51 protein-coding genes and 2 tRNA genes (2 of these 53 cut by a window edge) are annotated in these 55,709 nt (G+C 64.4%); 18 read left to right on the top strand and 35 right to left on the bottom strand.

The window, feature by feature from the left end; genetic code table 11:
- The 4 genes in view from ESB00_RS01890 to ESB00_RS01875 are tightly spaced (at most 40 nt apart) and all read left to right on the top strand, a layout consistent with a single transcriptional unit that may run on beyond the window.
- Positions 1-936: the 3' portion of an AbgT family transporter gene (locus tag ESB00_RS01890; RefSeq protein ID WP_129046036.1), read on the top strand. It extends 612 nt beyond the left edge of the window; the window shows 936 of its 1,548 coding nt (coding positions 613-1,548); its start codon lies beyond the left edge, outside the window; it ends in the stop codon at positions 934-936.
- 7 nt (positions 937-943) lie between these two features.
- Entirely contained in the window at positions 944-2,479 is a 1,536-nt protein-coding gene (locus ESB00_RS01885; protein ID WP_129046035.1) for an AbgT family transporter, read from the top strand.
- A gap of 7 nt (positions 2,480-2,486) precedes the next feature.
- Entirely contained in the window at positions 2,487-3,107 is a 621-nt protein-coding gene (locus ESB00_RS01880; protein ID WP_129046034.1) for a TM7S3/TM198-like domain-containing protein, read from the top strand.
- Between the two features lie 40 nt (positions 3,108-3,147).
- The gene (locus ESB00_RS01875; protein WP_129046033.1) at positions 3,148-3,606 is read left to right on the top strand and encodes a YgdI/YgdR family lipoprotein; all 459 of its coding nucleotides are present in this window, start codon (positions 3,148-3,150) and stop codon (positions 3,604-3,606) included.
- 68 nt (positions 3,607-3,674) lie between these two features.
- Here ESB00_RS01875 and ESB00_RS01870 read toward each other — a convergent pair whose 3' ends face one another.
- The 10 genes from ESB00_RS01870 to ESB00_RS01825 form a co-directional block, all read right to left on the bottom strand.
- Positions 3,675-3,917 (bottom strand): hypothetical protein, encoded by a 243-nt coding sequence (locus ESB00_RS01870; protein ID WP_129046032.1) that lies wholly within the window; start codon positions 3,915-3,917, stop codon positions 3,675-3,677.
- An 89-nt stretch (positions 3,918-4,006) separates the two neighbouring features.
- A complete protein-coding gene (locus tag ESB00_RS01865; RefSeq protein WP_129046031.1) occupies positions 4,007-4,870 on the bottom strand; it encodes a chemotaxis protein in 864 nt (287 codons plus the stop codon).
- A 67-nt stretch (positions 4,871-4,937) separates the two neighbouring features.
- Positions 4,938-5,135 carry a DUF5989 family protein gene (locus tag ESB00_RS01860; RefSeq protein ID WP_129046030.1) on the bottom strand — a complete coding sequence of 66 codons (198 nt, stop codon included), beginning with the start codon at positions 5,133-5,135 and terminating at the stop codon, positions 4,938-4,940.
- Positions 5,136-5,138: 3 nt separating this feature from the next.
- Positions 5,139-5,582 (bottom strand): hypothetical protein, encoded by a 444-nt coding sequence (locus ESB00_RS01855; protein ID WP_129046029.1) that lies wholly within the window; start codon positions 5,580-5,582, stop codon positions 5,139-5,141.
- 2 nt (positions 5,583-5,584) lie between these two features.
- Entirely contained in the window at positions 5,585-7,444 is a 1,860-nt protein-coding gene (locus ESB00_RS01850; protein WP_129046028.1) for a carbamoyltransferase family protein, read from the bottom strand.
- A 116-nt stretch (positions 7,445-7,560) separates the two neighbouring features.
- On the bottom strand, positions 7,561-8,346 hold the full coding sequence (locus ESB00_RS01845; RefSeq protein ID WP_164976212.1) for a succinate dehydrogenase/fumarate reductase iron-sulfur subunit: 786 nt from the start codon (positions 8,344-8,346) through the stop codon (positions 7,561-7,563).
- Positions 8,347-8,403: 57 nt separating this feature from the next.
- On the bottom strand, positions 8,404-8,763 hold the full coding sequence (locus tag ESB00_RS01840) for a four helix bundle protein (RefSeq protein WP_129046026.1): 360 nt from the start codon (positions 8,761-8,763) through the stop codon (positions 8,404-8,406).
- A 58-nt stretch (positions 8,764-8,821) separates the two neighbouring features.
- Positions 8,822-10,744 carry a fumarate reductase/succinate dehydrogenase flavoprotein subunit gene (locus ESB00_RS01835; RefSeq protein WP_129046025.1) on the bottom strand — a complete coding sequence of 641 codons (1,923 nt, stop codon included), beginning with the start codon at positions 10,742-10,744 and terminating at the stop codon, positions 8,822-8,824.
- Between the two features lie 13 nt (positions 10,745-10,757).
- Complete coding sequence (locus tag ESB00_RS01830) at positions 10,758-11,540, bottom strand: succinate dehydrogenase cytochrome b subunit (RefSeq protein WP_129046024.1); 783 nt, start codon at positions 11,538-11,540, stop codon at positions 10,758-10,760.
- A 152-nt stretch (positions 11,541-11,692) separates the two neighbouring features.
- Positions 11,693-13,441 carry a tetratricopeptide repeat protein gene (locus tag ESB00_RS01825; RefSeq protein ID WP_129046023.1) on the bottom strand — a complete coding sequence of 583 codons (1,749 nt, stop codon included), beginning with the start codon at positions 13,439-13,441 and terminating at the stop codon, positions 11,693-11,695.
- 52 nt (positions 13,442-13,493) lie between these two features.
- Between ESB00_RS01825 and ESB00_RS01820 the strand changes: the two genes are divergently transcribed.
- Both ESB00_RS01820 and ESB00_RS20080 read left to right on the top strand, forming a co-directional pair.
- On the top strand, positions 13,494-14,597 hold the full coding sequence (locus ESB00_RS01820; RefSeq protein ID WP_129046022.1) for a PEP-CTERM sorting domain-containing protein: 1,104 nt from the start codon (positions 13,494-13,496) through the stop codon (positions 14,595-14,597).
- A 3-nt stretch (positions 14,598-14,600) separates the two neighbouring features.
- A complete protein-coding gene (locus ESB00_RS20080) occupies positions 14,601-15,626 on the top strand; it encodes a PEP-CTERM sorting domain-containing protein (protein ID WP_129046021.1) in 1,026 nt (341 codons plus the stop codon).
- Here the strand turns inward: ESB00_RS20080 and ESB00_RS01810 are convergent.
- The 3 genes from ESB00_RS01810 to ESB00_RS01800 all read right to left on the bottom strand — a co-directional run bounded on the left by ESB00_RS01810 (position 15,607) and on the right by ESB00_RS01800 (position 18,089).
- Positions 15,607-16,878 carry a phenylacetate--CoA ligase family protein gene (locus ESB00_RS01810; protein WP_129046020.1) on the bottom strand — a complete coding sequence of 424 codons (1,272 nt, stop codon included), beginning with the start codon at positions 16,876-16,878 and terminating at the stop codon, positions 15,607-15,609. The two genes, ESB00_RS20080 and ESB00_RS01810, sit on opposite strands and share 20 nt — an antisense overlap.
- A 35-nt stretch (positions 16,879-16,913) precedes the next feature.
- On the bottom strand, positions 16,914-17,489 hold the full coding sequence (locus tag ESB00_RS01805; protein WP_129046019.1) for an NUDIX hydrolase: 576 nt from the start codon (positions 17,487-17,489) through the stop codon (positions 16,914-16,916).
- A gap of 63 nt (positions 17,490-17,552) precedes the next feature.
- A complete protein-coding gene (locus ESB00_RS01800; protein ID WP_129046018.1) occupies positions 17,553-18,089 on the bottom strand; it encodes a LysM peptidoglycan-binding domain-containing protein in 537 nt (178 codons plus the stop codon).
- Positions 18,090-18,273: 184 nt separating this feature from the next.
- On the opposite strand from ESB00_RS01800, the gene ESB00_RS01795 reads away from it, so the two are divergent.
- Positions 18,274-18,350 (top strand) — tRNA-Pro (locus tag ESB00_RS01795).
- A gap of 76 nt (positions 18,351-18,426) precedes the next feature.
- Here ESB00_RS01795 and ESB00_RS01790 read toward each other — a convergent pair.
- The 5 genes from ESB00_RS01790 to ESB00_RS01770 all read right to left on the bottom strand — a co-directional run bounded on the left by ESB00_RS01790 (position 18,427) and on the right by ESB00_RS01770 (position 25,863).
- A complete protein-coding gene (locus ESB00_RS01790) occupies positions 18,427-19,083 on the bottom strand; it encodes a tetratricopeptide repeat protein (protein ID WP_129046017.1) in 657 nt (218 codons plus the stop codon).
- A 71-nt stretch (positions 19,084-19,154) separates the two neighbouring features.
- Positions 19,155-20,009: a formyltetrahydrofolate deformylase gene (gene purU / locus ESB00_RS01785; protein ID WP_129046016.1), complete on the bottom strand. Its 855-nt coding sequence runs from the start codon at positions 20,007-20,009 to the stop codon at positions 19,155-19,157.
- Positions 20,010-20,025: 16 nt separating this feature from the next.
- Positions 20,026-23,265, bottom strand: coding sequence for a carbamoyl-phosphate synthase large subunit (gene carB, locus ESB00_RS01780; RefSeq protein ID WP_129046015.1), 3,240 nt, complete (start codon positions 23,263-23,265; stop codon positions 20,026-20,028).
- 94 nt (positions 23,266-23,359) lie between these two features.
- Positions 23,360-24,616 (bottom strand): sigma-54-dependent transcriptional regulator, encoded by a 1,257-nt coding sequence (locus ESB00_RS01775; RefSeq protein ID WP_129046014.1) that lies wholly within the window; start codon positions 24,614-24,616, stop codon positions 23,360-23,362.
- Between the two features lie 71 nt (positions 24,617-24,687).
- A complete protein-coding gene (locus tag ESB00_RS01770; protein ID WP_129046013.1) occupies positions 24,688-25,863 on the bottom strand; it encodes a type II secretion system F family protein in 1,176 nt (391 codons plus the stop codon).
- A gap of 117 nt (positions 25,864-25,980) precedes the next feature.
- Between ESB00_RS01770 and ESB00_RS01765 the strand changes: the two genes are divergently transcribed.
- Positions 25,981-26,054: transfer RNA gene (locus ESB00_RS01765), tRNA-Gly, on the top strand.
- Between the two features lie 14 nt (positions 26,055-26,068).
- On the opposite strand, the gene ESB00_RS01760 is transcribed toward ESB00_RS01765, so the two are convergent.
- Positions 26,069-26,968 carry a YcaO-like family protein gene (locus ESB00_RS01760; protein ID WP_129046012.1) on the bottom strand — a complete coding sequence of 300 codons (900 nt, stop codon included), beginning with the start codon at positions 26,966-26,968 and terminating at the stop codon, positions 26,069-26,071.
- A gap of 492 nt (positions 26,969-27,460) precedes the next feature.
- Between ESB00_RS01760 and ESB00_RS01755 the strand changes: the two genes are divergently transcribed.
- A complete protein-coding gene (locus ESB00_RS01755; RefSeq protein WP_129046011.1) occupies positions 27,461-31,204 on the top strand; it encodes an ATP-binding protein in 3,744 nt (1,247 codons plus the stop codon).
- On the opposite strand, the gene ESB00_RS01750 is transcribed toward ESB00_RS01755, so the two are convergent.
- Positions 31,164-31,880, bottom strand: a complete 717-nt coding sequence (locus ESB00_RS01750) for a response regulator transcription factor (protein ID WP_246026393.1) — start codon at positions 31,878-31,880, stop codon at positions 31,164-31,166. The genes ESB00_RS01755 and ESB00_RS01750 overlap by 41 nt on opposite strands.
- A 43-nt stretch (positions 31,881-31,923) precedes the next feature.
- On the opposite strand from ESB00_RS01750, the gene ESB00_RS01745 reads away from it, so the two are divergent.
- A complete protein-coding gene (locus ESB00_RS01745; protein WP_246026392.1) occupies positions 31,924-32,643 on the top strand; it encodes an RsmE family RNA methyltransferase in 720 nt (239 codons plus the stop codon).
- Here the strand turns inward: ESB00_RS01745 and ESB00_RS01740 are convergent.
- A complete protein-coding gene (locus tag ESB00_RS01740; RefSeq protein WP_129046008.1) occupies positions 32,609-33,190 on the bottom strand; it encodes an RsmD family RNA methyltransferase in 582 nt (193 codons plus the stop codon). The genes ESB00_RS01745 and ESB00_RS01740 overlap by 35 nt on opposite strands.
- Positions 33,191-33,380: 190 nt before the next feature.
- Between ESB00_RS01740 and ESB00_RS01735 the strand changes: the two genes are divergently transcribed.
- The 4 genes from ESB00_RS01735 to ESB00_RS01720 are packed head-to-tail and all read left to right on the top strand — an operon-like array spanning position 33,381 to position 37,384.
- Positions 33,381-34,832 carry a hypothetical protein gene (locus ESB00_RS01735; protein WP_129046007.1) on the top strand — a complete coding sequence of 484 codons (1,452 nt, stop codon included), beginning with the start codon at positions 33,381-33,383 and terminating at the stop codon, positions 34,830-34,832.
- Entirely contained in the window at positions 34,829-35,581 is a 753-nt protein-coding gene (locus tag ESB00_RS01730) for an MlaE family ABC transporter permease (protein ID WP_129046006.1), read from the top strand. The genes ESB00_RS01735 and ESB00_RS01730 overlap by 4 nt, the downstream gene beginning before the upstream one ends.
- A 2-nt stretch (positions 35,582-35,583) precedes the next feature.
- Positions 35,584-36,399, top strand: a complete 816-nt coding sequence (locus tag ESB00_RS01725) for an ABC transporter ATP-binding protein (RefSeq protein ID WP_129046005.1) — start codon at positions 35,584-35,586, stop codon at positions 36,397-36,399.
- Complete coding sequence (locus ESB00_RS01720; RefSeq protein WP_129046004.1) at positions 36,392-37,384, top strand: MlaD family protein; 993 nt, start codon at positions 36,392-36,394, stop codon at positions 37,382-37,384. The genes ESB00_RS01725 and ESB00_RS01720 overlap by 8 nt, the downstream gene beginning before the upstream one ends.
- Before the next feature lie 78 nt (positions 37,385-37,462).
- Here the strand turns inward: ESB00_RS01720 and ESB00_RS01715 are convergent, their stop codons facing one another.
- From ESB00_RS01715 to ESB00_RS01695, 5 genes are all read right to left on the bottom strand, one after another.
- Positions 37,463-37,957 carry a hypothetical protein gene (locus ESB00_RS01715; protein ID WP_129046003.1) on the bottom strand — a complete coding sequence of 165 codons (495 nt, stop codon included), beginning with the start codon at positions 37,955-37,957 and terminating at the stop codon, positions 37,463-37,465.
- 169 nt (positions 37,958-38,126) lie between these two features.
- Positions 38,127-38,942 carry a LytR/AlgR family response regulator transcription factor gene (locus tag ESB00_RS01710; protein WP_129046002.1) on the bottom strand — a complete coding sequence of 272 codons (816 nt, stop codon included), beginning with the start codon at positions 38,940-38,942 and terminating at the stop codon, positions 38,127-38,129.
- Positions 38,939-40,075, bottom strand: coding sequence for a sensor histidine kinase (locus tag ESB00_RS01705; RefSeq protein ID WP_129046001.1), 1,137 nt, complete (start codon positions 40,073-40,075; stop codon positions 38,939-38,941). Before ESB00_RS01705 ends, ESB00_RS01710 begins: the two co-directional genes overlap by 4 nt.
- On the bottom strand, positions 40,072-41,727 hold the full coding sequence (locus ESB00_RS01700; RefSeq protein WP_164975980.1) for an ABC transporter substrate-binding protein: 1,656 nt from the start codon (positions 41,725-41,727) through the stop codon (positions 40,072-40,074). The genes ESB00_RS01705 and ESB00_RS01700 overlap by 4 nt, the downstream gene beginning before the upstream one ends.
- A 229-nt stretch (positions 41,728-41,956) precedes the next feature.
- A complete protein-coding gene (locus ESB00_RS01695) occupies positions 41,957-43,183 on the bottom strand; it encodes an argininosuccinate synthase (protein WP_129045999.1) in 1,227 nt (408 codons plus the stop codon).
- Between the two features lie 124 nt (positions 43,184-43,307).
- Here ESB00_RS01695 and ESB00_RS19810 point away from each other — a divergent pair, with 124 nt between their 5' ends.
- Positions 43,308-43,793, top strand: a complete 486-nt coding sequence (locus ESB00_RS19810; RefSeq protein ID WP_246026391.1) for a type II secretion system protein — start codon at positions 43,308-43,310, stop codon at positions 43,791-43,793.
- A gap of 27 nt (positions 43,794-43,820) precedes the next feature.
- On the opposite strand, the gene argF is transcribed toward ESB00_RS19810, so the two are convergent.
- The 9 genes from argF to rplM form a co-directional block, all read right to left on the bottom strand.
- The gene (gene argF, locus ESB00_RS01685) at positions 43,821-44,747 is read right to left on the bottom strand and encodes an ornithine carbamoyltransferase (protein ID WP_129045998.1); all 927 of its coding nucleotides are present in this window, start codon (positions 44,745-44,747) and stop codon (positions 43,821-43,823) included.
- Between the two features lie 10 nt (positions 44,748-44,757).
- Positions 44,758-45,975, bottom strand: a complete 1,218-nt coding sequence (locus tag ESB00_RS01680) for an aspartate aminotransferase family protein (RefSeq protein ID WP_129045997.1) — start codon at positions 45,973-45,975, stop codon at positions 44,758-44,760.
- Positions 45,976-46,052: 77 nt separating this feature from the next.
- A complete protein-coding gene (gene argB, locus ESB00_RS01675) occupies positions 46,053-46,934 on the bottom strand; it encodes an acetylglutamate kinase (protein WP_129045996.1) in 882 nt (293 codons plus the stop codon).
- A gap of 8 nt (positions 46,935-46,942) precedes the next feature.
- Positions 46,943-48,082, bottom strand: a complete 1,140-nt coding sequence (locus tag ESB00_RS01670; protein ID WP_129045995.1) for a type III PLP-dependent enzyme — start codon at positions 48,080-48,082, stop codon at positions 46,943-46,945.
- 138 nt (positions 48,083-48,220) lie between these two features.
- A complete protein-coding gene (locus tag ESB00_RS01665; protein WP_129045994.1) occupies positions 48,221-49,672 on the bottom strand; it encodes a homospermidine synthase in 1,452 nt (483 codons plus the stop codon).
- A gap of 245 nt (positions 49,673-49,917) precedes the next feature.
- On the bottom strand, positions 49,918-51,150 hold the full coding sequence (gene argJ / locus ESB00_RS01660) for a bifunctional glutamate N-acetyltransferase/amino-acid acetyltransferase ArgJ (RefSeq protein ID WP_129045993.1): 1,233 nt from the start codon (positions 51,148-51,150) through the stop codon (positions 49,918-49,920).
- 40 nt (positions 51,151-51,190) lie between these two features.
- Positions 51,191-52,222 carry an N-acetyl-gamma-glutamyl-phosphate reductase gene (argC, locus tag ESB00_RS01655; RefSeq protein WP_129045992.1) on the bottom strand — a complete coding sequence of 344 codons (1,032 nt, stop codon included), beginning with the start codon at positions 52,220-52,222 and terminating at the stop codon, positions 51,191-51,193.
- 125 nt (positions 52,223-52,347) lie between these two features.
- Entirely contained in the window at positions 52,348-52,746 is a 399-nt protein-coding gene (gene rpsI / locus ESB00_RS01650) for a 30S ribosomal protein S9 (RefSeq protein ID WP_129045991.1), read from the bottom strand.
- Positions 52,747-52,754: 8 nt separating this feature from the next.
- Positions 52,755-53,177, bottom strand: coding sequence for a 50S ribosomal protein L13 (gene rplM, locus ESB00_RS01645; RefSeq protein WP_129045990.1), 423 nt, complete (start codon positions 53,175-53,177; stop codon positions 52,755-52,757).
- A gap of 197 nt (positions 53,178-53,374) precedes the next feature.
- Here rplM and ESB00_RS01640 point away from each other — a divergent pair, with 197 nt between their 5' ends.
- The 3 genes in view from ESB00_RS01640 to tal are tightly spaced (each overlapping or abutting the next) and all read left to right on the top strand, a layout consistent with a single transcriptional unit that may run on beyond the window.
- Positions 53,375-53,746, top strand: coding sequence for a DUF423 domain-containing protein (locus ESB00_RS01640; RefSeq protein WP_129045989.1), 372 nt, complete (start codon positions 53,375-53,377; stop codon positions 53,744-53,746).
- Positions 53,743-55,185 carry a CCA tRNA nucleotidyltransferase gene (locus tag ESB00_RS01635; protein WP_129045988.1) on the top strand — a complete coding sequence of 481 codons (1,443 nt, stop codon included), beginning with the start codon at positions 53,743-53,745 and terminating at the stop codon, positions 55,183-55,185. Before ESB00_RS01640 ends, ESB00_RS01635 begins: the two co-directional genes overlap by 4 nt.
- Positions 55,163-55,709, top strand: partial view of a transaldolase gene (tal, locus tag ESB00_RS01630; protein WP_129045987.1) — the 5' portion only. It continues 398 nt past the right edge of the window; 547 of the gene's 945 nt are visible here — the first part of the coding sequence; the start codon lies at positions 55,163-55,165; the stop codon falls past the right edge of the window. Before ESB00_RS01635 ends, tal begins: the two co-directional genes overlap by 23 nt.

Genomic DNA, 55,709 nt, shown 5'->3' with positions numbered 1-55,709 from the left:
CGGCCCGGCATTTTGGTGAACCCGGCCGCCAACTGGTATTTTCTCGTGGCCGCTTCCGTGCTCATCACCGCCGTCGGCACCTGGGTAACCCACCGGTTCATTGAGCCGCGCCTTGGCACCTACACGGGCGACGCCAAGCCCGAGCCGATCAAGCCGCTTAGCGCCGACGAAAAACGCGGTCTGCGTTACACCGTGACCGCGGTGCTGGGCCTGACCGGCCTCGTGCTTTGGGGCACGCTCACGGAAGGCGGCTTCCTGCTTGATCCGAAGAACCCGACCTTCCTCGCCTCCTACTTCATCCGCGGGCTGATCTTCTTCATCTTCTTCTACGGCCTGATCGCCGGCCTCGCCTACGGCATCGGCGCCCGCACCATCCGCAACGACAACGACGTGATCCGCGGCATGGACGCCTCGGTCTCCGCGATGGGCTCCTACATCGTGATGGCGTTCTTTGCGGCGCAGTTCCTTGCCTATTTCAACTGGACCAACCTCGGAACGGTGATGGCCGTGAAGGGCGCCGGGGTCATCAAGGATCTCAACCTCCAGGGCAGCCCCATCCTGCTCATGATGTCGCTGGTGATCTTCACCGCGGTCGTGAACCTCGTGATCGGCAGCGCCTCGGCCAAGTGGACGCTGCTGGCGCCGATCTTCGTGCCGATGTTCATGCTGCTCGGCTACTCGCCCGAACTCGTGCAGGGCGCCTACCGCGTCGGCGACAGCTGCACCAACATCGTCACGCCGCTGAACCAGTATTTCCCGCTCATCCTCGGCTTCGCCTCGCGCTACGTGCCCAACACCGGCATCGGCACCATGCTGGCGATGATGGTGCCCTACTCGCTCGCTTTCCTCGTCTTCTGGTCGCTGCTGCTGATCGCCTGGATCGCCCTCGGCCTGCCGATGGGGCCCGGCGCCGGCCTCACCCTGCCCCCGATCTGAACTGCCCATGTCCGCCCCGCCTGCTCCTTCCTCGCGCCTGCAGCGTTTCCTCAACGGCGTCGAGCGCGCCGGCAACGCATTGCCGCATCCGGCCACGCTGTTTGCCGGTCTTGCCGCCCTCGTCGTGGTGCTCTCCTGGCTCTGCCACCGGCTCGGTGTGCAGGTGACGAATCCGGCCAACGGTGCCGTCGTTTCCGTGGTGAACCTGCTCTCGGCCGAGGGCATCCAGCGGATGATCGTGGAGCTGCCGCGCAACTTCCTCGCCTACCCGCCGCTCGGCATCTCGCTGACCTGCATGCTGGGCATCGGCATCGCCGAATACACCGGCCTGATGGGGGCCATGCTGCGCCTGTTCGTGCTGAACTCTCCGGCGAAAATGGTCACGCCCATGGTCGTGTTCGTGGGCGTCATGTCCAACGCCGGCAGCGAGGTGGGCTACGTGCTGCTCATTCCGCTCGCCGCCGCGCTCTATCACACCCTCGGCCGGCACCCCTTCCTCGGCCTCGCCGCCGCTTTTGCCGGGGTGGCCGGCGGCTACAGTGCCAACCTGATGGTCGGCTCGGTGGACGTCTTGCTGGCAGGCCTCTCGGAGGCGGCCGCGCACATCGTGGATCCCGCCTACACGGTGGATGCCTTCGCCAACTGGTATTTCATGGCGGCGGCCACCCCGCTCATCATGATCATCGGCACCTGGGTGACGGAGAGAATCGTGGCCCCCCGGCTCGGCGAATATCGCGGCGACGCCAAGCGTGAGGCGCTCACGCCGCTCTCCCCCCGGGAAAAGCGCGGCATGTCCGCCGCTCTGGCCGTCGTGGTGGCGATCACGGCGGTGGTGCTGTGGGGCACGCTCGCGCCCGGCGGGTTTCTCACCAACCCGAAGAACCCGTCATTCCTGGAGTCCTACTTCATCCGCGGCCTGATTTTTTTCATCTTCATCTACGGCCTGCTGCCAGGCATCGCCTACGGCATGGCCGCAGGCACCCTGCAGAACGACCACGCCCTGATGGGCGGCATGACGCAGACCATGAAGTCCATGGCCTCGTTCATCGTCCTGGCATTCTTCGCCGCGCAGTTCATCGCGTATTTCAACTGGACCAACCTCGGGATCATCACCGCCGTCAGCGGCGCGGAGTTCATCCAGCACCTTGGGCTGGAGCGCATGCCATTGCCCCTGATGCTCGCATTGGTGCTGTTCGCCGCGCTGGTGAACATCCTCATCTCGAGCGCCTCGGCCAAGTGGGCGCTGCTGGCCCCGGTCTTCGTGCCGATGTTCATGCTGCTCGGCTATTCGCCCGAGATGGTGCAGGGCGCGTTTCGCGTCGGCGACAGCTGCACCAACATCATCACGCCGTTGCTCAGCTATTTCCCCCTCATCCTGACCTTCGCCCAGCGCTACGATCCCAAGGCCGGCATCGGCACGCTCATCGCCACGATGCTGCCTTACTCCGTGTGTTTTCTGATCGGCTGGACCCTCCTCTTGATGGTGTGGATTGCCGCCGGGGTGCCCATGGGGCCGGGCGCCCCGCTCTTCCTGGCGAAATGATCCCGGCATGAAGGAACTGAACGAACTCTACCCGTGGATTTCCGTCGGCGCCATTACCTGGGGCGTGCTCGACGTGTTCTTCGGCTACCGGGTCTTCAAGATCACGCTCTCGGTGATGGGCGGCCTGTTCGGCTTGGCTGCCGGGCATGCACTCGCCACGGCGGTCGGCTTCGGGACGGGGGCGCAGGTCGCCGCGCTGGTGATCGGGGCCCTGCTGGGGGCGGGGCTGGCGTTCCTGCTCTACATCGCGGCGGTGTTCGTGGCCGGCTTCGGCTTCGGGGCCACGCTCGGCGTGCTGCTGCTGGCCAATTACCACCACATGGTCTCGCTGCTGACCGGGGCGGTGCTGGGCATCATCGGCGGCTTTCTGGCGGTGAAGATGCAGCGGATCCTCATCGTGCTTTCGACGGCGCTGCTGGGCGCGTTCCGGGCCGTGCTCGCGCTCAGTTTTTTCACCAGCCAGATGGACTGGCTGCATTACTACCGCCAGCCGGACCACGTGCCGGCGCTGATCGAGGGCAACCCGTGGATGTTTCCGTCAATCCTGGGCCTGGCCGCCGTCGGAGTGATCGCCCAGCTCGAGTTGGGCGGCTCGGCCGAACCCAAGAAGAAAACCAAGGAAGACTAAGCCTTGCCGGCCGGCCCTTCCTTCCCACCATCGCCTTGTCATGAAGAAGCTGTTCGCCCCCCTGCTCCTCGCCCTCGGCGTGCTATTCGTCGCCGGCTGCTCCAGCAACATGCAGATTATCACCGCCGGCCTGCGCGCGGAATTGCTGCGACTCCAGCGTCTGCCCGGCGGCGACGTGCAGGTCACCTGGAAAGTGAGCAACCCCAATGTGGTGCCCTACGTGATCACCCGGGCGAACCTGAAAATCTCCCTCGAGGGCAAGGCCGTGGGCGAACTCACCGAGCCGCGCCGCTTCGCCGTGCCGGCGCAGAATCTTGCCGAGCAGACGAGCGTGCTGTCCGCCGCCTCCGTCACCGATGCGGCTCTGCTGGAGCAGGCCCTCTCGCGCGGCAGTGCCAGCTACGACCTGAACGCCACCATTTGGATCCTCATGTTGGAGGACAAGGAAGAGAAGTTCCGGGCCGATGCCTCCGGCACCGTCGTCACCGGCGCACCCTAAAATGAAAAGGCCCCGGTATTAGCCGGGGCCTCGATGGATTGGGTTTTACGACTGAAGCCTGGGATCGATCAGGCTGCCAGGCGGCTGGCGACCGGAGCGGCCGAGCGGACGGCCAAGGGCGCCGTGAGCCGGATCGGACGGGCCACCGTGAGCGGACGAGCCTCGCGGCTGTATTGCGCCACGGTCCAGGCCACGAGACCGGTGGTAAAGAGAATGGCGGTGAAATCGGCGGCGTCGAAGGGACGACCGCTCGCCAGGGAAGCAAAACCCAGAAGGGTCGCGGTGAGAACGGAGATAAGAGCGGTTTTCATAGGATTCATGTGGTATGCCATGAAAACCCGCCTTGGCGCGAAAAGTTGCAGACTTTCGCAAATGGCTGCGAAAGCGGCTCCTGCCGGCTTCAGGAATCCATCGCCTTCCAGAGCGCCACGAGATTTTCCGCGACCGGCACGGTCACATCGTTGTCAGTCCAGTAGGCGACGTGGCTGCCGGGATTCCAGCTGGTGAACAGGCCGCCGGCGTTGACCGGAACATCGCGTTTCACCGCCTGGCCGTAGGCATCGTTGAGCGACTTCAGCGGATAACCGATGATGTCGTCGGGGTCGTAGAAATTTTCCCAACCCGCGTGCGGCACCAGCGCCGGGTGGTGGTCCTTGAACGCCGCCGCCGGCACCTCGATCGGCCGGCCGAAGTCGTCATAGCGCAGGCTCCAGAGTGCGATGGGGCTGCCGAGCGTGTAGAGGCAGGCCAGCGTTTCGCCGCGCTCGAGCGGCGTGCGCTTGGTGTTCATCTCTTCGCGGACGGTCTCAGGCACAAGCCGGCGGAACTTGGTGAGGTCGTAGAAATAGTTGCTCGTGATGATCGTGCCGAGACTGTGCGCGATGACGACCAGCGGCGCGTCGGCGCCGGCGTTGTCGGCCAGCCAGCACATCTCGCGCGCATAGACGGCGTGGATCTCCTCGTATTTGTCCCTCTCGCCTTCGGCCGGTTGGTAGGCGAGCGCGTCGGCGGCGAAGCTGACCATGAAGCGACGCAGCGATGTGAAATCCAGGTCCCCACCTTGCTTCATGCGCCGCCAGAGTTCGTCCTCGGGCTGCTGGAGGATGTGCCCCCAGTAAACAGGCCGGAACACAAGCGCGGCGCCGGCATCGAGCCCGGTCTTCTTGCTGAACCGTTCCTTGATCTCCTCGATCATCTCCTCGGCAAAATCCGGCTTCGTGATTCCCACCCCGTGAACGATGGCAACGGCGATTTTGGTGCTCATGGCGCCGAGTGTGCGCACAAACCCCCGGCCGTAAAGCCCGCCCAACCGCCTGAATCAAGGCGGCGCCTCAGAACAACGTGTAGATGAACGGCGCGGCCGAGCTGCCGCTCAAGATCACCAGCACGCCAAACACGAGCAGAAGCAGGATGATCGGCAACATCCAGTATTTCTTGTTGCTCATGAGCAGGCCCCAGAACTCGCCCAGCACACCCTTTTCGCGCGCGGGTTTCACGTCGGTGAACTTGGTTTTGGGTTTATCGCTCATGACTTAGAACTGGCGGTAGTAGCGGGAGGGATCTTTCACCGGCGGCACGTCCTGCCAATAGGATTTTCCCGGAACGGACTTGAACGCGGAGGCCTTCCGCCGACGAACCAACCCCACCGGTGAGATCACCAGCCAGAACAACACCGCCAGCACGAACCAAGTGAGCAAGGCCTCAATCGCCCGGGTCACGGTGTGCCAACCAATGTAGAGCCGCCGCGCCCAGCCAGCAGCCAGCAAGGCGCTCACACCCAGCAGCAGCGCCGCCAAGACAAACCCGGCAAAAACCGGCCAGACCCAGCGTCCGGTCGTAAAACGCAACACGCACAACCAAACCAGACCCGCGAGCGGTAGTCCGAGCAACAGGGTGAAGCCGAAGCGACGGCAAGCCGCCGGAGTGGCCTGCGCCCGCACCTGACTGACGAGTGAGCCTTCGTGATCGGGGATCATGGTCAGTCGAGTTTGAAGTCCGCGAGATACGCGGTGCGGTTAACGGAGGCCGCCGGCTGATCGGTCTTGTGCAGTACGCAGTTCTCCAGCACGAGCACGTCCATGTCGGTGTTAAGGAAGCATCGCAGCGCGTCACCGGGCGAACCGACGATCGGCTCGCCGCGCACATTGAAGCTCGTGTTGATGAGCACGCTGCAACCGGTGCGCTGCTTGAAGACGCGGATAAGCCGGTAATAGCGGCCGTTCCGCGTCCCGTCCACGGTCTGCACGCGGGCCGACATGTCCACATGCGTGACGGCCGGGATGGTGGAGCGCGGGATGTTGAGGCGCTGGCGGAGATCGGGATCGGAGGCCATCTTCGCCCGGTCGGGCTCGCTCACCGGCACGTCGAGCTTCCGGTTGACGCGCGCGACCTGGAGCATGTAGGGCGAGTGAGGCAAATTCTCGAAAAACTCCGCGACATCCTCCGCCAGCACGCTCGGCGCAAAGGGGCGGAACGATTCGCGGAACTTGATGCGCAGATTCATCGTCGCCTGCATCGCCGCGCTACGCGGATCGCCGAGGATGCTGCGGGCGCCGAGGGCGCGCGGGCCGAATTCCATGCGGCCCTGGAACCAGCCGACGACCTTCCCCTCGGCCAACAGCCCGGCGACGGTGTCGAGCAACTGCGCCTCGTCGGCGATGAAATGATACGGTGCCTTGGCCGTATCGAGGACGGCGCGAATTTCGTCGTTGGCAAAATGCGGCCCGAGCAGCGAGCCCTGCATGGCGTCCTCCGGCTGGGCCGGGCGCAGGTTCTCGAGCAGCTGGTAGTGCAGGAAAATCGCCGCACCCAGCGCACCGCCGGCGTCGCCGGCCGCGGGCTGAATCCAGAGATAGTCGAAGATTTTCTCCCGCAGCAGCCGGCCGTTGGCCACGCAGTTCAAAGCCACGCCACCGGCAAGGCAGAGATGTTTCATGCCCGTCAGGCGCTTCGCCTCGCGGGCCATGCCCAGCACGATTTCCTCGGTCACCTGCTGGATCGAGGCGGCGAGGTCCATCTCTCGCTGGGTGATGGGCGACTCGGGTGCGCGCGCCGGCCCGCCGAAGAGCGCAGCGAACTTGTCGTTCGTCATGGTGAGCCCGGCGCAGTAGTTGAAATACGACAGGTCCATCGCGAAGGAGCCGTCGTCCTTCAGGTCGATGAGTTTTTCTCGGATGACGTCCGCATAGATCGGACGGCCGTAGGGGGCGAGGCCCATGAGCTTGTATTCGCCGCTGTTGACGCGGAAGCCGGTGAAATAGGTGAACGCGCTGTAGAGCAGCCCGAGCGAGTGCGGGAAGCTCATGCTCTTCAGCAGCTCAATGCGGTTGCCGCGGCCGACTCCGATCGTGGCCGTGTCCCACTCGCCCACTCCGTCGAGCGTGAGGATGGCCGCCTCGTCGAACGGACTCGGGAAAAACGCGCTCGCCGCATGCGACTCGTGGTGCCGGGTGTAGCAAATCGGCGCCTTGAAGCCCTTGCCCAGTCCCTTCCGGATCTCGCGCGGCAAATGGAGCTTCTGTTTCAGCCAGAGCGGCATCGCCTGAAAAAAAGAGGCCCAGCCCTGCGGCGCGAAGTGCAGGTAGGTTTCCAATAGCCGGTCGAACTTCTGGTAGGGTTTTTCGTAGAAGACCGCATAGTCCACGTCGGCCTCGGTCAGCCCCGCCTCCTTCAGGCAGTAGCGCACGGCGTGCTCCGGAAACCGGTGGTCGTGTTTTTTGCGGGTGAACCGCTCCTCCTGCGCCGCCGCCACGATCCGCCCGTCCACAACGAGGCATGCTGCGCTGTCGTGATAGAACGCGGAGATGCCGAGGATGGCTGTGGGTTTGCCGCTGGCCATTGGGGGTCGGGAAGCTGTAGCCGCTTCACGCGCGAAGGCGAGCATCTGGATGCGGGCAAGAAGAAGGGGCGCCCTAAAGGTGCGCCCCAACGATGGCTAAACAAGATGCGCCGAACTCAGCCCGCGCCGCCGCCGGCGGCGTTGGAGGCGGGCTTGAGACTGGAGCGGAAGAGGGCACCGATGTAGTCGCGGTTCATGCGCGCGATGAAATCGTGCGAGATGAGCTTCGGACAGGCGGCCGAGCACTCGTATTGGTTCGTGCAGTTGCCGAAACCGAGCTCGTCCATTTTGCCGACCATGTTGAGCACGCGGGTGTCGCGCTCGGGCTGGCCCTGCGGGAGCAGGCCGAGCTGGGAGACCTTGGCAGAGACGAAGAGCATCGCGGAGGCGTTCTTGCAGGCGGCCACGCAGGCGCCGCAGCCGATGCAGGCGGCCGCGTCCATCGCGAGGTCGGCGACGGGCTTCGGAATCGGGATGGCGTTGGCATCGCAGGCGGCTCCGGTGCGGACGCTGATGAAGCCGCCGGCCTGCTGGATCTTGTCGAAGGCGCTGCGGTCGCTGATCAGGTCCTTGATGACCGGGAAGGGGGCGGCGCGGAAGGGCTCGATGGTGATGGTGGCGCCGTCGGCAAAGCTGCGCATGTAGGTCTGGCAGCTGGCGATGCCGCGGTGCGGGCCGTGGGGCTTGCCGTCGATGACGAGCGAGCAGGTGCCGCAGATGCCCTCGCGGCAGTCGTGGGCAAAGGCGATGGGATCCTCGCCGCGCTTCTCAAGGTCGTCGTTCACGACGTCGAGCATCTCGAGCAGCGACATGTTCGGGTTCAGGTTCGACGCCTTGTATTCGACGAACTTGCCGGGCTGGCCTGAGCCGGCCTGGCGCCAGACGCGGAGGGTGACGGAGATGAGCTTGGTGGAGGATTCGGCGACCATGAGAGGAAATTACGATTTCAGAATTACGATTTACGCGGCCCGGGAGCTGCGGGTGGTTTTGATGGCTGACACGAAGATGGAGAGGAGTTCGTCACTCTCCTCCAGCAGGGCGGCAAGGCGGGCACGGGAGAGTGAGCCGGCGGCGACAAGCAGCTCCATCCAGTAGATGGATTCATCGCATTCCTCCTCGACGATCTTGAGCTTATTCACGAAGTCGGCGGTGGATTTGGCCCGGCAGGCAGCACGGTAGTTGGCGCCGACTGAGGTGCCTGACCGGAGCAATTGTTTGCCGAGGATGGAGGAAATTTCGTCACGTGGCAGTGCTTGCACCGCCTTCACTACGCGCAAGGCGTAGGCTTGGGTCCGCTGGATGAGTTCGTGTTTGTTCATGGTGGTTGCGGCCCGTTGAAATCGTAAGTCGTAAATCGTCCCTCGTAAATCAGCGCAGTTACTTGTAACTGCGCACGCTCATCTTCACGAATTCGTAGTTCAAGGCTTCCACGTTGCGGAGGGGATCCTTGCCTTCGCCCTGGTATTCCCAGGCGGCGACGTGAGCAAAGTTGCTGTCGTCGCGGAGGCACTCGCCGTCGGGGTGCTGGTATTCCTCGCGGAAGTGGCCACCGCAGCTCTCCTCACGGGCGAGGGCGTCGCGGCACATGAGCTCGCCGAGCTCGATGAAATCGGCCACGCGACCGGCGCGCTCGAGGGCCTGGTTCATGTTGTCATCAGAGCCGGGGACGTTGACGTTGGCCCAGAACTCGTCGCGGAGGGCGGGAATTTCCTTCAGCGCCTGGGTGAGGCCGGCCTTGTTGCGGGCCATGCCACAATACTTCCACATGATCTGGCCGAGCTTCTTGTGGTAATAGTTCACCGGCTCCTTGCCCTTGTTGGACATGAAGCGCTGGACCATCGAGGCGACGTTGGCCTCGGCATCCTTGAACTCGGCGCGGTCGGTCGAGGGCTTGTTGTTGGGCTTCTGGCCGGCGAGATAATCACCGATGGTGTAAGGAATGACGAAGTAGCCGTCAGCCAGGCCCTGCATGAGGGCGGAGGCGCCGAGGCGGTTGGCGCCGTGGTCGGAGAAGTTGGCTTCACCGAGCACGAACAGGCCGGGGATGTTGGACATCAGGTTGTAGTCCACCCAGAGGCCGCCCATGGTGTAATGCACCGCCGGGTAGATGCGCATCGGCGTCTTGTAGGCGTTCTCGTTGGTGATTTCGTGGTAGATGTCGAAAAGGTTGCCGTAGCGCTCGCGCACACCGGCCTCGCTCAGGCGCTTGATGGCGTCGGCGAAGTCGAGATAGACGCCGAGGCCGGACTCACCGACGCCGCGGCCCTCGTCGCACATGCGCATGGCGGCGCGGGAGGAGACGTCGCGCGGGGCGAGGTTGCCGAAGCTCGGGTAGATGCGCTCGAGATAGTAGTCGCGGTCGGCCTCGGGGATGTCGGCGGGATTCTTCTTCGCGTCTTCCTTCTTCTTCGGCACCCAGATGCGGCCGTCGTTGCGGAGGGACTCGGACATGAGCGTGAGCTTCGACTGGTAGTCGCCGGTCACGGGAATGCAGGTCGGATGGATCTGCGTGTAGCAAGGATTCGCCATGCAGGCGCCGCGCTTGTAGGCGCGCCAGATCGCGGTGGCGTTGGAGCCGCGCGCGTAGGTCGAGAGATTGAAGACGTTGCCGTAGCCGCCGGTGGCGAGGATGACGGCGTCGCCGGAGTGGCGCTCGAGTTTGCCCGTGACGAGATCGCGGGTGATGACGCCCTTGGCGTGACCGTCCACGAGGACGAGGTCCACCATCTCGTGCTGGGTGACGAGCTGGACGCCGCCCTGCCCCACCATCTTGGAAAGCGCGGAATACGCGCCGAGGAGGAGCTGCTGGCCGGTCTGGCCGCGGGCGTAGAAGGTGCGCGAAACCTGCGCGCCGCCGAAGGAGCGGTTGGCGAGGAGGCCGCCGTATTCACGGGCGAAGGGCACGCCCTGCGCGACGCACTGGTCGATGATGTTGACCGAAACCTCGGCGAGACGGTGGACGTTGGCCTCGCGGGCGCGGTAGTCGCCGCCCTTGATGGTGTCGTAGAAGAGGCGGTAAACGCTGTCGCCGTCGTTCTGGTAGTTCTTCGCGGCATTCACGCCGCCCTGCGCGGCGATGGAGTGGGCGCGGCGCGGGCTGTCGTGAAAGACGATGCATTTCACGCGATAGCCGAGCTCGGCGAGCGTGGCCGCGGCAGAAGAACCGGCGAGGCCGGCGCCGATGACGATGACCTCGTATTTCCGCTTGTTGGCCGGATTGACGAGCTTGATGTCGGTCTTGTGCTTGCGCCACTTGTCGGCGAGCGGGCCGGCGGGAACCTTGGAGTCGAGTTTGGCCATGGCGAAGAAAGGGTCAGCGTTGGGAAACGAGCTTGGCCGCGGCCGTGGTGCCGGCGGCGGGTTTGGCGATACCGGTCAGGATCGCGCCGGGGATGGCGAGGTTGCCGAGGAAGTAAGCCAGGCAGAACAGCGCGGCGAAGCGGCGGAGGCCGGCGGCCCACTGGTGGTTGCGGAGGCCGAAGGTCTGGAACATCGACTCGACACCGTGCAGCAGGTGCAGGCTCAGCAGACCGACGGCGACGATGTAGAAGAGTGAAACGACAGGGCTGGCAAAACCGAGATAGACCATCGAGTAAACGTCGTGGACGTGCGCACCGGCGGCGACGATCGGAAAGCCGAGCAGATGAAATTCGCCGGCCATGGTGTATTCGGACAGCGCGGTCTTGAAATTCTCCGCCTGCGCGGCGCCGATGGTGAAGTGGGCGAGGTGATAGATGAGGAAGGCCAGCACGACGAGGCCGGTGTGCTTCATGTAGCGCGAGGCGAAGATGGCCTGGAGCCACTTGCTAACACCGTAGGCCTCGGGGCCGCGTGCCGCTTTGTTTTCGAGGCTGAGCACCACCGCGGCCCAGACGTGGATGCCCACGCAGGCCAGCAGGAAGAGCCGGATCGCCCAGAGGGCTGGCCCGAGCGACTGGAGGAAGTGGGCGTAGCCGTTGATCTTGTCGGGATGGGCGAAGATCTGGAGGTTGCCCACCAGATGGCCGGCCACGAAGCCGACGAGAACGAGGCCGGTGACGGCCATGAGGAATTTTCTTCCGATGGAGGAGCCGAAAAGCGCACCAAGGAGATTCATCGCTTGTGTGATTGGGGGGAGGAGGGGCGTCGTAGCCTAAAATCTGGCGGCAGGCTGTCGGAGCCGAACAACCTTGTAAAGGAACGCGCCCGCCCGGCGGGCTCTATTAGCGAACCTAAATCAAAGCAGAAGCCGCGGTGCCACGGCTGGGCTTACGGCTTCGCACTCTGGTTGCGTGTCCGGGCTGCGGTCATCAGCTCTTTCTCCTCGGGAAGGAAAAACGCGTTGGCGAGACGGCCGAGCTGTTCCTCGCTCTCCGCCGCCCGGCCCGCCGCGGACAACAGGACAGCCCGGGCCAGACCGTAGCGCGGTTCGTCAAACTCGGCGCGCGGCAACCCATCGAGCGCAGCGGCCGCCTCCCCCACCCGCCCAGCCCGCCACAAGGCGAGCGCGTGGGCAACCGTCCCACCGGCGCGCCCCTCCGATCCGGCATATCCGGCCGTTTCGGTCGTATCTGGCACCGGCCGGCGGCCGAGCAGAAATCCCATGATGGCGGCCTCGACCCGCACCTGGGGGTCACCGGGCAAGGCGCGACGCCAGTCCTGATAAATCTGCCAAACCTGATCCGATTCGTTGCGGCTGAGGGCATCGCCCAGCAATTGGCGCCAGGCCCACGTTTCGTGCGGCAAGGCCCGGGCGATCGCCAGCAGGGTTTGACGTCGCTCGACCGGCCATTGCCAAAGCTCGGAGAGACGCAGCAGCATGCGCAAGGCGGGCGGCGAGCCCCGGGTCGCTTGCAGCGCCGCGGACCAAGCTTGGGATACCCCGGAATGCGTGGAGCCAACCGACTGGCGATGGGCGCGGAAGGCCTGTTCCACCGCTTCCGCCGGCACGACGCCCCACGCGCCTTCCCGAAGCAGGGTTTGCAAACGCGGCCAGTCCTGCGCGCGAACCACAAATTCCGCCACCGCAGTCTTCACGATGGCACTTTGCCGGAGAGCCTCCGGCAGGGAGTCGAGCCACTCGAGCGCCGCCTGCGTGTGCTCGTTGCTGGACATCCAATTGGCCAGGGCGACGGCGTCCTCGGCCGTGGGGATGGGCTGCATCATCGCGTAGGCCAGCAAGCGGTCGATGTGATCCACCTGACTGGGCAGTTCGAGCAACGGACCGCGCGCGGGGGCAAGTGTCTCCGCCAGTTGCCGGAGGGCGGCACCCCGGGCCGGACTGGGCTGGGGCCAGCGACGGGCCACGTCATTAAGCAGCTCCACAATCGCGCGGATGCGCACCTGATCACCCCGGGCGAGTTCCAGCAATCCGTTGCGCGCTTCGGCCGCCTGGAGTGGTTCGCTCCCGTTGAGCCTGAGCACGGCAAGATTGAGCCGGACCCTGACATCATCCGGCGCCAGTTCGCGCAGGGCTGTGAGGTGGCTCTCCTGCGCCACGGGATCTCGATCCAACAGCGCCAGTGCGGCACAGAGACGGTGGAACTCGGCGCGCAGCGAACCCGGAGGATTAAAGCCGGTCAGAATTTTCCGGGCTGCGGGCAGGTCGCCAAACCGGATCGCCGCCCGCGCCAGACCGATCTTTATCTCCGGCTGATCAGGGGCCAAAGCCAACGCTTCCTGCCAGACATTCACCGCTTCCCGTTGGCCCGCCCGTTCGTAAAAAGCGGCCAACCGTTGCCTCACTTCTAGTTTGGCGGGGTGCAAACGGGAAAGCTGCTCCAAGGTAAGCATCGCGCTCCGCCAATCCCCTTCCTTCTCATAAAGGGCCGCGTTTTCGAGATCCCTCTTGAATCGCCATTTAGACAACATCGGTCGTCCTATAAAGTACGCTGCGACAAGGAGTCCCAGCACGATCACGGCGATCCCCGCGAAGACCTTTACAGTCCGGGCACGCTCGTGCCGAAAGGGATGCTCTGTGCGGTTATCCTCGATTATTCGCTGCTGTTTTTGGGACATCGCGATTTTGCGCTGGCCTATCACCCATTTAAATATAGGTGTTATTACCTAGATGAATTTGGGGCTCAAATTTCCGAGCAAGCTGCGCCAGCTGTTAACCACAGGACTGAAGACCGTCGCATTGGCGGGTCTTTTTCAAGCGGTTTATTCCCCGGCGCAAACGGCGGTCACGGGAATCACCTACGGCTCGCTGGTGGATGCCACCAACACGAGTTCAGGCGGCATCACCTACCTCAATCGCGATCGGACGGTGAGCACCGTCGCCACCGGCCTGGGTGACTATCAGTTCAACGGCCCGCTGGCCTCGAACGTCTTTTTCCGCCGCAACACCGACTCCAATAACAACGGCACGTCGAACCAGGCGAGCGACAATCCCAACAACTCCACGCTGATCTACCAGGTGGACGGCTCGAACCGCGCCTACGGCGACTACAACGCCAACCTCGAGCAGATGTTTCTCGATGGAAATCTGAACACCGGCATCCGCAACCCCTTCGCGAATGGCGCCGGCACCTCCACCAACAGCAACATCGAGCGCATCGACTTCTATTTCTCCGGCGGCTACACCGTGCAGGCGGGCGATTCTCTGACGTTCTTCGACGTGGAGAATGTGGGCAACCTGGGTGACGGCTTCCGCATTGCGGCCTACACCTCGGTCGGATCGGTCAACGGATTCAGCAACGCCCCGACCGCGTACGCCAACACCGGGCTGCTGGTGCCGGCCGAATCTTTCGGCGGCCCGATCAGCAACCCGCAGGGCACCGACACCGGCAACTATCGCCGCGCCACCTTCACCAACGGCAACACGCTCAGCGGCACCGCTTCCGACATCACCTCCATCGGTGAACTCGAGCTGGTGGGAATCATGATCAGCTTCGCCGACCTGGGTATCACCGCCGGCACCACCATCTACGGCTATTCGCTGATGGCGGGCGATGTCGCACCGACGACCGCCGCCAACCTGGTCAACTGGAACAGCAACACCTACTACCCCACCAACACGAGTTCGACGGGTTACGGTGACATGGATTTCATGGGCTTCGGGGCACAGATTGCCCGCCCGGTGCCCGAGCCCTCAACCTATGGCGCGATCATGGCACTCTTTGGCCTGGGCTTCCTGGGTGGACGTCGCTGGTGGCGGCGCCCCGCTGCCTGAGCCATGCGTCCGACGAAACCCATCCTGAGCGGCGCGCTCTGGGCCTTCCTGCTGGCCGTCTCCGCGTCGGCGCAGATCACCATCTCCTCGATCACCACCAGCTCGAACAACCAGTCGAACCAGACGGTCAACGGCGACACCTTCAACCGGCTGACGCAGTCCATCACCAGCTTCAAGGATGCGGTCGGTAACATCTACGACGCCAACACCACGGCGGGCAGCGCCTACGTCCGGCGCAACACCACGGCCGGCAACGCCAACAATTCCTCCGCCTGGTATGACCAGGGTACCACCACCGACTTCGAGGCCCCATACGCCACCTCCTACGGTTCGCTGTTGCTGGGCAACAATCTGCTCCGGGGTTCGGACAACACCTTTGCCAACGGCACCGGGGTGAGCGAGGGCAACATCGAGCGGCTCGACTTTCTCTTCAGCAGCTCCGGCCTCACGGCGTCGCTGGGCACCTCCTTCGCGGTCTTCGACCGCGGCAGCGTGAGCCAGCACGACAACGTGAAGATTGCCGTGATCACGGGTTGGGACTCGGTCAACAACCGGCCCACGGCCTACGGCGGCACGCTTTTCGAAGTCACACCCGCCCACTACGGGACAGCCAACCTCACCTCCGATTTCACCTACAACCTCTTTCGCTACGACAGCGGCGACAACCTCGGCAGCCCCTACTGGAACAACAACACCGAGACCGGCACGCAGGGCATCGGCGGCGTCGCCATTTCCATGGCCGACCTGGGGATTGCCGCCGGCACCACCATCTACGGCTACTCGCTCATGGCCGCCGACGTCAGCACCGGGGGCAACATGGCCAACCTGGTGGACTGGACCAACACCAGCTACTACTCGACCAGCACCTCCGGCTCCACCGGCGCCGGTGGCATCGACCTTTCGGCGGTGAACGGCGTGCTCTTCAACCGGAAGGTGCCCGAACCCTCGACCTACGGATTGGTTTTCCTGAGCGCGACTGGTGCCTTTCTCGGCTGGCGCCGGCGTCGCCTCAGCGGGCCAGCGGCTTGAGCAGGGCGAACTTCCCGCTCGCGGCCGGCTGGATGAACTTGCGGCGAAACATCGCCACGCGGGCATCAGCGCCAAGGGCACTCGCGATGGCCGTGCCCACCGCGCCGTCGGCCACACTGTCGGCGACGTATTGAAATTCCCACCGCTGGGCCGACACCTGCACCAGACTCCAGTGCCAGCATGCGAATGCGGCCGGCATGACCGCATCGATCTCGTAGGCTGAGACCACCGTGCCGTCATCGCGGAAATAGAGATCCTTCTCGCGGCCAAGGATGCGGAAGCCGCCCGGCGTGCGTCGGACAATGTCGCCGGTATGGTAACGAAGCAACGGCATCGCCTCGCGGCCGCGGGTCGTCACCTGGATTTGGAAAACTTCCCGCTCCCCATCGCGCCAGGGCATGAGTTCGATGAAGGCGTTGTCCTCGACGACGCGCAGGTTGTCCGCGAAGGCGTCGCCGACGAAGAGATAACCGGCCTCCGTGGAGCCGTAGAGATCCACCTGCGCAGCCCCCGGAAAAGCCTCGGCGATGCGGGCGCTGTGCTGGCGACTGGCCTTGCCGTAGGTCAGGATGACGGTCTCGACGCTGGGCACCTGCACCTGCCGCCGCGCGAGGGCCCGCGCGAGCAGCGAGAGGTAAACCGGCTCGCCCTCGATGACCTGCGGCTTCACCGCCTGGAGTTCGCGCCCAATGCGATCCCACTCGCCCTCGGGGAAAGCAAACGGATCACTTGAGAGATTCAGGTAAACCGTACCGTCGAAATAGCGGTGCGGAAACGGATGGTCCTCGTACGGACAAAGGTTGCTCGAGCAGCCCACCGGCGCGAGCACGCACTTGCGGTAGGGCCGGTCCGCGTAGCGCGCGAGCACGGGATGCGCGAGGTAGGCACGGCGCGTTTGCTCGTTCCACCAGCCGTCCTCCATGACCACGGTCATCGGGCCGCTCGTGGTGCCGGAGGTGTGCTCATATTCGAATTTCTTCTGCGCGAAACCGCGCTCGATCTCGGCGTAGTCGTGGAAGAAGGCGGTGTGTCCGCGCTGCACGATCTCCTGCTTGGTGAGCGCGGGAATCTCGCGGTAACACGACCAGTGCAGGGGCTCGGAGTGCAGGGGAAACCGTTGCTGGTAAAGCGGGCTGCGCCGGTAAATCGCGCGAACCTCTTGCTCCAGCGCCACGGGCACACGATCAGGCTCCGCCGCTCCGAGCGTGGCGGGAAGGTTGGCAAAGGCGGGAGCGAACGTGGCGGTCTCCATCAGGTGCGGGCAGTGAAGCCGGAGCCGGCGGCAAGTCAAACGGCGCGGGAACGCAGCGTTTGCCAGTGCGGCTGGAACAACAGCAGGGCGTTCAAGACCATCGCGTGGGTGATGCCGCCCGCTGCGGCCAGCGTGAAAACCTCGTCCACGGGCTTGGTGAGGATGTCGAACTCCTCGTCCGGATCCCACTCCAGGGCCGCCGCGCGGCCTGCGCCCTCCACCAGCACGAGGTGGCAACGGTTGCTTTGCATCGCGGGGTTGGGATGGATCGAGCCAAGCAGCCGGGCGCCCGTGCCGACATAGCCGGATTCCTCACGCAGCTCGCGCACGCCGGCGGCAATTGGATCCTCGCCCGCGTCGATCACACCGCCGGGAATTTCCAACGAAAAGTCGTTGATGCCGTAGCGGAACTGCCGCACGAGCACGAGATGACCGTCGGGCGTGAGCGCAACCACGTTCACCCAATCGGGCGGATTGATCACAAAAAAATCCTGCTCCTTCGCGCGTTTCGGGTGACGATAGATCGCCTTCACCACGTCGAAAATGCGGGTCGTGGCATGCGGCTCCTCGCGCAACTTCTGCCAGCGCAGGGGCGGACCGGGATTGTTCATGGCGAAAAAAATGCCTCCGCGACACAAGGTCTGGGAGGCATCGGGAAAGAGTTTCCTGAAAAATTACTTCTTCGGGATGCGGATCTTCTGACCGACCCGCAGCTTGGTCGGATCCAGACCGGGATTCTCGGCCTCGATGGCATCCATCTTGACGGCAAACTTGCGGGCGATCTTGGCGAAGGTGTCGCCCGAGCCAACCGTGTAGGTGCCGTCGGCATTCAGGACGCCGGTGGGGGCAGCGGCGCCTGCCTTGCCGCCGGGAGCGGCGGCACGGGCCTTCTGGGCCTCCTCGACCTTGGTGATCTGGGCCCGGAGCGTGCCGATCTCGGTGCCAACCTGGGTGAGGGCGTTCTGCACTCCCTCGCGCAGGCCGCGCAGGTCGTTCTCGGTCTTGGCCGTGGCGGCGCGCAGGTCGCCCTCGATCGTCTCGATCCGGGCAATCTTCGGCATCTCGGCCTCGTGTGCGGCCACGGTCTTTTGGACGGTGGAAAGTTTGACCAGGGCGACGATCGCAAGGATCAGGCCGAGGGCTCCGGCGATCACGCCTACGAGCGGAAGAACGCTGCTGGAGCTGCTGCTGTCACGGGAAAGAGTATCCATTTTTTAAGAGATTGAAGAGCCGTGTTTAGGGCGGCGTTTTAGGTGAGGCAAGAAGCATTTTATAATGCCCCGGGGCGACAGGCTGGTCGGCTGCAAAGCAGCAAGCGAGGCAAGCCCCGGCAGTAGACTGATATACCGCCATTGACAGGGGCTTGGGCTGCCCCTCCCATCGTCGGGCTGTCAACGGGGTGTAGCTTAGCCTGGTAGAGCGCCTGGTTTGGGACCAGGAGGTCGTAGGTTCGAATCCTATCGCCCCGACCAGCAGTCAGTTTGGATCGGGCAAAAAATAAGCCCGCCGTGGGGGGCGGGCTCGAAGGCAGGCACCAGAGAGCCGGGCTCAAAGGGCCGGTTTGCCGACCAGCAAGGTCGAGGCCCTTTGCGACCAGACCCCTGCGGGCTCGATCTTGCCGATCTCGGCCACCAGCCGGCTGACTTCGGCGCTGTTACCCGCCTCCAAGGCCAGTGAGGCGAGATGATAAGTGGCTTCAGCGCGGATACCCTTGGTCAGGGCGGCGTCGGCGCCGATCGCCTTGAACGAGGTCTCGGCCGCGGTCTTGTCGCCGGCGTTGAGCTGGCTCATTGCCGCACCCACCCGGGCCCGGCCGAGCAGGGCGGAATTTGTCAGGCCGGTCACGGCTTTGTTGTAATTTTCCAGCGCCTGGCGGTAGTCGCCGGCGGCATAACGCTGGTCGGCGATGCGCAGGTAGGCGATGGCGGCCAGCGTATGGCCCTCGTTCGCCTTGGCGAAGGTGGCAAGTTGCTCCGTTCGATCACCCGCCCGGGCGAAGTCAGCCTGCACGGATTTTTCGCGTTCAGCCTGCACATACTGCCAGCCCTCGCGGCCAATGACCACCAGCAGCGCGACCACGCACAGCATCAAAATCAGCCGGCGATTCTTCTCCCAGAAAGAGTGCAGAGCCTCCTCGACGGCGGGTTGGGCCGGGGCGGCGGCTTGGTCTGGGGTCTGGTGTCCGGCAGGCGGGGGGATGTTCATGGAGCCGGGCACATTGCGAAACCACCCGGCCTCCCTCAAGGAAAAAGGCGGATGCCGCCCACCCTGCCCGCTCAGTCAAATACCACGGTCTTGTTGCCGTAAACCAGGATGCGGTTTTCCAAGTGCCAGCGAAGGGCTTGCGCGAGCACGAGTTTTTCCAGGTCACGACCCTTGCGGACGAGATCCTCAACCCCGTGCCGGTGGGTGACGCGCACGACATCCTGCTGGATGATCGGACCGTCATCGAGCACAGCGGTCGCATAATGGGCGGTGGCGCCTATGAGCTTAACGCCCCGCTCATGCGCCTGGTGGTAGGGCTTGCCGCCCGCGAAGGCCGGTAGGAATGAGTGGTGAATGTTGATGACCGGCTGGCCGCAATGGCGCAGAAAATCCGCGGACAACACCTGCATGTAGCGCGCCAGCACGACGAACTCCGAACCGGTGGCTCGCAGGATTTCCAGCTGTTGCCGCTCGGCCTCGGCTTTCGTGCCGGCCGTGACCGGGATATGGTGGAACGGCAGACCGTAGTGCTTCGCGGCATCCGCGAGCACGGTGTGGTTCGACACCACGCAGCCGAAATCGCCGGCAAACTCGCCCGCCTTCCAGCGCAGCACGAGGTCGTGAAAACAGTGGTCCTCCCTCGAAACGAAGAGCGCGCCCTTCGGCCGGTGCGTGGAAACGGCGACCTTGGCCGCCATGCCGAGCGAGGCGGCGAAAACGCGCAGTTCCTCCGCCGCAGCCGCCGGGTTGCCGCCGGCCGGCACCCACTCGATGCGCTGGAAGAACTCACCGCCCTCCATGTCGCGATGCTGATCGGCGTGCAGGATGTTGCCCTGCCGGGCGTAGATCCAGCCCGACGTCTTCGCCACGAGTCCGGGTTGATCCGGACCGTGCAGGAGGGCGACGAGCGTGGCGGGGGGGCTCATGGCAAAGGCGGCGGGCTCAAGTCACCGCGACGACGCTGTGCTTGTATTGCTGCACGGGACGCACGTCCACGAGCTTGGCGCGCATGGCCTTGATGCCGTTGATCGAAGCGCGGACGCCGGTGATCGAGGTCATGATGCAGACGTTGTTGGCCCAGGCGGCGGCGCGGATGGCGTTCTCGTCGTGGCGCGGGATCATGCCGCGCGGCGTGTTGATCACGAAGGAGATTTCGCCGTTCTTGATCATGTCGATGCAGTTCGGACGGCCCTCGAGGAGCTTGTTGACGTGCTGCACCTCGACGCCGTTTTCCCGCAGGAGTTTCGCCGTGCCGCTGGTCGAACAGAGCGTGAAGCCGAGCGCGATGAACTCGCGCGCCAAGTCCACCGCGAGGGGCTTGTCGGAATCCTTCACGCTGAAGAACACCTTGCCCTTGAGCGGCAGGCCGGGCTTGGCGGCCATCTGGCTTTTCGCGAAAGCGATGCCGAGATCCTCGTCGATACCCATGACTTCGCCGGTCGAACGCATCTCGGGGCTGAGCATGATCGCCGCGCCGGGGAAACGGTTGAAGGGGAACACGGCCTCCTTCACGCACCAGTGCTTCGGCTGGATTTCCTTGGTGAAGCCGAGGTCCTTCAGTTTGGCACCGGCCATGACACGGGCCGCGAGCTTGGCCAGCGGCACGCCGATGGCCTTGGCCACGAAGGGCACGGTGCGCGAGGCGCGCGGGTTGACCTCAAGCACGTAGAGCTGGCTGTCCTTGATGGCGAACTGGACGTTCATGAGGCCGACGACCTTCAGCGCCTTGGCCAGGGCGTAGGTCGCGGTGCGGATCTCGGCCTTCATCGCCGCAGGCAGCGTGTGCGGCGGCATCACCATCGCGGCGTCGCCCGAATGCACGCCGGCATACTCGATGTGCTCGAGCATGCCGCCGACCAGGGTGGTTTCACCGTCGCTGATGCAGTCGACGTCCACCTCGACGGCGTCCTCCAGGAACTTGTCGATGAGCACGGGCTTGCCGGGCATCACGTCGAACACCTGGCGCACGACCTCCCGCAGTTCGGTTTCGCTGTAGAGGATGAACATGCCGCGGCCGCCGAGCACGAAGGACGGGCGCACGAGCACCGGATAACCGAGCTCGGCGGCGCTGGCAATGGCCTCGGGCTCCGACATGGCGATGCGGCCGGCGGGGGATTTGAGCTTCACCTGATCCAGCACGGCGGCGAAGAGCTTGCGGTCCTCGGCGGTGTCGATGCTTTCCGGGGAGGTGCCGATGATGTTCACGCCGCGGGCCTTCAGGGCGCTGGCGAGGTTGAGCGGAGTCTGGCCGCCGAACTGCGCGATGGCGCCGACGCAGCCCTCCTGTTCGTAAACTTCCAGCACGTCCTCGAGCGTGAGCGGCTCGAAGTAGAGCCGGTCGGAAGTGTCGTAGTCGGTTGAAACCGTCTCGGGGTTCGAGTTGATCATCACCGTCTCGAAGCCGGCCTGGCGCAGGGCGAACGACGCATGCACGCAGCAGTAGTCGAACTCGATGCCCTGACCGATGCGGTTCGGGCCGCCGCCGATGATCATGATCTTTTTCTTCTGCGACGGGATGATCTCGTTCTCATCGCCGTAGCTGGAGTAGTAGTAGGGCGTGAAGGCCTCGAACTCCGCAGCACAGGTGTCCACCAGCCGGTAGGTTGTGTTGACGCCGGCTTTTTTCCGATGGGCGCGCATCGTGTCGAAATCGGTCTTGAGAATATGCGCGAGCTGGGCGTCGGAGAAACCGAACTGCTTGGCGCGGCGCAGCAGCGTGGCCGGCAGCGTGGCGAGCGTGTGTGACCGGACAGATTCCTCCATCTCGTGGAGTTCGCGCAGCTGGTGCAGGAACCACGGATCGATCTTCGACAGCTCAAAGATGTCGTCCACCGACAGGCCGGCCTTGAAGGCCCAGCGGAGGTAATAGACGCGCTCGGCGTTGGGTGTGCCGAGTTTTTGCCGGATGGTGGCCTCGTCGGGCAGTTCGTCGCCACCCCACTTGCCGCCGCCGCCGAAGCCGCGGGCGCCGGTCTCGAGCGAACGCAGGCACTTCTGGAACGACTCCTTGAAGGTGCGACCAATGGCCATGGCCTCGCCCACGGACTTCATGGCCGAGGTGAGCGTGGTGTTGGCACCGGGGAACTTTTCGAAAGTGAAGCGCGGAATCTTGGTGACGACGTAGTCGATCGTCGGCTCGAAGCTCGCGGGCGTGAGGCGCGTGATGTCGTTGCGCAGCTCGTCGAGCGTATAACCGACGGCGAGCTTGGCCGCGATCTTGGCGATGGGGAAACCGGTGGCCTTGGACGCGAGCGCGGAGGAGCGCGACACGCGCGGGTTCATCTCGATCACGACCTGCCGGCCGGTCTTGGGATCGATGGAGAACTGGATGTTCGAACCGCCCGTCGCCACGCCGATCTCGCGGATGACGGCAAAGGAGGCGTCGCGCATCACCTGGTATTCCTTGTCGGTGAGCGTCATCGCCGGGGCGACGGTGATCGAGTCGCCCGTATGCACGCCCATGGGGTCGAAGTTCTCGATGGAGCAGATGACCACGCACTGGTCCTTGTGGTCACGCATGACCTCCATCTCATATTCCTTCCAGCCGAGGAGACATTCTTCGACGAGCACCTCGTGGACGGGCGAGACCTCGAGGCCGTTGGTCACGATCTGGTCGAATTCCTCGCGGTTGTAGGCGATGCCACCGCCGGAGCCGCCGAGGGTGAAACTCGGGCGGATGATGAGGGGCATCGTGCCGATGTGGTCGGCGGCATCGCGCGCCTCGTTGAGCGTGTGGACGGTGCGCGACTTGGCCACATCGAGGCCGATGCGCAGCATGCACTGCTTGAAGAGCTCGCGGTCCTCGCCCTTCTGGATGGCCTCGGGCTTGGCGCCGATCATCTCGACCTTGTAGCGGTCGAGGATGCCGGCCTTGTGCAACTCCATCGAAAGGTTCAGCGCGGTCTGGCCGCCCAAGGTGGGGAGCAGCGCGGAGGGCCGCTCCTTGGCGATGATTTTCTCCAGAATATCAACGGTCAGCGGCTCGATGTAGGTGACGTCGGCGAACTCCGGATCCGTCATGATCGTGGCCGGGTTGGAGTTCACCAAAATGACGCGGTAGCCCTCCTCCTTGAGCGCCTTGCAGGCTTGGGTGCCGGAATAGTCGAATTCGCAGGCCTGGCCGATAACAATGGGGCCGGCGCCGATGATCAGGATGGACTCGAGGTCTGTGCGTTTGGGCATGGGCGTGAGCGCCCGCGAGGCTTGCTACCCCCCTAGGGCGGGGCAAGCGGTAAAGCATCCGTGACGCGGGACGCCGCAGTTTCCCGCAAACCGCTCAGTCCAGCTGCGCGGGATCGACGCCGAGGATCTTGGCCGCCTTGGCCTTGTCACCCTGGCAGGCGTTGAGCACCCGTGTGATGTAGAGTTTTTCCTGACCGGCGAGGTAGTCGGAGAGCTTGGGCCAGTCTTTCAGTTCATGCAGCCGGAGCGGCAGCTGGGCCGAGGTCACCACCCGGGCCTCCGTGGTGGTGAGAATCTGGGAGATGACCTGGGTAAATTCGTCCAGGTTGCCCGGCCAGCGACAAGTCCGGAGCGTGGCCAGAGCGTCGGCGGAAAACTCCACGAGCCGGGGGTCGATCTGCGGATTGGAAACCTTGGCGGCGATGCTCTTGAGCAGGAGCGGAATGTCCTCCGTGCGCTCCCGCATGGGCGGCATCTCCACCGGCAGGGCGGCGATCCGGTAGAAGAGCTCCTCGTTGAACGCGCCCGCTTCTGAAAGCTTCTCCAAGTCCTCCTCGGTAGCGCAGATGAGGCGGAAATTGTGCGCGTTGTTGCGGATGACGGAAATCAGTTCGGACTGGGCCTCTTTGGGCAGGCTCTGGAGGTGCGTCAGGAACAGGGTGCCGCCCTTGGCCTGCTGCACCCAGGTGCCGCCGGCGCCGTTTTCACCCAGCAGGCCGCTCCGCAGGCTTTCCATGCTGCTCAGGCGGCAGTCGATACGGACCATCGGTTTGTCCGCCGCCGGGCCCGAGGCGTGCAGCAGTTCGGCGGCAATCTCGTGGCCGGTGCCGGCCTCGCCGGATATGAGCACAGGCGTGTGGGCGGTCGCCAGTTTCTTGAGCTGGGCGGTCAACCGCTTGATCTTGGGGCTTTGGCCGACCAAGCGGGCCTCAAAGTCGCCGCTCTTGACCGCCTCCACCGGGCCGTGGGTCTCGCGCTCGGTGACCGTGCGGCGGAACTCGAGGCTGCGCTTCAGCGCGCTCATCAGTTCGTCCACCTTGAAAGGCTTCTGCAGGTAATCGAAGGCGCCGTGTTTGAGCGCCTGGATGGCGCTCTCGGTGCTGGCGTAGGCCGTCATGATCACGACCACCGCGCCCGGGTCATACAGCTTCAGCTGCTTGAGCAACGTGATGCCGTCCATCGGCTTCATGTCGATGTCGCACAGGACCAGGTCGAATTTTTCGGCCTTGTAGCGCACCAGCGCCTTTTCCCCGTCGGTGGCGAAGGAGGTCTTGTGGCCGCTCGGCTGGATCACGGCCTCCAGCATCTCGTGGATGGAGATGAGGTCGTCGACGATGAGGATGGAGGCCATGGGAAAAGGAAGGGTCAGCTTGCGTGCTCATTATCGGCACGCAAGCGACTTTCCAAAAACCGCCTCCGCGATCACTGCATGCCGCCCGCAACCGCGCCCAGCTGGAAGATCGGGAGGAACATCGCCATGACGATGCCGCCGACCACCACGCCGAGGAACACGATGAGCATGGGCTCGATGAGCGAGGTGAGCGCGGCCACGGTGGCGTCGCACTCGGTGTCGTAGAAATCGGCGATCTTGTTCATCATGCCGTCCACGTTGCCGGTGGTTTCACCGGCCTTGACCATGTGCTTCATCATCGGCGGGAAGAACTGGTTGGCCGCCATGATGTCGGAAACCTGTCCGCCCTGGCTGACGTGCTTGGCGATCTCGACGCAGGCATCCTCGACCTGCACCTTGCCGCTCGCCGCCGAGACAATCTCCAGCGTGCGCAGGATCGGCACGCCGGAGCGCATGAGCGTGGCGTAGGTGCGGCAGAAGCGGGAAAGCGCGATCTTGTGCACGAGGTTGCCGAAAATGGGGGCCCGGATGAGGAAGCGGTGCCACTGGCGACGGCCGTTGGGCGTGGCGGTGTATTTGTTGAAGAAGATCCAGCCGATGTAGCCGAGCACACCCAGGTGGAGGATGCTGATCTTGGTAACGATGCCGGGGATGCTCATGTCCGGCTTGAGGAAATTGCTTAGCTCAATGAGCATCTGGGTCGGGGCCGGCAGCTTGGCACCGAAGTCGTTGAACATCGCCGCGAACACCGGAATCACGAAGATCAGCAGCACGTTCACCAGCGCGATCGCCAGGCCGATGACGGCGATGGGGTAAGTCATGGCGGACTTTACCTTCTTGGTGAGCTTGACGGTGGACTCGAAGTAGCTGGCCACCTTGCCGAGAATTTCGGCCAGACCGCCCGACGCTTCACCGGCCTCAACCATCGAGACGAACAGCGAATTGAAGGAGTTGGGAAATTTTTTGACCGCGGCGGAGAAGGAGGTGCCGGTCGAGATGTCGTTGCGCACATCGCGGATCACGATGCGGAATACCTGGTCCTCGGTCTGGTCCTGCAGGGCTTCGAGACAGGATACGAGCGGGAGACCAGCCTGGAGCAGCGACGCGAGCTGGCTGGTGAAGAGGGAGAGCTCCCCGAGGTCGAGCTTGTAGGTCTTCGCTTTCTTCTCGAGGGCCTTCTGCTTGGCCATCGCCTGGGCCGCCCTGACATTGGATTGTTGTTTCCCGGAGGTAGCAGGTGTCGCCATGGTGCGGGGAAGTAAGGGATTATTGTGGGGGCGGGCAATCCCTTTTCGGCCGCGACCTTCCGTGACCGAACAAAAGCTTGAACGCGTCTGCTCCCGGGCCACGCTCACCCCCGTTTCGCGGCTATAGTTTAATGGTAAAACCTCTGCCTTCCAAGCAGGTGTCGTCGGTTCGATTCCGACTAGCCGCTCCAGCTTCCGTGAATAATCACCAGAAGAAATAGTTCTCCTCGTCGCCGAGGAAGCGGTCGCTGGGCGGGGCAAAGACCACCCGCCAGACGTCGGCGTAGCGGGACCAGGGCCCGGGCACTGCTCCATCGAACACCAGCTTCGGTCGAGCAGCAGGTTTTTTGTGGGCCGACCGCAACCGCTCAAGAAAGAGCTCATGACCGGTCTCGGTAGCGAAGAACAAACACCGCCGCTCGATCGGATGCGCGCTCTCGGGCAGGCCGTCAGTGAGTCGCCCGGCATGACAGGCTGCGAACCTGGCGATGATCAGGGCGTGCCGCTCCATCTCGATGGCCGCCTTGCGGCAGGCTCCCGCAAAGTCCGGTGCCGCCGCATGGCCATAGGCCACGAACCCATCAGCTGTGCGACGGAAAAGCACCACGGTGACCGCCGGCAACTCCGAACAGATCGTCGCCACGCTCACTCCGGGCCACTGGCTGTCAGACTCGGCCGCCGGCAGATGCCCTTCCCACCAGTGCAGCAGATTGTGCCGCTCCGTCGCCTCCAGCAAGACGGCGACCCTCGCTTGCCGGGTGCAAAGTCCCGGGAAAGCAGCCATCCCGTTGCTGGAAGGATCCACGTCGAAGCCGTAACGCGATCGCGCGGCAGAATTGTGCAACTGCCAGTGGGCCCAGCGCTCCATGGACTCGGATATGGCCATGAAGCGCGCCACCATCGGTGACGCGGCGGTGCCGGTGCCATGTGCCGGGTTGAACACCTGGTCGCGCCAAGAGTGCCCCACCAGCCCATCCCTCAGAAAGGCATTGGCGAGAAACGCCCGCCGGCCCAACACCGTCATGTCAGCCAGCTGCAAACGCTCCACGGGGCCGCCGGCTACGGTCAGGACATCGCGGAAGCGGTATGCCGCCAGACTGAACATGATGACGATTGCTCCTCAAACCGACTCCCGCCGGGTTGGGAAAATGCACATGCTGGTGAGAGACGCACCGTGGGCGGTCGCAGCCCATTCATGACCGGTCCAGGAAAGCGGATCGAGTTTCTGGGCCAAACGAACAAGACCTAGGCTGAGACAAAGGCTCGAAGAGAGCCCGCAGAAGAGGGTGGTGATGATTTTCATAACGTCCCAAATATCGCCTGGCCGGGCAAAAATATGACGACGGAAACCGCCTGAAATGCAGCCTCTACAGCCCGGCTCGGCTTTCCTGTCCTAAGCCTGATTTCTGGTGCGAATGTCGTTTGCCTGACAGCGGCTTGCGTGATAAACCTCCCGTCGATCAGGATCGCCGTGAGTCCTAAACGCTTTTTATACCCGATTCTGCTTCTCCCGTGTCTTATCGCCGGCCCGGTGCGAGGCACGTGGACAGACCAAACCGCCGGCTTGGCCTGGGTGGAACACTACCTACCCCGCCAGATGGGATTCGATTATGCCTACAACTGGTTCGTGCATCAGGATCCCTTGGGTCGCCTCCTCGTGGGAGGCAACGGACTGGCCGTATTCGACGGACAATCCTGGACCGTGCACGCCGCGAAAGAACTGACAGCCCTCCGGACGATCGAGTTTGGACCGGGTGGGCGGCTCTGGGCAGGTGCGCTCAACGAAATCGGCTATCTCACCGAACCAACGGTCGGTCGCTTCCACTATCACTCTCTGCTGGATCGACTGCCGGCAGACGAGCGTAACGTGGAGCACATCTGGGGCAGCGGCCTGGCGGGGGATCAGGTTTTTTTCATCGGCACCGCGAAGGTCTATCGCTGGGACGGCTCCCGGTTTCGCATCTGGACCTTCCCGGGGAAGGGCCGGCTTTTCCCGTTCAAGTTCGGCGGCGAAAGCTGGTTTCATCATCTCGAGTCCGGTCTGTATCGCCTGACGACCTCCGGTCCCGTCCTCGAGATCGCGGCCGAACATTTGCCTGCCGGAGGCCTCTTCGGACTGCGCCGCGATGACCGCGGGCTGACCGTGGTAAGCAGTCTGGGATTTTTCCGACCCGGCGATCCCCCGGAGGCTGTTTTCGGGCCGGAACTTCAGCAGCTCATCGTCGCGAACCGCCTGATCGGCTACGTTGAACTGCCCGATGGGAACATCTTGGTCGGCACTCTCAACGGCGGGCTCCTTGTGATCGACCCGGCGGGCAAACTGGTGCGCCGGATCAGCCTCTCCGACCATCCGGCCGTCGCCGGTATCCAAACCCTCCACCGGCTACCAAATGGCACCGTGTGGTGCTCGACCTACGACGGCATTTTCCGGGTGGAGCCGACTGGCACCGCCACCTTGCATACCGAGCGCAATGGGCTCGAAGGCGGCGTGCAGGATTTCGTCTGCACCCGCGAGGAAATCTATCTCACCAACAAGAACGCCATCTATCGGCTAAAGCCCGGCTTCGGCGAAGCCGCCCGGATTGCCCCGGTTACCGAGCTGAACGAACGCTACACCCGGATGCACGCGACCCCCGACCGGCTGCTGCTCGCCCGGCATGGTGGCATCGACCAATGGGCGGGAGGACAACCCGGCAATATTTATCAAGTCCTGGCCAAGGGGGTTTATGCCATCACGGCCTCGCGTGTCCGGGCGAAAACCTATTACCTCTCCGAGGGAGACACCCTGGCCGAGCTGAGCGCGAAGGAGGACGGTAGTTTCGCGGTGCGGCAATTCGGACAGATTCCGGGCTTCGGCCGGTGGATCGCTGAAGACTCACAAGGGACGGTCTGGGTCGGCACCGCCAGCGAGGGCGTGTTCACGGTTGATCCGGTCAGTGGCAAGACCCAGAGGTTGAGTGATCCGACCACCGGTCTGCCCACTCGCGGGCAGATTTGTTTCGGTGACGCCCCCGCACAACTGCTTGTTTTTGCCAGTGAACGGGTCTTCCTCGCGGACCCAAGCAGCCGGCAGCTGCACGATTTGCTGGTTTTGCCCGGCATCTCGCCACGATTCGCCACTCCGATCCCCGGCACCCGGGATACGCTCGTCGCTTTCACCCGGCTGCGAGCCCCCGGCACGGAGTTCGAATCGGAAGGCCTGGGTCGCATTATCCACCACGCCGACAGTTCGGCCACCTGGATGGAACTGGACGTTCCGGCGCTGGAATCTGTCGGTCTCGTGCAAACACTCACCTTTACCCAGGAACACGCCCAACCCGTGCTCTGGGTCGGCGGCTCCGAGCGTCTGCTGCGCCTCGACTTCGCCAGCGTGCCTCCACTCGCGCCCCCTTCCCCTCCGTCCATTCATCTGGACCGGGCGATTTCGAGCCCGCCCGCCCGCCCGGAAGGCGCGGATTTTCCATTCTCCCGCCACCGTGTGGGCTTTCGCATTTTCACCGGCGATCCCATGTCGGCCCGGCACTGGCTCGTGCAAACCCGGGTTGCGCCCCACGGCGACTGGTCCGTCCCTTCCCGCCGCCTGAGCCAAGACCTGTCCAACCTGTCCGAGGGCAATTACCAGCTTGAGGCCCGCACCGTAAACCCGGCGGGGCAGACCAGCATCCCTGCGGTTTTCTCCTTCCGCATTCTCCCGCCCTGGTATCGCTCCAAGGGAGCTTACGCCAGTTATGGACTCCTGCTGGCTGCCGGCGTGTGGCTGACCATCCGGGTGCGCGAGCGCCGCAGTCGCACCCAGCAGGAGGCACTTGAAAACACCGTCCGGCTCCGGACCGCCGAACTCGTGAAGGCCAACGCGGCCAAGGATGAGTTTCTCGCGAGCGTGAGCCACGAGATCCGCAACCCGATGAACGGTGTCATCGGCATATCCGAATCCCTGCCAACAGTGGGGCTCGATCCCGAGAGTCAGCGCAAGTTCGGCCTGTTGCGGGCCTGCGCCGACCACCTCGCCTCGCTGCTGGAGGACCTGCTCGACCTCTCCAGGATGCAGGCCGGTGTCGTCGAGATCGAGTCCAGGCCCTTCGATCTGCACGCCCTGGTGGATTCGGTGGCGGCCATGACCGCGGCCGACAGCGAGCAGCGCCGCATCCCCGTGGAAATCGCGGTCTCCCCGGGCGTGCCGCGTCACTTGCGCGGCGACCCCCGTCGCATCCGTCAGATCCTGCTCAACTTTGTGAGCAACGCCCTGAAGTTCTCCGGTCGCGGCACGGTCGAGGTCACCGTATGGTGCCAGCCGGCCGGTCCCGAGCGCACCGAGGTCTTCTTTGCCGTCGCCGACGAGGGGCCGGGTATTTCTGCCGAGGAAAAGCAGCGGCTCTTCCGCCGTTTTGAACGCGGGGCCGCCGCCCGCGGCGGACGGGTGGCCGGCACCGGCCTCGGCCTCGCACTTTGCAAGGGCTACGCCGAGAAAATGGGCGGGCGCATCTGGCTCGAAAGCGAACCCGGCCGGGGCTCATGTTTCAACTTCAGCGTGCCGCTCCAACTCGCACCCGAACCGGACGAGCAGCCGACCGCCGCGGCTCCCGCCACGCACGCTCCCGCCGGTCGCGCCCTGGTGGTGGACGACCAGGAATACAACCGTGTGGTCCTCGCCGACCTGCTCGCCCGCTTCGGTTACGCCGTGGATACCGTCGGCGACGGAACCGAAGCGATGGCACTCGCTACCCGGCACGAATATGCACTGGTCTTCCTCGACTACGACCTGCCCGGCCTGGGCGGCCTCGATGTTGCCCGGGGCCTCCGCGCCCTGCCCGGCGGTTCGGCCCGGGCGCGGATCTTCGCCACCACCGCGTTCAACACCCCGGAAAAACAACGCGAATGCCGCGAGGCGGGCATGGACGCCTTCCTCGGCAAACCCGTTACCCCGGATCGCCTCCGCAAGGCCCTGGTCGCAGCCCGCGTGATTGTGGCGGCCGCGGAGGAGAAACCGGCCCCCGATTCCGACGGCTTGGCCAACCTCCGCCTGCTCGCCACCAAGAAGCAGGTGCGCTTCGCCGACGAAGTCGCGCTCTACCTCGCGGAAATGCAGGAAGAGGTCGGATTGCTGGAGGAGGCCATCCGGAACCGGCACAACGCCGATGGCGCGCGCTATGCCCACCGCCTTTGCGGTCGCTTCAACTTCATCCACGAAAAAGAGCTCGCCGGGCTGTGCCGCCGCCTGGAGGAGAATTCCACCAAGGGCCGCTGGCCCGAGCTACAGACGCTCTGGCCGTGTTTCCTGACGTCGATCGCAGCGCTGCGCGCTAGGTTGGTTTCTTCCGGCCCAGCTGTTCCGCCCGCGTAAGCCCGTTCACGATCGCATAGTGGATCAGCTTCGGGGTGGAGTGGATGTCCAGCTTGCGCATGATGTCCCGCCGGCGCGACTGCACCGTCGCCGACGCGACGTTGAGCGTGTTGGCAATTTCGTCGTCCGACTTGGACTCGCCGATCATGGAGAGGATGCGCATCTCGTAATCCGACAACACGCGCACAAAGGACTTCGGGTCGCGTCGGATCGCCGCGCTCGATTGATTGACGATCTGCGTGTAGAAAACGCGGCCGCCCAGGACGGCGTGAATGGCTTCCGAGACGACGTTCGGCCGCTGGTCGGTCTTGTCCACGAAGCCATGGATGCCGATGCGCTGGACCTGCAACATCGTCCAGGGATCGTGGTGCGAGGAAATGGCCAGAATCTTCACGCGGGGCTGCTCCTCGATGATCTGTCGCGCCAGGTCGAGGCCGTCCCCGTCGGGCAGGGAGATGTCGAGCAGGACCAGATCGGGCCGGTGCTGGCGGATCGACGCCAGCCCCTCGCGATAGCCCGTCGCATGCTGCAAAACCTCCAACCGCAGGTCGCGGCAGTGAAACTGCAGGAACTCCGCCACGAGCCGCTGATCCTCGACGATCACAACCCGGCCGATGCATGCGGCACCTCCATCCATGCCTGGTGTTGTGTCGGGCATTTTCACGCGTTTAGTCATTCTGTCTGGGCGCAAGTTTTCGGCAAGCTCCTCCTGCCTCAATGTGAACATCATTCTTTTTCATCCCGCGGAAGTCGAGCTTCCCCTGTCAGGGAACGATGCCCGTTCCCGTCATATTCTCACGGTGCTCAAGCGCGGAGCCGGCGACAGCTTCGATGCCGGACTGGTGAACGGTCCACGCGGCAAGGCCACGCTTGAGGCCATCGGCGCCGATGGCGCGCTGCACCTGTCGTTTGCCTGGGGCGCAGAGCCCGCCCCCCTCGCGCCGATCCGTCTGCTCGTCGGCCTGCCGCGTCCGCAGACCGCCCGTGACATCCTGCGCGAGGGTGCTTCGCTGGGAATAGAGGCGATGGAATTCGTGCGCACGGAGCGTGGCGAGCCCTCCTACGCGCAGAGTTCGCTCTGGTCTTCCCGCGAGTGGGAAACCCTGCTTACCACCGGGGCCGCGCAGGCATTTTGCACGCGACTGCCCGTCGTGCGGCATGGGCACACGCTCGCCGAGGCTCTGGCTGCACCTGCGCAAGGCGCGCGGCTCGCGCTGGACAATTACGAGGCGTCGCAACCCTTGAGCCGCGTGGGCCTGCCGGCCGGAGCGCAGGTGACAATCGCGATCGGCTCGGAACGCGGCTGGACGGCGACGGAGCGCGACTTGTTGCTGCGGCGCGGATTTTTGTTCGTTCATCTTGGCGAACGGGTGCTTCGCACCGAGACCGCGTGCGTCGCCGCGATCAGCCTGCTGCGGGCGAAACTGGGGCTTTCCTAAAAAACGCCGCGGTCGGCTGCCGTGCACCCTTGCCGAGCCGTTTCACACAGGTCCAGCCGGCCGGGCTCAGCTCACATTCGCCGGGCAGCTCAAACACGATCACCGGATCGGGATGGTCCTTCAGCAACCCATCCAAACGGGCGAAAAGTTTGGGCGCGATCTCGGCGATGATTTCGTAAGGCGGATCGATGAACACCAAGTCGGGCACCCCGCCGGAGGGCGTCACCGTGGTGGCGTCGGCGTTGATGACCGTGAGATCGGAGGCGGGCCGACCGAGGCTCTTGCACACGGCGGCGAGGTTTTGGCGAATAAACCCGGCGGTGCGTCCGTCCTTCTCCACAAACACCCCGCCGGCGGCCCCGCGGCTCAACGCCTCCAGCCCATAGGCTCCGCTACCGGCAAAAAGGTCCAGAAAACGCGCGCCCTCCACCCTGGCCGCCAAGCTGGAGAACACGGCCTGCCGCATCGCATCGGTGGCCGGCCGCACCGCGTCGCCTTTGGGTAGGTGGAGTGGAATACCCCGGGCTTTGCCTCCAGTAATGCGCATTATTTGCTAGAAGAGGGCTAATCAGGCGTTTCTGAGCCGGTTGGACGGAACCATTTGCGAGAGCGCCGGTTGAAACATAGCATTTGCGCCCTGCACCCATGAACTATTCTCTCCGCTGCGGTGGAAAGTCATCCTGACCTGACTGACTTCCCCGCCGACCAAAGGCAATGCCTTACCCGGACAACCAAGCATGAATTTCCGCCGTCTAGCCCGGCTGGCCGCCGCCTGCCTGCTGCTCGCCTTCGTCCCGCTCCGGGCCGGGGAGGACAACGTCTGGCCGCTCTACGTCAGCAAGGCGGACGGCACGACGGAATCCTGGCAGATTCTCGGTCCCTTGTTTTTCGGCAACACGGCGGACGGCTACACGCAGGAGGGCCTGCGCCCGCTCTACCTGGAAACCACCACCGGCGAGACGACTGAGGGCAGCTTCCTCTATCCTTTCTTCACCTGGCGCCGTCAGCCGGATTTTCAGACCTTCAGTTTCTTTCAGCTGCTCAACAACCGCAGTGATTACACCGCCGGCGGGCAGGCCGATCAACGCTTCGACGTCTGGCCTTTCTGGTTCTCCCGCGACACCGGCGACGCCGAGACCAGCTACCGGGCGCTCTTCCCGCTGCACGGCACGATCAAGAACCGCTTCGGACGCGACCGCATCCGCTTCTCCGCGTTTCCGCTCTATTCGCACACGGAGAAGGCCGGCCGCCACGTCACGCACGCCCCCTGGCCGTTCCTGCGCTTCATCGAGGGCGACGGCCACGACGGTTTTGAGTTCTGGCCGTTCTACGGCCACGTGGCCCGCGAGGGCGATTACGAGCGCCAGTTCTGGCTCTGGCCCTTCGGCTACAAGTCGGTGCGCAACCTTTCCGAACCCGAGCCGACCAAGCAGTTCGGCGTGTTGCCGTTCTACTCGCGCGAGACCAGCCCCGGCTATATCAACGAAAACTACGCGTGGCCCTTTTTCGGCTACTCCGACCGCACCCTTCCCTACCGCTACCACGAAACCCGCTGGTTCTGGCCCTTCCTCGTGCAGGGGCGCGGCGACGACCGGATGGTGAACCGCTGGGGCCCGTTCTACACGCACTCCGTCATCAAAGGCACCGACAAGACCTGGCTGCTCTGGCCGCTCTACCGCAACCAGCGCTGGACCGCCGACGGCCTCGCGCAGGACAAGACAACGTTCCTGTTCTTCCTCTATTGGTCACTGGAGCAGCGCAGCCCCGACCGCGAGGTCGCCGCCGCGCACAAGACCCACCTCTGGCCGCTGTTCAGCGCGTGGGACAACGGCGCCGGCCGCCGGCAGGTGCAGGCGCTCAGCCCCTTCGAGGTGTTTTTCCCGCGCAACGACACCGTGCGCCGGCTCTGGTCGCCGCTCTTCGCGCTCTACCGCTTCGACCGGCAGGCCGACCGCTCCGAGCGCCACGCCCTGCTCTGGAACGCCGTCACCTGGCGCCGCGGTCCGGAGGAACGCGAGTTTCACCTCGGCCCGCTCGCCGGCTACCGCGCCGACGCCAACGAGCGCCGTTTCGCACTGGGCCGGGGCCTGATCGGCTGGCGTCGCGCGGCCGGCCAACGCTGGCACCTCTTCCTGTTCGATTTTCCGTCCAAAGCCGCCATGAAGGCTGACCAAGCCGCCTCGCCATGACTTTCCTCAACGCCATCCTCGGCCACATCGGGGGCACCGTGCTCCTGCTGGCGCGCTCGCTGAAATATTTCGGCACGCTGCCCGGCCAGTCCCGCCGCGTCATCGAGCAGTGCTACATCATCGGGTTCACCTCGCTGCCCATCGTCACGATCCTGACCTTCTTCATCGGCAGCGTGCTCGCGCTCCAGAGCGGTTACAGCATGGAGAATTTCGGCGCCAAGCAGTTCATTGGCACCCTCGTCGGCCTCTCGATGGTGCGCGAACTCGGCCCGGTCATGGTCGCCATCCTCATCGCCGGCCGCGTCGGTTCCGCCATCGCCGCCGAGCTGGCCTCGATGAAGGTCTTCCAGGAGGTGGACGCGCTCGAGACCATGAACATTCCCCCCGAGCGCATCCTCGTCCTGCCGCGGCTCGCAGCGATCTTCGTGATGATGCCGCCGCTCACCCTCATCGGCATCCTCTGCGGCTGGTATGGCGGGGCGCTCGTCAGCGAATACACCCACTCCATCTCGGTGGACAACGCCGCCTACTTCGCCGCGCTGAAGGCCTACATGAAGAACCAGGACGTGATCGACGGCCTGCTCAAGGCGCAGGTCTTCGGCTTCGTGATCGTGCTCGTGTGCTGCTACATCGGTCTCTCCACCCGCGGCGGCCCCCGCGAGATCGGCGCCTCGGTCACCAAGGCCGTCGTCACCTCCCTCATCCTCATCCTGGTGCTCGACTACTTCGTCACCAAGGCCCTCCTCTGACCATGAGCACGCCTTCCGCCTCCAGCTTCACCGCCACCCCGTTCATCGGGAAAACCTTCGGCGTCACGGTCAAGGGTCTGACCAAGCAGTTCGGCCGCAGCACGGTCCTGCGCGACATCAACCTCGAGGTCCGGCCCGGTGAAATTTTCTGCCTTATGGGTCCCAGCGGCTCGGGCAAGAGCGTCCTCCTGAAACACATCGCCGGCCTCGAACGCGCCACCAGCGGCGAGGTGCGCATCGGCGAACACGACGCCTCCGATCCCGACACGCGCGACAAGGTGCACCTCGCCCTCGTCTTCCAGGCCGGTGCGCTCTTCAACTCGCTCTCGGTTTACGACAACCTCGCGCTCTACCCGCGCGAACACCGCCTGTGCGACGAGGCCGGCATCCGCGAGCGCGTGATGAACGCCCTCTCCATCCTCTCGTTGGAGAAGGCCGTGAAGAAATTTCCCTCCGAGCTCTCCGGCGGCATGAAGAAGCGCGTGGCCATCGCCCGCGCCCTCGTGATGGAGCCCCAGCTGCTCCTCTACGACGAACCCACCTCCGAGCTCGATCCCGTGATGTCCGCGACCATCAGCGAGATCATCGCCACGCTCCGCGAACAAACCGCCGTCACCAGCATCGTCGTCACGCACGACCGCTCGCTCGCCCTGAGCATCGCCGACCGCATCGGCATCATCATGGACGGCCGCATCCGCGCCCTCGGCGTGCCCGACGACTTCCGCCACCCGACCGACCCGGACATCGCCAACTTCCTCAGCCCGGTCATCGACCTCAAGAATCCCCGCTTCAAACAACTGGAGAACTCCCATGAATAACAACCAACAAGCCGTCCGCGTCGGCCTCTTCTTCCTCCTCGGCTGCGCGCTTGCCTGGATCACCTTCGAGTCGCTCAGCGGCGGCCAGATCTTCAAGCCCAAGGGCTACACGCTCGTCGCGCCCTTCGCCAACCTCAAGGGCCTCAAGACCGGCGACGACATCCTCATGGCCGGCGTGAAGATCGGCTCCGTCGCCACCACCCGCCTCGGCAACCAGCGCGTCGAAGCCGTGCTCTCCATCGATCCCAAGGTGCAGATCCCCAACGACGCCATCGCCTCCGTCGAGACCTCCAGCCTGCTCGGCTCCCAGCACCTCGCCGTGAGCTTCGGCAACTCGCCCACCTACCTCAAGGACGGCGACGAGGTGAAGACCAAGAACACCGTGGACATGAGCGAGGTCATCTCCCAGCTCGGCCAGCTCGGCGCCAAACTCGAACAGGTCGCCGACGGCGTGAGCAAGGCCCTCGGCGGTGGCGAAAGCGGCTCGCAGTCCCTCTTCAACAAGCTCGACCAGCTCGTGACCGACAACGGTCCGAAGCTCACCGAGACGGTCGCCAATCTCCAGGACATCACCGCCAAGATCAAATCTGCCGAGGGCACGCTCGGGAAACTGGTGAACGATCCCAAGCTGCACGATGAACTGCTGGTGACCGTCGGCGAGATCAAGCAGGCCGCCTCCGACGCCCGCGTGTTCATGAACGACACCAAGGGCATCGTGGCCGACGTGAAGGCCGGCAAGGGCACGCTCGGCGTGCTGCTCTACGACGACGCCACCGCCAACAGCATCAAGGTCACCGCAAAAAACCTCCGCGAGCTTTCCGACAAGATCAACAGCGGCCAGGGCACGCTCGGCAAACTCATCTCCGACGAGTCGCTCTACACCGACCTGCAGAGCACGCTCAAGAAAGCCGACCGCATGATCGACGGCCTCGGCGACCAGGGCCCCATCACCGCCGTCGGCGTCGCCGCGCAGTCGCTCTTCTGATACAATTGCAGCCGGGGCACCCCCGCCCGGAGGTATTGGAGGGGCGTCGCTTGCGACGCCCTTTTTTTGCCCGTTATGCTAACCTTTCTTCCGATATAGCCCGTCGAACGCCGTGGCCCAAGTCGCGCCGCCATCGGTCGAAGATTGCCAGAGCTGGCGCACGGTGCCGTCGGAATTCGGGATCCAGGTGATGCGGTTGACCTGCTCCTGGCCGTCGCGGCGGATAAAACGACCCTCAAGCACCATCTCGCCCATGTCGTTCAGGCCGCCGGTGAGTTCCAGTGCGCCGCCGGCGGAGACCCAAAATTGCTGCCAGCGCTTCGTGCGCGGGGTCCAGGTGTTCAGGCTCTTGCCGGTGGTGCCGTTGGCCGCCGTCCAGTTTTCCAGCAGCCCCCAGCCGTCCGCCATCCGTTCGATCCGGTTTTCGCCCTGCTTCTTGCCGTCGGGCGAAAACACCTCCCAGTCGCCGACCCAGAAATCAAACTGGCGCGCCTCGGGCGGCGGCGCCGGCGGCGTTTGGGCGGAGAGGAGGGAAACGAGAAGCAACGCAACGAGGGCGGCGGTGGTTTTCATGCGGTGAGTGTGGCCGTAGTTTTAGAGTGAGGCAACGTCACGACGACGAAGCGCTGTGAATAGCCGCCCCCCCTCCCTCCTCCTTCCTTTGGATCCTTCGCTTCGCTCAGGATGACAGACCGGAGCAAGGCGGGATGCGGCGATCCCGCCCTACAGCAACCAACATCTGTCACAGATGCGCTTTCAGCTCGTGCACGAAGGTGCGGCTAACACGGAGCTTGGTGCCGTTCGTGAGTTCAACGCTGTATTCGCCGTAGAGCGCGGGACCGGCCTTCTTCATGTGCCGGAGGTTGACGATCGTGGAGCGGTGGATGCGCACGAAGTGTTTCGGGTCGAGCCGCTCCATCATCTTCTGGAGCGACATGCGCACGAAGCGCGACTTGTCGGTCGAGTGCAGGCGCACGTAGTCGCCGTCGGACTCGATCCAAAGGATGTCGCCCGGGGCAAGCATGTGGATCTCGCCGTCGCAGCGGATGAAGAGCCGCTGGTCATCCTCGCGCGGACGCGACGCCGCGAGACCCTCGTCGGTCGCGCCGCTGGCCTTGAGCCGGTGGAGGGCCGTCATGATGTCGCCGAGCCGGCGGGCGAGTTCCTCGCGGTCGAGGCTGCGCACCGCGGTCTTGGCGCGGGTGAGCGCAGCGTTGAAGCGGGCGCGGTTGAAGGGCTTCAGCACGTAGTCCACGGCGTGGACCTCGAAGGCCTGCAGCGCGAACTGGTCGTGCGCGGTGACGAACACCGTCTGCGGGAGCAGGGCGGGCGGAAGCTTGGCGAGCACCTCGAAGCCGGAGATGCCGGGCATCTGCACGTCGAGGAAAAGCAGGTCGGGCTTGTGTTCCTTGATCGCCTCGACGGCCTGCAGGCCGTTGCCGGCTTGGCCGACGATGGAGATGTCGGGATCGGAGCGAAGCAGGGCCTCGACATTCTGCCGGGCGAGGACTTCGTCGTCCACGATGAGGGTGCGGATGAGGGCGGTGGTCGTGGTCATGGCGTGGAAGGGTTCGTGAAAGGCAGGGTCAGCCGGGCGAGGACACCGCGCGGCGGCTGGTCGCGCAGCTCGAAGCGGGCCTCGTCGCCGTAGAGCATGTGGAGGCGCGTGCGGGTGTTCTGCACGCCGATGCCGGAGCTGCCGATCAACTCGTCCCGCGGCAACGGCGGCCCGTCGTTGTAAACCGAGAGCACGAGCCGATCCTTATCGCGCCGCGCGCTCAGGCGCAGGAGCTTTGCCTCGGGGTCGCGGGAGATGCCGTGCTTCATGGCGTTTTCCACCAGCGGCTGGAGCATCAGGCAGGGCACGAGGGCCGGGAGGCATTCGGCAGGGATGTCGTATTCGACCCGCAGGCGGTCCTGGAATCGGATGCTCTCGATCTCGAAGTAACGGCGGAGAAACTCGAGCTCGTGCGCCAGCGTGTCCTGCGCCTCCTGCCGGTGTTCGAGGGAGCGGCGCAGCAGTTCGCCGAGGCCCGCGACCACCTCCTCAGCCTCGCGGGCACGGCCGTTGCGGATGAGGCTGGTGATGGAATTGAGCGTGTTGAAGAGGAAGTGCGGGTGCAGCTGCATCTTCAGGGCATCGAGGCTCGCGCGCACGAGGCGGGTTTCGAGCCGGGCGTTGGCCACGCGCAGTTCGCCGGTGAGCAGCTGCCCGGCCCGCCACTGGCGGTGGTAACCGGCGGCGTAGAGCACCGACACGACCATGAAGTAGATGAGCAGCGGCGTGTAGTTCCAGCGGCCGGCCTCGCGCAGGTCGTTCAGGATCACCGGCAGGAAGGACCCGGGCAGGTGGTTGGCCAGGAGCAGGCGCACGGCGCCCACGAGGATGAAAAAGCCCGTGATGAGAAACGCCATCAGCGTGTGCAGACCGATGGCCCACGGCCAGTGCCGGTCCAGGAGCGTGAGCCGGTGCTGCAGCCAGAGCACCGCCGGTGCCACGACCCACCAGAGCAGCCAGACCGGCCATTGGTTGAGCTTCGTGTATCGGAAGGAGGCGTCGGCCGACCCGAGCAGCCAGCCCCGGGCGTCCCAGACCAGGAACCCCGTGGTGCCAAGCAGGACGACAGCCCACAGCCCCAGCCAGCAACGCCAGTCGCGCAGACAGCAGCGCAGCAGTCCGTGGCCGTTCACGGCGGGCCTCCGGCGTGAAATTCCCCGTGTTCGACCGGAGTGATCGCGAGGCGCTTGAAAGCCTGCCGGCCGAGAGGATCCGCATACCAGCCCGCGACCTCCACGCCCAGCAGCGTGCGACGGCGCTCGAAGATCATGGGAATCGTGGGCACGTCCTCCATCACGCTCCGTTCAATCCGCTCCAGCAGGGCCAGTCGCTCCAAACCGGATCTGCGGTTGGCCTCGGCCATCAGGCGGGTGATTTCCGGGTTCGCCCAATGGGGGGCGTCAAACCGCTCGGGATGGGCGAATAGGCCCAGCAGGTCGCCCGCGTCCGGCACCGTGGCCATGAGCCCGCCCTGCATGACGTCGAACTCCCCGCGCGTGTAGCGAAGCTTGTGCTTCTCGGGGGGATCAAAGGCCAGATAGGTGCGCACGCCCAGCACGCGATACCAACGCTCGGTCCAGACCTGCAGGTAACCAAAATTCGGCCGGCGCTGGTTGACCGGCAGGATGAGCACGGGAAACCCCTTGCCGCCGGGATAGCCGGCCTCGGCCAGGAGACGGCGGGCTTCCGCTTCGTCCTCGTGCATGAGCGGCAGGCCAGGCCGGCCGGGCATGTCAGGCACCCACGAATAGGCCGGGACCAAACGGTCGGCATCAGCCTCGGCTATGGAGCCGGCCCGGTTCATGGCCAGCGCCAGCGCGCGGCGCACCCGCACATCGCGCAACGGACCGCGCGCCACATTAAGATCGAGCGAGACCACCGACATCGCCATTTCTGTCTCCTCGGTGACACAACGCGCGGTGGGCAGACCGGCCGGCGCGCCGATGGCAGGTGGGTTGGCCAGGTCGGCCCGGCCGACCGCGACCAGCAGCCGCGCCATCGCGGCGCCATCCGCCCGGATGAACTCGACGCCGGAGAGCAGAATGGTGTTCCGGTCCCGGTAGTGGGGCGAGAGCGCCAGGCGGTAGCCCTCGGCTTTCGCTTGCACGAGGCGGAACGCGCCGTTGGTGATGAGGGTGCCGGGAGCGGTCCGGTAGGGCTTGTTTTCCAGGACCGCCGCCGTTGTGGCGTGCAAGGGCACGAGGAGCGGATCGGCCAGCTCCGCCACAAAGGTCGAGCGCACGGCGTTGAGCTGGATGCGCAGCGTGAAATCATCCACCGCCTCTACGCCCAGCGCACTGGTGTCGGCCAGCTCCCCGCGGTGAATGGCCTCGGCGTTTTTCACGGGAAACAACACGGCTGCGCAGTCGAGGTTCTGGCGGATCAGACGCCGCCAGCCGCGCACAAAGTCATGGGCGGTGACCGGCTCGCCGTTGCACCACCGCCCATCGGCCCGCAGGCGAAGCTCAAGGGACAGCCGATCCTCAGACCACCGCCAGCTCACCGCCGCGGCCGCTTGGGGCTGTCCATTCTCCGGATCGCACTCGATCAGCGGTTCCCAAAGCGAGAGGATGAACTGGTTGTTCACCGGCAAAGGAAAGGTCCAGACGTGCGGATCGGGTGTCAGCTGCTGGACGTAAGCCACGCGCAACACATCCCGATCCGCCACGGGACGAGGCAGCACGGCCAGGTCGTTCCGGGGTCCCAAGAACAGTGCCAGCATGAACACGCCCGCGCCGGTCATGGCGAAGACGGTCCACCAGGGAACGCGCGGCGCGGTGTTCATGGGTTTATCGCGATTGCTGTCCATCGGACAAATCAACGCAACGTGCCGCACCCCACAACGGGAGCGCGGCCGGTGTCCACGCCGGTGCGACGAAGCGCCAAATCGGCGCGCTGAACCGCAGGCGGGAGCAGGAAGCGTCATGGTGGAGCCCGCGCTCCGCGCGGGCTTGCGGTGGGTGCGCAGCGCGGCTCTCCCCAAACCTGCGCGGGGCGCAGGTTCCCCCAAGGTCTCAGACCTTCGGGCCGCCCTGCGAGAAGTAGCGGGCGCGGAGACGCAGGCCGTTGAGGCGGATGAAGCCGGTGGCGTCGCTCTGGTTATACCACGACTTCACGCCCTCCATGGAGGCGATCTTGTCGTCGTAGAGCGAATACTTCGACTTTCGGCCGCAGGTGATGATATTGCCCTTGTAGAGCTTGAGGCGGACGGTGCCGCTGACGTGCTTCTGCGACTCGTCCACGAGGGCCTGCAGGGCCTCGCGCTCGGGGGCGAACCAGAACCCGTAATAGACCAGCTCGGCGTATTTCGGAATGAGCGAGTCGCGCAGGTGCATGACCTCGCGATCCATCGTGAGCGATTCCACCTGGCGGTGGCCGTGCATGAGGATCGTGCCGCCCGGGGTCTCATAGACACCACGCGACTTCATGCCGACGAAACGGTTCTCAACGAGGTCCACGCGGCCGATGCCGTGCTTGCCGCCGAGCTGGTTGAGGACCTTGAGCACGCCGGCAGGTGAGAGCTTCTTGCCGTTCACGGCAACGCAATTGCCCTGTTCGAAATCGAGCTCAACGTATTCGGCCTTGTTCGGGGCGTCTTCCGGGGAAACGGAGAGCTTGAACATGCCCTTGTTCTCCTTCGTGGTCGGGTCAAACCACGGGTCCTCGAGAATACCCGCCTCGTAGGAGATGTGGAGGAGGTTGCGGTCCATCGAATACGGTTTCTTGAGCGAGGCTTCGACGGGGATCTTGTGCTCCTGGCAGTAGGCGATCATCTCGGCGCGGCCGGGGAACTCCTCGCGGAACTTCTCGATCTTCCACGGCGCGAGGATCGTGAGGCGCGGGTTCATCGCCATGTAGGTCAGTTCGAAACGGCACTGGTCGTTGCCCTTGCCGGTGGCGCCGTGGGCGACGGTGTCGGCCTTTTCCTTCTTCGCGATCTCGACCTGGGCCTTGGCGATCAGCGGGCGGGCGATGGAGGTGCCGAGGTAATACTGGCCCTCGTAGATCGCGTTGGCGCGGATCATCGGGTAGATGAAATCGCGGGCGAATTCCTCGGTGAGATCGAGGGTGTAGTGCTTGGAGGCGCCGGTCTTCTTCGCTTTGGCCGGCAGGCCCTTAAGCTCCTCCTCCTGGCCGATGTCGGCCGCAAAGGTGACGATTTCCGCGTCGTAGGTTTCCTTGAGCCACTTGACGATGACCGAGGTGTCGAGGCCGCCTGAGTATGCGAGAACGATCTTCATGGTAAGGGTGCGAGTGTTGGCGCGGCAGTTCGGAGGCGGCAAAGTAAAAAACGCATATTACATCCTAATGGACGTGAGCAGGATTGCTTTTGGCCGGATTAGTCAGATGCTGCCGTTCGGCTCTATGAACTGCGCCCTACCTAGGCTCCTTCGCCCCGCCCACCGCGGCTTCACGCTGGTGGAAATCATGGTGGTCGTGGTGATTATCGGTTTGCTGGCCGCCCTCGCCATCCCGGCCTTTCAGCGGAACCAGCGCGCCAGTCAAAACGCCAGGGCCGTGAACGACTTTCGCATTTTTGCCCAGGCCTTCGAGGTTTACAACACCCAGAACGGCTCCTGGCCCCCCAACGCCGGCGCGGGTGTGATCCCCGTGGGCATGAGCGGCGACTTCAAGGCCGACGCCTGGACGGCCAATCCCAACTCGATCGGTGGCCGATGGAACTGGGATTATAACAACTTCGCATTCCAGGCCGGAATTTCCGTGAGCAATTTTACGGTCACGGATGCACAGCTCATCGAGATAGATGCCAAACTCGATGACGGCGACCTGACGACCGGCTCATTCCGAAAAATCGCCGCCAACCGGGTCAGTTTCATCCTCCAAGAATAAGCCCCACGGGGCCGGAGAACTTCTTCGTCAGGAGGACAATTTTCCAAGGATGGCCTTCTGCATGTGCAGGCGATTTTCGGCCTCGTCGAAAATGATGCAGCGCGGGTTGTCGAGCACCTCCTGCGTGACCTCCTCGCCGGCATGGGCGGGCAGGCAGTGCATGAAGAGCGCGTCTTTCTTCGCCGCGGCGAAAAGTTTGCCGTTCACCTGGTAGGGCTGGAGCAGCTTCTGGCGTTTCGCCCTCTCCTTTTCCTGGCCCATGCTCGTCCACACGTCGGTATAGACAACGTCGGCGCCTGCCACCGCCTCGTAAGGATCGGTGGTGAAATCAAACTCCGCCCCGATCCGCATGGCCTCCTCCATGATCGTCGCGCCGGGCTCGTAACCCTTGGGTCCGGCGAGCGCGACCTTCATGCCGAAGAGGTGCGCACCGAGAATCCACGAGTTGGCCATGTTGAAGCGCGTGTCGCCGAGGAAGGCGACCTTGCGCCCACGCAGCGAGGCGAGCAGGTCGCCCTTCGGACCGGCCCAGCGCTCCGCCGCGGTGAAGGCATCGGTGTAGATCTGGCAGGGATGCAGGTAATCGGTGAGCGCGTTGATGACCGGCAGGCCGCCGTGCGCGGCCAGTTCTTCCAGGTCCGACTGCGCATAGGTGCGCACGACCAGGCCATGCACAAAACGCGACAGCACCTTCGCCGTGTCCGCGATGGTCTCGCCGCGACCGATCTGGATGTCGTTCGTGTTGAGAAAAAGCGGATTGCCGCCGAGCTCGTGGATGGCGACCTCGAACGACACCCGGGTGCGGGTGCTTGATTTGGCGAAAATCATCGCCCAAGTCTGGCCGGCGAGCGGCTTCGCGTGCCGGCCGCGTTTCCGCTTCAGCTCCCGGGCGCTCGTGAAAAGCTTCGCCACCTCGGCGCGGGAGAAATCGGTTTCTTTGAGAAAGTGACGCATGGTTCGGTCCTCACTTCTGGGCGGCCAGCACGCCGCGGATGAGCGCCGTGGCCCGGTCAAGGTCGGCCTTGGTCGCGATGAGCGGAGGCAGGAGCCGGATGGTGTTGCCGCCGGCGCTCGGGGCCAGCAGGCCGGCCTCACGCAGGGCGGCGAGGTACGGCGCCGGGTCGCCGTGCATTGCGAGCCCGAGCATGTAACCGCGGCCGGTGACGGCGCGCACGTGTTTCGGAAAATCGGTGATGAGCTTCTCCAACTCGGTCTTCCACGCGGAACCCAGGGTGCGGACCTTTTCGAGCAGGTTTTCGCGTTCCATCACGTCGAGCACGGCCAGCGCGGCGGCGCAGGCGAGAGGGGTGCCACCGAAGGTTGAACCGTGCGTGCCGGGCGTGAAAAGCTCGGCGTGCTTCTCGGCGGTCCAGATGGCTCCCATCGGGTAGCCACCGGCGATGCCCTTGGCCATGCCGACCGCGTCGGCGCGGATGCCGGAGGCCTGGAAGGCGTAGAAAGTCCCCGTGCGCCCGAGGCCGCATTGGACCTCGTCGAGCATGAGCAGCAGGTTGTGCTGGTCGCACAGCTGGCGCAGGCCCCACAGGAACTCGTCGGTGCAGGGATTGACGCCGCCCTCGCCCTGCACGGTCTCGACGAAAATCGCCGCGGTGTCCGCGTCCACGAGGTCCACGAAGCTCTGGAGATGGTTGATCTCGCCAAAGGCGAAACCGGGTACGAGCGGGCGGAAGCCCTTTTGGATTTTTTCCTGCGGCGTCGCGCTCATGCCGCCGAAGGTGCGGCCGTGGAACGCGTTCTTGGCGCAGATGATCTTGATGCACTTCCCCTCCTCGCCGGCCTTCTTCATGCCGTGCAGGCGCGCGAGCTTGATGAGGCCCTCGTTGGCCTCGGCGCCGCTGTTGCAGAAGAACACCCGGCCAGGACCGGCGTGCTGCACGATGCGCCGCGCGAGCTCGCCCTGGTTGGGATGCCGGAAAAGGTTGCTGACGTGGATCAGCTCGCCCGCCTGCCGCCGAATGGCTTCGACCCAGACCGGATGACAATGGCCGAGCGCGGCGACCGCCACGCCCGAGGTGAAATCGAGGTATTCCTTGCCGGTGTCGTCCCAGACCGACACGCCCTGCCCGCGCACCAGCGTCAGCGCCGGACGCGCGTAATTCTTCATGACATAGGCATCATAAAGCTCGGCGGTGTTGGTGCGGACGATGGAAGGAAGGGACATTTTTGATATTGGATTCCCGATTTCCGATTCTCGTTTCAGCCAATCCAAAATCGAGAATTGAAAATCAAAAACTAGTATCAGCCGTGGACAATTTCGGTCCCCACACCTTTGTCGGTGAAGATCTCGAGGAGCAGGCTGTGGGGCATGCGGCCGTCGATGAAGTGGACGCGCTGCACGCCTTCCTGGAGGGCGCGGACGGCGCTGGCGACCTTGGGGCGCATGCCCTTGTCGATGACGCCGCGCTTCTTGAGGCCCTCGACGTCGGCGATCTTCACGGTCGAGATGAGGGTGTCAGGATTTTTGTAGTCCTCGAGCAGGCCGGGCACGTCACTCATGTAAACCAGCCGGCGGGCGCGCAGGGCGCTGGCGACGCGGCCGGCGGCGACGTCGGCGTTCACGTTGTAGGGCTTGCCGTCGAGGCCCTCGGCCACGGGCGAGATGACAGGCATGAAGCCGTCGGCCATCTCCTTCTTGATCATCTTCACCTTCACCTCGGTCACGTCGCCGACATAGCCGAGATCGACGGGCTTGCCGTCGTCGTCCACGGTGAGCTTTTCGCAAACCAGCACGCTGTCGCCCGCCATGCCCTTAGGGTTGGCACGGACGGCGGTGAGGACGTCGCAGACGTCCTTGTTCACGATCTCGTCGAGGGTCTTCTTGACGATGGCGATGGTCGCCTCGTCGGTGACGCGCAGGCCGTTGATGAAATTGGCCTTCAGGCCCGAGCCTTCCATCGCGCGGCTGATGGCCTTGCCGCCGCCGTGCACCACGACGACGTTGATGCCCACGGCCGCGAGGAAGGCGATGTCGGTGGCGACGCGCTGGCGCGCGGTCGGATCCGGATCGTCCATGAAGCTTCCGCCGTATTTGACGACAAACGTGGAGCCGCGGAAGTCCTGGATGTAGGGCAGAGCCTCGTGGAGGATCTTGGCCTTCGCGATGAGCGCGGGGATGTCCATGGGAGGAATCAGAGATTCTCGTGCACGACCTTCGCCGGCGGGAAGCCGTTGAAATAGGTCGCCGAAGCGTGGCTGTAGGCGCCGATGTTGACGCTGTAAACAAGGTCGCCGCGCTGCAGGTCGGGCAGGTTCTCGGCCATCGACACGACGTCGAGCGCGTCGCAGGTCGGGCCGAAGACCGAGCAGATGCTGGTCGGACCTTTCTTGAACGACAGCACCGGATACTTGCAGTGGTCGAAGATCACGCCGGAGTAGGTGTGATAGACGCCGTCGTTGATGTAGTAGCTCGTCTTCCCCTCGCGCACGACCTTGCCGATGATGGACGAGACGCTCGTGCCGGTGACAGCGGCGAGGAAGCGGCCGGGCTCGGCGAGCACCTGGATGTCCTTCGGGAAAAGGCGGTCCAGCTCGGTGTTGATGACCTTGGCCAGCTCCTTGAACGGGCGCACCGACGAATCATACGGGGCCGGGAAGCCGCCACCGATGTCGAGCAGGTTCATCTTGTGGTAACCGCGATCCTTCGCCTCCTGGAAGATGTTGGCCGTGAGGCTGAGCGCCTGGACGTAGTTCTCGAAGTTGGTCGTCTGGCTGCCGACGTGGAAGCTGATGCCCTCGACCGTCAGGCCCTGGCGGTCGGCCTCGAGGATGAGGTCCACGGCTTCGCCCGGCATGGCGCCGAACTTGGACGAGAGCTCCACCATCGCGCCGGTGTTGGGCACCTTGAGACGGAGGCACAGGCCGGCATTCGGCGCGTGCTGCTTGATCTTATGGATCTCCTCAAGGTTGTCGAAGGTGACGAGCGGCTTGTATTTGTTCAGCTCCTCGAGCGTGTCGGTCGGCTTCGTGGGATTGGCGTAGATGATCTTGTCCCAGATCCACTGCTGCCGCTGCTTCGCCGGCATCTTCTTGATGTTGTCGTAAACGATCTTGAACTCCGGCATCGAGGCGACGTCGAAGCTCGCGCCCTCCTTGAACAGGGTGCGCACGATCATCGGGTCGGGGTTGGCCTTGACGGCGTAATAGACCTGGATGCGCGGGAGGTGCTTGCGGAATTCGCGGTAGGCCTTCCGCAGGGCGTCGTGGTCGATGATAAACAGCGGGGTACCGTGCTGCTTGGCGAGCTGCTGGAGCCGGGCTTGGGAGATCATGGCGTGGTGAAAACGGAGCGGTGGTGGATCGGTTGGGACGACCGGCGGATCACCGAAGCACAAAACGCAGTGCGCGTCCTTGCGGATGCTGCACTGCGTTCAGGGTGACAAACCGGCGGTTCATCAACGGGTCGGTCGTTACCCGGCGTCGGTGACCAGGAAGTTCTTGAACTGCCACGGATCCTTCCGGTCGAGGTCGGGCTTGTTGTATTTGTCGAAGGTCGTGTCGCGGCCCTTGAGCGGGGTCCAGTCGTAGGGCTTGGAGATCCACTTGCCGAGGTAGGGCTTCGAGATCTTGAGGATGTAGTCGTGCGGCATCTGGTCGGGGACGACCACGCCTTCCTCGGGGTTCTCGATCATCCACATCGTCGCGGCGACGACGGAGATGGCGACCTGCATGGTGGTGGCGTTCTGGTGCGGGACCAGGCGGCGGGACTCCTGGATGCTGAGGTCGGAGCCGACCCACCACGAGTTGTATTCGTGGCCCATGAGCAGTGCGCCGAGCACGTCAGCGCCGTCCGTGATCTCGTCGTTCATGATGCGCTGGTTTTCGTTCAGGTGGTAGTTGTAACCGCGCATCTCGTTCAGCGAGGCGATGGCCTCGTCGCACGGGCAGTAGGCATAGTGCATCGTCGGGCGATACACGGCCTTGCCGTTCTTCCAGACGGTGAGGGCGTCGGAGATGGTGAAGGCTTCGCCGTGACGGACGACCATGCCGAGGATGTTCCAGTTCGGCACGAAGGAGCGGACCCAGACATTGATGCCCATCTGCGCGAGGCAGATCTGGTTCTTGGGGCCTTCCTTGTGGGTGAAGGCGTGCTTCGGGAGCGTCTTCTCGTGCGTGCCCCAGCCCATTTCGGAGGTCGTGGTGCCTTCCTCGCGGAAGCCCTCGATGGACCACGTGTTCACAAACTCGTCCACCTGCTTCGGCTTGTCGGTGATCTGCGTGTCGCGCTCGGAGCAGTGGATGACCTTCACGCCGAGTTCCTGGGCGAGGAGGTTGAACGAGCCGGCGGCGATGAGGCCCTGGATCTTCTCGGCGCGCTTGCCCTTGGCCTTGCCGTCCTTGATGAGCTTGTTGCCGATGTCGATGAGGCCCTGCTTGACGAAGTGCGAGATGAGGCCGGGGTTGGCGCCGTGCTCGATGACGGCGGTCGGGCCCTTCTCCTTCCACTTCTTGGTCATGCGGCGCAGGTTCATGTGGCGCCAGTAAAGGGTCTTCTCGGTCGGGTGGCTGCCGGACTTGTAGGGATCCCAGAGTTCGGTCGAGGTGTTGATGTAGCGCACGCCGTTGTCGTGGCACCACTGGAGGATCTCGCAGGCGTCGATGTTCCAGGCGAGGTCGATGAGGATGTCGCCGGGACCGACGTGCTTCGCGAGCAGCGTCGTCATGTTCTTCTCGGTGACGCGGTCGTTCACGTAGCGCACCCCCTTCTTGATCCACTTCGCGAGCTTCTCCTTCTTGTCCGCGAAATCCATCACGGTCACGTTCTTCGCCGGCACCTTGAGGTGCTTGAAGAGGATGGGCAGCGTGCACTCGGCAACGGCGCCATAACCGACGAACAGGATCTTGTTGGTGAAGCTAAGCATGATTTGTGACTGGGTTTTGCGGTGATCCCGATGTGTGGCGCGCACGAAAAACGCACGCGTGGCATCGGAAAATTATTCGTGAAAGTGGAGACGAAGCGCTCGCGAGGGCAAGCGATTAGTGAGTGACGAACTGGTGGCGGAAAGCCGGCGGTGCTGACCGCTTGGCCTGTAGGGTCGGTGCTTGCGCCGACCTAACGTGCGAGGTCGTCGCAAGCGACGACCCTACACCGGAGGAACATCGAGCGTCACTCGCTCTTGTTGTAGTTCACGTAGCCCTCGGTGAGGTCGCTGGCGAGAAGGCGGAACGAGGCTTTGCCGAGATGGAGGTTGAGCGTGATGGTGAAGCGCTTGGCCTTCACGATCTCCTTCCACTTGGGCTTCAGCTCGGGGTGCGGCTTGCCGGCCGTCATCGCGGGCGTGTCGTTGTAAAGGATGTCGAGCTTCGCCTCGACGAGCTTGGCCTTGGCGTAGCCGGCGGCGTCGGCCAGACGGCCCCAGTTGGGGTCCTCGCCATACCAGGACGACTTCACGAGCAGCGAGTTGCCGATGGCGCGGGCGACCTTCTCGGCATCCTCGGTGGAGGCGGCGCCGAGGACCTTCAGCTCGACTACTTTGGTGATCTTTTCGCCGTCGGACACGATCTTCTCGGCGAGCGCCTCGCAGGCCTTCCACACGGCCTCCGCGAACAACACGCGCAGCTCACGCGGGCTCTTGTCGCCCACGCTGACGCCGGAGTGGCCGTTGGCCAGCATGAGCACGGTGTCGTTGGTGCTCATGTCGCCGTCCACGGTGATGCAGTTGAAAGTGCCGGCGACGGCCTCGGAAAGCGTCTTCTGCAGGAAGCTGCGCGGCACGGAGAAGTCGGTGGCGAGGAACGCCAGCATCGTGGCCATGTTGGGCTGGATCATGCCCGCGCCCTTGGCGATGCCGGAAACGAAGTGCTTCTTGCCGTCGTAGGTGAAACTCACCGTGACGGTCTTGGGCTTCGTGTCGGAAGTGAGGATGGCATTCGCGGCCTTGGTGCCGTGCTCCGCGGTGCGGCCCTTGTCGGTGACGGTGCGCTCGAGACCCTTAAGGAGCTTCGGCATCGGCAGCGGCTGGCCGATGCGGCCGGTCGAGCACACGAAGAACTGCTCGGGCTTCAGGTTGAGCGAGGCGGCGATGCGGGTGGCGGTGAGCTGGGCGTCCTTCAGGCCCTCGGGGCCGGTGCAGGCGTTGGCGTTGCCGGAGTTGGCCACGATGCCGTGGAAGGGACCGCCGTTGGCGAGGTGCTTCTGGCAGAGCAGCACGGGGGCGGCCTTGACCTGGTTGGTCGTGAAGGTGCCGGCGGCCGTGCAGGGACGGAGCGAGAAGAGAAGCGCGAGGTCGAGGCGCTTGAGGTCGTTCTTGTCGCGGATGTCGCAGGCAACGCCCGCGGCCTCAAAGCCGGGGACGTCGGTGATGCCGGCGCTGTCAGGGGTAACGGTCAGTTGGCTCATGAGGAACAAATCGGGATGCTTCGCGGCGTGCAGAAAGGGGTCAGACCAGCCCCGCGGTCTCGGGCAGGCCCAGCCACAGGTTCATGATCTGCACGGCCTGGCCGCTGGCGCCCTTGACGAGGTTGTCCACCGCGGAGGTAATGACAAAGTTGCCCGTGCGGGCGTCGTGGACAGCGGAGAGATCGAGCCGGTTGGTGCCGGTGACGTAGGCGGAGTCGGGCGTCTCGCCGGAGGCGAGGATCGAAACGAAGGGCTTGCCGGCGAAGGCGGCCCGCCACGCGGCGTAGAGCGACTCGATGGTCGCGCCGGGGGCGGCGGGCACGGTCGTCGTCGTGATGATGCCACGCCGCATGGGAGCGAGGTGCGGGTTGAACTGCAGGACGACCTTGGCGCCGGCGAAGCCAGAAAGCTGTTCCTCGATCTCGGCAAGGTGCCGGTGCTTGGTGAGGCCGTAGGCCTTGGCGCTCTCGGCGCGTTCGGCGTAGAGGTATTGCTCCTCGGCCTTCTTGCCCGCGCCGCTGACGCCGGAAAAGGAATTCACCACGATGTGGTCCTTGGCGACGACGCCAGCCTTGAGCAGCGGGGCGAGCGGCACGATCGTGCTCGTCGGGTAACAGCCGGGGGCGGCGGCGAGCTTGATCTCGGACTTCCACTTCGGGTCCGTGAGTTCAGGCAGAATGAAGCGAGCGTTCGGCAGCAACTCGGGCGCATGGTGGTGGCCGTAGTATTTTTCGTAGGTCGCGAGGTCGGCGATGCGGAAGTCGGCGCTGAGGTCCACGACCTTGCGGCCCGCGGGCACGAGGGCCTTGGCGAAGTCGGCGGCGGCGCCATGGGGCAGCGCGAGGAACCAGAGGTCCACGTCGTTGCGGGCGGCGACGGTCGCGGCGTCGGAATCGCTGAACTTCAGCTGCTCGGCCGCGGTGCCGCGGAGCGCGGGGATCACGGAGGCCACGGCCTTGCCTGCGTGCTGCCGTGACGTGACCGCCGTCAGTTTGACGGACGGGTGACCGAGGAGGAGTTTGACGAGAACTTCGCCGGAGTAACCCGACGCGCCGACAATGCCGACATTCATGTAAGTGAGCGAAGAGAGTTAAGAATTCCCGCGGGGGAATCGAGAAGTTTCCGTGTGACCGTGCGCCAACAAAAAAGCGGAGGCCGCGAGGCGCTCCGCTTGGGTGAGGGGATTCCAGTAAGCGCTTAGCGCTTGGAGAACTGGAAGCGCTTGCGGGCGCCGGGCTGGCCGGCCTTCTTGCGCTCTTTCTCGCGGGGGTCACGGGTGAGGTGACCGGCCTTCTTGAGGGTGACGCGGAGCTCGGGATTGAACTTGAGGAGGGCGCGGGCGATGCCGTGGGCGACGGCGCCCGACTGGCTGCTGATGCCGCCACCGGCAACGTTCACGAACACGTCGAACTTCTCCTTGGCATCGGCGGTCGTCAGCGGGGCGACGGCGCGGCGCACGAAATTTTCGTGGGTGAAGTAGGTCTCGAACTTGCGGTCGTTGACGGACAGCTGGCCGGAGCCGGCGACGAGGCGGACGCGGGCCGTGGAGGTCTTGCGGCGGCCGGTGCCGAGGTAAACAGAGGATTCAGCGCTCATGGAAAAACTTAGATCTTAACGGGGTTCTGGGCCTCGTGGTCGTGGGCGGCGCCCGGGAAAACACGGAGCTTGGTCAGCATCTTGTCGGCGAGGCGGTTGCTCGGGAGCATGCCCTTGACGGCCTGCTTGATGATAAACTCGGGCTTCTTGGAGCGGACATCGGCCAGCTTGCGGTATTTCTCGCCGCCGACATAGCCGGAGAACGACATATACTCGGTGACAGCTTCCTTCTTGCCGGTGAGGACGACCTTGCTCGCGTTGATGACGACAACGTAATCACCGGTATCGACGTGGGGCGTGTAAGTGGGCTTGTGACGGCCGCGGAGGATGTTGGCGGCTTTAACGGCGAGACGGCCCAGCACTTTGCCTTCGGCATCGATCAGATACCACTTGGGCTGCACGGTCTCTTTCTTGGCCAGATAGGTTTTCATTTGCGGAAAGGGGCCCAAGGGAAAGATTCGTCCTACCCCTGTCAACCCCAAGCTTTCACATTTTTCGTGCGACCGCTGAATTAATCCGAGACTGGGCCAATCAGAACCGCCATGGCGGCTGGAACGGAGCTTGTTATTCACAATTTCGACCGCAAAGCGGGTTTGTTTTTGCCGCCGGCCTCCCCACCGTCGCTTCCATGACGTCTCAGCGCCTTCTCCTGATCGCAGGTTTGCTCGGTTTCACCGGGGTGGCCTTGGGTGCGTTCGGCGCCCACGGACTGAAAGCCACCTTGGAGGCCGGCAATCAGCTGGAGAACTGGAAGACGGCGGTTTTTTACCAATTGGTCCATGCCGTGGCCCTGCTGGCGATCGCCGGAAAGCCCGTTTCCCTCGCCAAACTCGGGGGGTGTTGGCTGGCGGGGGTCCTCTGTTTCTCCGGGTCGCTCTACTGGATAGCCTTGGGCGGACCGGTTAAGTTTCTCTGGCCGGTGACACCGTTTGGCGGCCTTCTGCTCCTGATCGGCTGGGCCATGCTGGCTTGGTCAGCCTGGCGCAAAGCTGACGCATGAAAATTCCCCCACCCCTGCACGCCGCCCTGGCTGCCCTGCGTTCAGCCGGCGGACGGCCGCGCTTGGTCGGGGGTTGTGTGCGTGACTGGTTGCTCGGGCTCGAACCGAAGGACTTCGACATCGAGGTCTATGGCTTGGACTACGAGGCGTTGGGCCGGGCACTCGGACCGTTTGGTTCGACCGACCTCGTGGGTCGCAGCTTTGGCGTGCTGAAAGTGCGGATCGGGGGCACGGAATACGACTTCTCGCTACCCCGTCGCGAATCCAAGACCGGCGCCGGCCACCGTGGATTTGCCGTTTCGCCGGACTCAAACCTTACCGAAGCCGAGGCGGCAGCGCGGCGCGACTTCACGGTCAACGCCATCGCCTACGACCCGATCGAGGGCCGGACGCTGGATTTCCACGGTGGTGCCGACGACCTGAAGAAAAAGGTGCTGCGGCACACGAGCGCAGCCTTCACCGAAGACCCGTTGCGCGTGCTGCGGGCCTTCCAGTTTGCCGCGCGATTCGAGTTCACCCTGGCGACGGAAACCGCCGCCCTCTGTCGCTCAATCTCCGACACCTATGGCGAGCTGGCCCTGGAACGCGTTTGGGGCGAATGGGACAAGTGGGCCCTCAAGTCCGCAAAGCCCTCGCTCGGCCTGGGGGTGCTGAAACAGACCGGCTGGCTGAAACATTTCCCGGAAATCGCCGCGCTCGACGGCCTGCCCCAGGAGCCGGAATGGCACCCGGAAGGCGACGTGTTCGTCCATACCGGCCACTGCCTCGATGCGTTGGTCAAACTCGACTCCTGGCAGCAGGGCGGCCCAGCCACGCGCCGGCTGCTGTCGTTCGCCGTGCTGGCTCACGACTTTGGCAAGGCCGTGACGACCAAACAGGCCGAACGCCGCGGCAAGCTGCGCTGGACCAGCCCCGAACACGAAGCCGCCGGCGGCCCGCTGGCTGAGGCCTTCCTGCAGCGCATTGGCGCGCCGCACGACTTGATCGAGCACGTCCGCCCGCTCGTCGTGAACCATCTGCTCCACCACGACGGTCCTTCCGAATACCGCGACACCACGGTGCGGAGACTCGCCCGCAAAGTCGCCCCCGCCACCCTCGACGACCTCATGGCCGTGATGCGCTCCGATCACCTTGGCCGCCCGCCGCTCGTTTCCGCCGAGACCGAGAAGCGGCTGGGGTTCCTGCGTCTCGGAGCCCAGAAACTTGCACTCGAACATGCTGCGCCCAAGCCGCTTGTGCTCGGCCGGCACCTGATTGGGCTTGGTTGCCATCCCGGCCCGCACTTCAAACCTGCGCTCGATGCCGCCTTTGAATCCCAACTTGACGGCGCCTTTTATGACGAACTGTCCGGGATCGAATGGATGCGAAACTATTTACGCGCCCATCCCGAAGCCGTAAAGACTCCCCTCCCACGCCATGCACCAACTCGACCAGCTTAAGCAATTCACCACGGTCGTCGCCGACACCGGCGACTTCGCCAGCATGAAGCAGTTCGCCCCGCGCGATGCGACGACGAACCCCAGCCTGATCCTCAAGGCCGCGGCGATGCCCGAATACTCCGCCCTCCTCGACAAGGCCATCAAGGACGCAGGCGCCGCCGCCCGCCTCGACCAGGTGATTGACCGCCTGCTTGTCGTCTTCGGCCTGGAGATCCTCAAGATCGTCCCCGGCCGCGTGTCGTCCGAGGTGGACGCACGCCTCTCTTTCGACCGCGACGCCACGCTCGCCAAGGCCCGCGAGATCATCTCGCTCTACGAAAAGGCCGGCATCTCCCGGGACCGCGTGCTCATCAAGATCGCCTCCACCTGGGAAGGCATCAAGGCCGCCGAAACCCTCGAGAAGGAAGGCATTCACTGCAATCTGACGCTGCTCTTCAGTTTTGCCCAGGCCGTGGCCTGCGCCGAGTCGGGCATCCAGCTCATCTCGCCCTTCGTCGGCCGCATCCTCGACTGGCACAAGGCCA

The sequence above is a fragment of the Oleiharenicola lentus genome (genome assembly GCF_004118375.1).
In the GTDB taxonomy this organism is placed as follows: Bacteria; Verrucomicrobiota; Verrucomicrobiia; order Opitutales; family Opitutaceae; genus Lacunisphaera; species Lacunisphaera lenta.
Note: the sequence above shows the minus strand (reverse complement) of the source record. Positions and strands in the feature narration are given on the sequence as shown.

What these genes read in the sequence shown, in the direction of transcription:
- ESB00_RS01885 (WP_129046035.1), top strand. Translation starts at nt 944, where the DNA reads ATGTCCGCCCCGCCTGCTCCTTCCTCGCGCCTGCAGCGTTTCCTCAAC.
- ESB00_RS01880 (WP_129046034.1), top strand. Translation starts at nt 2,487, where the DNA reads ATGAAGGAACTGAACGAACTCTACCCGTGGATTTCCGTCGGCGCCATT.
- ESB00_RS01875 (WP_129046033.1), top strand. Translation starts at nt 3,148, where the DNA reads ATGAAGAAGCTGTTCGCCCCCCTGCTCCTCGCCCTCGGCGTGCTATTC.
- ESB00_RS01870 (WP_129046032.1), bottom strand. Translation starts at nt 3,917, where the DNA reads ATGAAAACCGCTCTTATCTCCGTTCTCACCGCGACCCTTCTGGGTTTT.
- ESB00_RS01865 (WP_129046031.1), bottom strand. Translation starts at nt 4,870, where the DNA reads ATGAGCACCAAAATCGCCGTTGCCATCGTTCACGGGGTGGGAATCACG.
- ESB00_RS01860 (WP_129046030.1), bottom strand. Translation starts at nt 5,135, where the DNA reads ATGAGCGATAAACCCAAAACCAAGTTCACCGACGTGAAACCCGCGCGC.
- ESB00_RS01855 (WP_129046029.1), bottom strand. Translation starts at nt 5,582, where the DNA reads ATGATCCCCGATCACGAAGGCTCACTCGTCAGTCAGGTGCGGGCGCAG.
- ESB00_RS01850 (WP_129046028.1), bottom strand. Translation starts at nt 7,444, where the DNA reads ATGGCCAGCGGCAAACCCACAGCCATCCTCGGCATCTCCGCGTTCTAT.
- ESB00_RS01840 (WP_129046026.1), bottom strand. Translation starts at nt 8,763, where the DNA reads ATGAACAAACACGAACTCATCCAGCGGACCCAAGCCTACGCCTTGCGC.
- ESB00_RS01835 (WP_129046025.1), bottom strand. Translation starts at nt 10,744, where the DNA reads ATGGCCAAACTCGACTCCAAGGTTCCCGCCGGCCCGCTCGCCGACAAG.
- ESB00_RS01830 (WP_129046024.1), bottom strand. Translation starts at nt 11,540, where the DNA reads ATGAATCTCCTTGGTGCGCTTTTCGGCTCCTCCATCGGAAGAAAATTC.
- ESB00_RS01825 (WP_129046023.1), bottom strand. Translation starts at nt 13,441, where the DNA reads ATGTCCCAAAAACAGCAGCGAATAATCGAGGATAACCGCACAGAGCAT.
- ESB00_RS01820 (WP_129046022.1), top strand. Translation starts at nt 13,494, where the DNA reads ATGAATTTGGGGCTCAAATTTCCGAGCAAGCTGCGCCAGCTGTTAACC.
- ESB00_RS20080 (WP_129046021.1), top strand. Translation starts at nt 14,601, where the DNA reads ATGCGTCCGACGAAACCCATCCTGAGCGGCGCGCTCTGGGCCTTCCTG.
- ESB00_RS01810 (WP_129046020.1), bottom strand. Translation starts at nt 16,878, where the DNA reads ATGGAGACCGCCACGTTCGCTCCCGCCTTTGCCAACCTTCCCGCCACG.
- ESB00_RS01805 (WP_129046019.1), bottom strand. Translation starts at nt 17,489, where the DNA reads ATGAACAATCCCGGTCCGCCCCTGCGCTGGCAGAAGTTGCGCGAGGAG.
- ESB00_RS01800 (WP_129046018.1), bottom strand. Translation starts at nt 18,089, where the DNA reads ATGGATACTCTTTCCCGTGACAGCAGCAGCTCCAGCAGCGTTCTTCCG.
- ESB00_RS01790 (WP_129046017.1), bottom strand. Translation starts at nt 19,083, where the DNA reads ATGAACATCCCCCCGCCTGCCGGACACCAGACCCCAGACCAAGCCGCC.
- purU (WP_129046016.1), bottom strand. Translation starts at nt 20,009, where the DNA reads ATGAGCCCCCCCGCCACGCTCGTCGCCCTCCTGCACGGTCCGGATCAA.
- carB (WP_129046015.1), bottom strand. Translation starts at nt 23,265, where the DNA reads ATGCCCAAACGCACAGACCTCGAGTCCATCCTGATCATCGGCGCCGGC.
- ESB00_RS01775 (WP_129046014.1), bottom strand. Translation starts at nt 24,616, where the DNA reads ATGGCCTCCATCCTCATCGTCGACGACCTCATCTCCATCCACGAGATG.
- ESB00_RS01770 (WP_129046013.1), bottom strand. Translation starts at nt 25,863, where the DNA reads ATGGCGACACCTGCTACCTCCGGGAAACAACAATCCAATGTCAGGGCG.
- ESB00_RS01760 (WP_129046012.1), bottom strand. Translation starts at nt 26,968, where the DNA reads ATGTTCAGTCTGGCGGCATACCGCTTCCGCGATGTCCTGACCGTAGCC.
- ESB00_RS01755 (WP_129046011.1), top strand. Translation starts at nt 27,461, where the DNA reads ATGGGATTCGATTATGCCTACAACTGGTTCGTGCATCAGGATCCCTTG.
- ESB00_RS01750 (WP_246026393.1), bottom strand. Translation starts at nt 31,880, where the DNA reads ATGACTAAACGCGTGAAAATGCCCGACACAACACCAGGCATGGATGGA.
- ESB00_RS01740 (WP_129046008.1), bottom strand. Translation starts at nt 33,190, where the DNA reads ATGCGCATTACTGGAGGCAAAGCCCGGGGTATTCCACTCCACCTACCC.
- ESB00_RS01735 (WP_129046007.1), top strand. Translation starts at nt 33,381, where the DNA reads ATGAATTTCCGCCGTCTAGCCCGGCTGGCCGCCGCCTGCCTGCTGCTC.
- ESB00_RS01730 (WP_129046006.1), top strand. Translation starts at nt 34,829, where the DNA reads ATGACTTTCCTCAACGCCATCCTCGGCCACATCGGGGGCACCGTGCTC.
- ESB00_RS01725 (WP_129046005.1), top strand. Translation starts at nt 35,584, where the DNA reads ATGAGCACGCCTTCCGCCTCCAGCTTCACCGCCACCCCGTTCATCGGG.
- ESB00_RS01720 (WP_129046004.1), top strand. Translation starts at nt 36,392, where the DNA reads ATGAATAACAACCAACAAGCCGTCCGCGTCGGCCTCTTCTTCCTCCTC.
- ESB00_RS01715 (WP_129046003.1), bottom strand. Translation starts at nt 37,957, where the DNA reads ATGAAAACCACCGCCGCCCTCGTTGCGTTGCTTCTCGTTTCCCTCCTC.
- ESB00_RS01710 (WP_129046002.1), bottom strand. Translation starts at nt 38,942, where the DNA reads ATGACCACGACCACCGCCCTCATCCGCACCCTCATCGTGGACGACGAA.
- ESB00_RS01700 (WP_164975980.1), bottom strand. Translation starts at nt 41,727, where the DNA reads ATGAACACCGCGCCGCGCGTTCCCTGGTGGACCGTCTTCGCCATGACC.
- ESB00_RS01695 (WP_129045999.1), bottom strand. Translation starts at nt 43,183, where the DNA reads ATGAAGATCGTTCTCGCATACTCAGGCGGCCTCGACACCTCGGTCATC.
- ESB00_RS19810 (WP_246026391.1), top strand. Translation starts at nt 43,308, where the DNA reads ATGAACTGCGCCCTACCTAGGCTCCTTCGCCCCGCCCACCGCGGCTTC.
- argF (WP_129045998.1), bottom strand. Translation starts at nt 44,747, where the DNA reads ATGCGTCACTTTCTCAAAGAAACCGATTTCTCCCGCGCCGAGGTGGCG.
- ESB00_RS01680 (WP_129045997.1), bottom strand. Translation starts at nt 45,975, where the DNA reads ATGTCCCTTCCTTCCATCGTCCGCACCAACACCGCCGAGCTTTATGAT.
- argB (WP_129045996.1), bottom strand. Translation starts at nt 46,934, where the DNA reads ATGGACATCCCCGCGCTCATCGCGAAGGCCAAGATCCTCCACGAGGCT.
- ESB00_RS01670 (WP_129045995.1), bottom strand. Translation starts at nt 48,082, where the DNA reads ATGATCTCCCAAGCCCGGCTCCAGCAGCTCGCCAAGCAGCACGGTACC.
- ESB00_RS01665 (WP_129045994.1), bottom strand. Translation starts at nt 49,672, where the DNA reads ATGCTTAGCTTCACCAACAAGATCCTGTTCGTCGGTTATGGCGCCGTT.
- argJ (WP_129045993.1), bottom strand. Translation starts at nt 51,150, where the DNA reads ATGAGCCAACTGACCGTTACCCCTGACAGCGCCGGCATCACCGACGTC.
- argC (WP_129045992.1), bottom strand. Translation starts at nt 52,222, where the DNA reads ATGAATGTCGGCATTGTCGGCGCGTCGGGTTACTCCGGCGAAGTTCTC.
- rpsI (WP_129045991.1), bottom strand. Translation starts at nt 52,746, where the DNA reads ATGAGCGCTGAATCCTCTGTTTACCTCGGCACCGGCCGCCGCAAGACC.
- rplM (WP_129045990.1), bottom strand. Translation starts at nt 53,177, where the DNA reads ATGAAAACCTATCTGGCCAAGAAAGAGACCGTGCAGCCCAAGTGGTAT.
- ESB00_RS01640 (WP_129045989.1), top strand. Translation starts at nt 53,375, where the DNA reads ATGACGTCTCAGCGCCTTCTCCTGATCGCAGGTTTGCTCGGTTTCACC.
- ESB00_RS01635 (WP_129045988.1), top strand. Translation starts at nt 53,743, where the DNA reads ATGAAAATTCCCCCACCCCTGCACGCCGCCCTGGCTGCCCTGCGTTCA.